This window comes from Enterobacter cloacae complex sp. P24RS (assembly GCF_014982165.1).
GTDB lineage: Bacteria > Pseudomonadota > Gammaproteobacteria > Enterobacterales > Enterobacteriaceae > Enterobacter > Enterobacter quasihormaechei.
Map to the genome: position 1 here is coordinate 56,400 of NZ_JADCKU010000001.1, position 57,671 is coordinate 114,070.

General features: G+C 58.2%; 46 protein-coding genes and 1 pseudogene (2 of these 47 cut by a window edge). 15 read left to right on the forward strand and 32 right to left on the reverse strand.

Annotated features, from left to right (window positions below):
- Window positions 1-1,000, forward strand: the 3' portion of a protein-coding gene (pckA, locus tag INF58_RS00295) for a phosphoenolpyruvate carboxykinase (ATP) (protein WP_063865721.1). Its footprint begins 620 nt before the window's first position; the window shows 1,000 of its 1,620 coding nt (coding positions 621-1,620); its start codon lies beyond the left edge, outside the window; its stop codon occupies window positions 998-1,000.
- Window positions 1,001-1,108: 108 nt separating this feature from the next.
- Here the strand turns inward: pckA and envZ are convergent, their stop codons facing one another.
- The gene (gene envZ / locus INF58_RS00300; protein ID WP_003861615.1) at window positions 1,109-2,455 is read right to left on the reverse strand and encodes a two-component system sensor histidine kinase EnvZ; all 1,347 of its coding nucleotides are present in this window, start codon (window positions 2,453-2,455) and stop codon (window positions 1,109-1,111) included.
- Window positions 2,452-3,171: a two-component system response regulator OmpR gene (gene ompR, locus INF58_RS00305; protein WP_001157751.1), complete on the reverse strand. Its 720-nt coding sequence runs from the start codon at window positions 3,169-3,171 to the stop codon at window positions 2,452-2,454. Before ompR ends, envZ begins: the two co-directional genes overlap by 4 nt.
- Before the next feature lie 228 nt (window positions 3,172-3,399).
- Between ompR and greB the strand changes: the two genes are divergently transcribed.
- From greB to feoC, 5 genes are all read left to right on the forward strand, one after another.
- Window positions 3,400-3,873, forward strand: coding sequence for a transcription elongation factor GreB (greB, locus tag INF58_RS00310; protein ID WP_014072116.1), 474 nt, complete (start codon window positions 3,400-3,402; stop codon window positions 3,871-3,873).
- Between the two features lie 87 nt (window positions 3,874-3,960).
- On the forward strand, window positions 3,961-6,291 hold the full coding sequence (locus INF58_RS00315; protein WP_131637069.1) for a Tex family protein: 2,331 nt from the start codon (window positions 3,961-3,963) through the stop codon (window positions 6,289-6,291).
- 319 nt (window positions 6,292-6,610) lie between these two features.
- Window positions 6,611-6,838 (forward strand): ferrous iron transporter A, encoded by a 228-nt coding sequence (gene feoA / locus INF58_RS00320; protein WP_006812243.1) that lies wholly within the window; start codon window positions 6,611-6,613, stop codon window positions 6,836-6,838.
- Between the two features lie 30 nt (window positions 6,839-6,868).
- Window positions 6,869-9,187, forward strand: coding sequence for a Fe(2+) transporter permease subunit FeoB (gene feoB / locus INF58_RS00325; RefSeq protein ID WP_107534077.1), 2,319 nt, complete (start codon window positions 6,869-6,871; stop codon window positions 9,185-9,187).
- 11 nt (window positions 9,188-9,198) lie between these two features.
- Entirely contained in the window at window positions 9,199-9,435 is a 237-nt protein-coding gene (gene feoC, locus INF58_RS00330) for a [Fe-S]-dependent transcriptional repressor FeoC (protein ID WP_112792195.1), read from the forward strand.
- Here feoC and bioH read toward each other — a convergent pair.
- Window positions 9,410-10,192, reverse strand: coding sequence for a pimeloyl-ACP methyl ester esterase BioH (gene bioH, locus INF58_RS00335; RefSeq protein WP_063865711.1), 783 nt, complete (start codon window positions 10,190-10,192; stop codon window positions 9,410-9,412). The two genes, feoC and bioH, sit on opposite strands and share 26 nt — an antisense overlap.
- A gap of 36 nt (window positions 10,193-10,228) precedes the next feature.
- Here bioH and gntX point away from each other — a divergent pair, with 36 nt between their 5' ends.
- The 3 genes from gntX to gntT all read left to right on the forward strand — a co-directional run bounded on the left by gntX (window position 10,229) and on the right by gntT (window position 13,226).
- Window positions 10,229-10,909 (forward strand): DNA utilization protein GntX, encoded by a 681-nt coding sequence (gntX, locus tag INF58_RS00340; RefSeq protein ID WP_063865709.1) that lies wholly within the window; start codon window positions 10,229-10,231, stop codon window positions 10,907-10,909.
- 61 nt (window positions 10,910-10,970) lie between these two features.
- Entirely contained in the window at window positions 10,971-11,546 is a 576-nt protein-coding gene (gene nfuA, locus INF58_RS00345) for a Fe-S biogenesis protein NfuA (protein ID WP_063449522.1), read from the forward strand.
- 363 nt (window positions 11,547-11,909) lie between these two features.
- The gene (gntT, locus tag INF58_RS00350) at window positions 11,910-13,226 is read left to right on the forward strand and encodes a gluconate transporter (protein WP_063449523.1); all 1,317 of its coding nucleotides are present in this window, start codon (window positions 11,910-11,912) and stop codon (window positions 13,224-13,226) included.
- Between the two features lie 86 nt (window positions 13,227-13,312).
- On the opposite strand, the gene malQ is transcribed toward gntT, so the two are convergent.
- Complete coding sequence (malQ, locus tag INF58_RS00355) at window positions 13,313-15,391, reverse strand: 4-alpha-glucanotransferase (RefSeq protein ID WP_193526775.1); 2,079 nt, start codon at window positions 15,389-15,391, stop codon at window positions 13,313-13,315.
- 9 nt (window positions 15,392-15,400) lie between these two features.
- Window positions 15,401-17,794: a maltodextrin phosphorylase gene (gene malP, locus INF58_RS00360; protein WP_063449525.1), complete on the reverse strand. Its 2,394-nt coding sequence runs from the start codon at window positions 17,792-17,794 to the stop codon at window positions 15,401-15,403.
- 573 nt (window positions 17,795-18,367) lie between these two features.
- Between malP and malT the strand changes: the two genes are divergently transcribed.
- Entirely contained in the window at window positions 18,368-21,073 is a 2,706-nt protein-coding gene (gene malT / locus INF58_RS00365) for an HTH-type transcriptional regulator MalT (protein ID WP_063865394.1), read from the forward strand.
- An 81-nt stretch (window positions 21,074-21,154) separates the two neighbouring features.
- On the opposite strand, the gene INF58_RS00370 is transcribed toward malT, so the two are convergent.
- Genes INF58_RS00370 through glpE form a run of 3 tightly spaced genes read right to left on the reverse strand, consistent with a single transcriptional unit; the run spans window position 21,155 to window position 23,140 of the window.
- The gene (locus INF58_RS00370) at window positions 21,155-21,913 is read right to left on the reverse strand and encodes a DeoR/GlpR family transcriptional regulator (protein WP_193526776.1); all 759 of its coding nucleotides are present in this window, start codon (window positions 21,911-21,913) and stop codon (window positions 21,155-21,157) included.
- 16 nt (window positions 21,914-21,929) lie between these two features.
- Window positions 21,930-22,760, reverse strand: coding sequence for a rhomboid family intramembrane serine protease GlpG (glpG, locus tag INF58_RS00375; RefSeq protein ID WP_193526777.1), 831 nt, complete (start codon window positions 22,758-22,760; stop codon window positions 21,930-21,932).
- Between the two features lie 47 nt (window positions 22,761-22,807).
- Window positions 22,808-23,140, reverse strand: a complete 333-nt coding sequence (gene glpE, locus INF58_RS00380) for a thiosulfate sulfurtransferase GlpE (protein ID WP_063865391.1) — start codon at window positions 23,138-23,140, stop codon at window positions 22,808-22,810.
- Between the two features lie 188 nt (window positions 23,141-23,328).
- On the opposite strand from glpE, the gene glpD reads away from it, so the two are divergent.
- A complete protein-coding gene (gene glpD / locus INF58_RS00385; protein WP_193034088.1) occupies window positions 23,329-24,837 on the forward strand; it encodes a glycerol-3-phosphate dehydrogenase in 1,509 nt (502 codons plus the stop codon).
- A gap of 90 nt (window positions 24,838-24,927) precedes the next feature.
- Here the strand turns inward: glpD and glgP are convergent, their stop codons facing one another.
- From glgP to asd, 6 genes are all read right to left on the reverse strand, one after another.
- The gene (glgP, locus tag INF58_RS00390) at window positions 24,928-27,375 is read right to left on the reverse strand and encodes a glycogen phosphorylase (RefSeq protein WP_112792200.1); all 2,448 of its coding nucleotides are present in this window, start codon (window positions 27,373-27,375) and stop codon (window positions 24,928-24,930) included.
- 18 nt (window positions 27,376-27,393) lie between these two features.
- Window positions 27,394-28,827, reverse strand: coding sequence for a glycogen synthase GlgA (glgA, locus tag INF58_RS00395; protein ID WP_063865387.1), 1,434 nt, complete (start codon window positions 28,825-28,827; stop codon window positions 27,394-27,396).
- A complete protein-coding gene (gene glgC / locus INF58_RS00400; protein WP_063449532.1) occupies window positions 28,827-30,122 on the reverse strand; it encodes a glucose-1-phosphate adenylyltransferase in 1,296 nt (431 codons plus the stop codon). The genes glgA and glgC overlap by 1 nt, the downstream gene beginning before the upstream one ends.
- 17 nt (window positions 30,123-30,139) lie before the next feature.
- The gene (gene glgX / locus INF58_RS00405) at window positions 30,140-32,113 is read right to left on the reverse strand and encodes a glycogen debranching protein GlgX (protein ID WP_193526778.1); all 1,974 of its coding nucleotides are present in this window, start codon (window positions 32,111-32,113) and stop codon (window positions 30,140-30,142) included.
- Window positions 32,110-34,296, reverse strand: a complete 2,187-nt coding sequence (gene glgB, locus INF58_RS00410) for a 1,4-alpha-glucan branching enzyme (protein ID WP_112792203.1) — start codon at window positions 34,294-34,296, stop codon at window positions 32,110-32,112. The genes glgX and glgB overlap by 4 nt, the downstream gene beginning before the upstream one ends.
- 239 nt (window positions 34,297-34,535) lie before the next feature.
- Window positions 34,536-35,639, reverse strand: coding sequence for an aspartate-semialdehyde dehydrogenase (gene asd, locus INF58_RS00415; RefSeq protein ID WP_063842136.1), 1,104 nt, complete (start codon window positions 35,637-35,639; stop codon window positions 34,536-34,538).
- A 178-nt stretch (window positions 35,640-35,817) separates the two neighbouring features.
- Here asd and yhgN point away from each other — a divergent pair, with 178 nt between their 5' ends.
- Window positions 35,818-36,411, forward strand: a complete 594-nt coding sequence (gene yhgN, locus INF58_RS00420; protein ID WP_003861574.1) for an NAAT family transporter YhgN — start codon at window positions 35,818-35,820, stop codon at window positions 36,409-36,411.
- 106 nt (window positions 36,412-36,517) lie between these two features.
- Here yhgN and gntU read toward each other — a convergent pair whose 3' ends face one another.
- The 5 genes from gntU to INF58_RS00445 all read right to left on the reverse strand — a co-directional run bounded on the left by gntU (window position 36,518) and on the right by INF58_RS00445 (window position 41,459).
- Window positions 36,518-37,858, reverse strand: coding sequence for a gluconate transporter (gene gntU, locus INF58_RS00425; protein ID WP_023295539.1), 1,341 nt, complete (start codon window positions 37,856-37,858; stop codon window positions 36,518-36,520).
- A gap of 3 nt (window positions 37,859-37,861) precedes the next feature.
- Window positions 37,862-38,389 (reverse strand): gluconokinase, encoded by a 528-nt coding sequence (gene gntK, locus INF58_RS00430; protein WP_003861569.1) that lies wholly within the window; start codon window positions 38,387-38,389, stop codon window positions 37,862-37,864.
- Between the two features lie 126 nt (window positions 38,390-38,515).
- Window positions 38,516-39,511 carry a gluconate operon transcriptional repressor GntR gene (gene gntR, locus INF58_RS00435; protein WP_063865382.1) on the reverse strand — a complete coding sequence of 332 codons (996 nt, stop codon included), beginning with the start codon at window positions 39,509-39,511 and terminating at the stop codon, window positions 38,516-38,518.
- Between the two features lie 91 nt (window positions 39,512-39,602).
- Window positions 39,603-40,298, reverse strand: a complete 696-nt coding sequence (locus INF58_RS00440; RefSeq protein WP_000639796.1) for a pirin family protein — start codon at window positions 40,296-40,298, stop codon at window positions 39,603-39,605.
- A gap of 123 nt (window positions 40,299-40,421) precedes the next feature.
- Window positions 40,422-41,459, reverse strand: coding sequence for an oxidoreductase (locus INF58_RS00445; protein WP_193034090.1), 1,038 nt, complete (start codon window positions 41,457-41,459; stop codon window positions 40,422-40,424).
- A 256-nt stretch (window positions 41,460-41,715) separates the two neighbouring features.
- On the opposite strand from INF58_RS00445, the gene yhhY reads away from it, so the two are divergent.
- A complete protein-coding gene (yhhY, locus tag INF58_RS00450; RefSeq protein WP_193034091.1) occupies window positions 41,716-42,204 on the forward strand; it encodes an N-acetyltransferase in 489 nt (162 codons plus the stop codon).
- A gap of 40 nt (window positions 42,205-42,244) precedes the next feature.
- Here yhhY and ggt read toward each other — a convergent pair whose 3' ends face one another.
- Entirely contained in the window at window positions 42,245-43,990 is a 1,746-nt protein-coding gene (gene ggt, locus INF58_RS00455; RefSeq protein WP_193526779.1) for a gamma-glutamyltransferase, read from the reverse strand.
- A 122-nt stretch (window positions 43,991-44,112) separates the two neighbouring features.
- Between ggt and INF58_RS00460 the strand changes: the two genes are divergently transcribed.
- Window positions 44,113-44,484 (forward strand): DUF2756 family protein, encoded by a 372-nt coding sequence (locus tag INF58_RS00460; protein WP_063449537.1) that lies wholly within the window; start codon window positions 44,113-44,115, stop codon window positions 44,482-44,484.
- Here INF58_RS00460 and ugpQ read toward each other — a convergent pair.
- The 10 genes and pseudogenes from ugpQ to livK form a co-directional block, all read right to left on the reverse strand.
- Window positions 44,474-45,214 (reverse strand): glycerophosphodiester phosphodiesterase, encoded by a 741-nt coding sequence (ugpQ, locus tag INF58_RS00465; protein ID WP_131637033.1) that lies wholly within the window; start codon window positions 45,212-45,214, stop codon window positions 44,474-44,476. The genes INF58_RS00460 and ugpQ overlap by 11 nt on opposite strands.
- Window positions 45,211-46,281 carry a sn-glycerol-3-phosphate import ATP-binding protein UgpC gene (locus INF58_RS00470; RefSeq protein WP_063449539.1) on the reverse strand — a complete coding sequence of 357 codons (1,071 nt, stop codon included), beginning with the start codon at window positions 46,279-46,281 and terminating at the stop codon, window positions 45,211-45,213. Before INF58_RS00470 ends, ugpQ begins: the two co-directional genes overlap by 4 nt.
- Before the next feature lies 1 nt (window position 46,282).
- Entirely contained in the window at window positions 46,283-47,128 is an 846-nt protein-coding gene (gene ugpE / locus INF58_RS00475) for a sn-glycerol-3-phosphate ABC transporter permease UgpE (protein WP_045347706.1), read from the reverse strand.
- Entirely contained in the window at window positions 47,125-48,012 is an 888-nt protein-coding gene (ugpA, locus tag INF58_RS00480; protein ID WP_193526780.1) for a sn-glycerol-3-phosphate ABC transporter permease UgpA, read from the reverse strand. The genes ugpE and ugpA overlap by 4 nt, the downstream gene beginning before the upstream one ends.
- 106 nt (window positions 48,013-48,118) lie before the next feature.
- Complete coding sequence (ugpB, locus tag INF58_RS00485) at window positions 48,119-49,435, reverse strand: sn-glycerol-3-phosphate ABC transporter substrate-binding protein UgpB (RefSeq protein WP_193526781.1); 1,317 nt, start codon at window positions 49,433-49,435, stop codon at window positions 48,119-48,121.
- Between the two features lie 245 nt (window positions 49,436-49,680).
- A complete protein-coding gene (gene livF / locus INF58_RS00490) occupies window positions 49,681-50,394 on the reverse strand; it encodes a high-affinity branched-chain amino acid ABC transporter ATP-binding protein LivF (protein ID WP_074160928.1) in 714 nt (237 codons plus the stop codon).
- 1 nt (window position 50,395) lies between these two features.
- Window positions 50,396-51,163 (reverse strand): high-affinity branched-chain amino acid ABC transporter ATP-binding protein LivG, encoded by a 768-nt coding sequence (livG, locus tag INF58_RS00495; protein ID WP_193526782.1) that lies wholly within the window; start codon window positions 51,161-51,163, stop codon window positions 50,396-50,398.
- Window positions 51,160-52,436 (reverse strand): annotated as a pseudogene (locus INF58_RS00500) (high-affinity branched-chain amino acid ABC transporter permease LivM). Before INF58_RS00500 ends, livG begins: the two are co-directional and overlap by 4 nt.
- A complete protein-coding gene (livH, locus tag INF58_RS00505) occupies window positions 52,433-53,359 on the reverse strand; it encodes a high-affinity branched-chain amino acid ABC transporter permease LivH (RefSeq protein WP_063449544.1) in 927 nt (308 codons plus the stop codon). The pseudogene INF58_RS00500 and the gene livH overlap by 4 nt, the downstream one beginning before the upstream one ends.
- A gap of 46 nt (window positions 53,360-53,405) precedes the next feature.
- On the reverse strand, window positions 53,406-54,515 hold the full coding sequence (gene livK, locus INF58_RS00510; RefSeq protein ID WP_063865376.1) for a high-affinity branched-chain amino acid ABC transporter substrate-binding protein LivK: 1,110 nt from the start codon (window positions 54,513-54,515) through the stop codon (window positions 53,406-53,408).
- Window positions 54,516-54,939: 424 nt separating this feature from the next.
- Here livK and panM point away from each other — a divergent pair, with 424 nt between their 5' ends.
- Entirely contained in the window at window positions 54,940-55,323 is a 384-nt protein-coding gene (panM, locus tag INF58_RS00515) for an aspartate 1-decarboxylase autocleavage activator PanM (RefSeq protein WP_193526783.1), read from the forward strand.
- A 38-nt stretch (window positions 55,324-55,361) separates the two neighbouring features.
- Here the strand turns inward: panM and INF58_RS00520 are convergent, their stop codons facing one another.
- Together INF58_RS00520 and INF58_RS00525 are read right to left on the reverse strand one after the other, a co-directional pair.
- Complete coding sequence (locus tag INF58_RS00520; RefSeq protein ID WP_107534114.1) at window positions 55,362-56,900, reverse strand: 2-isopropylmalate synthase; 1,539 nt, start codon at window positions 56,898-56,900, stop codon at window positions 55,362-55,364.
- On the reverse strand, window positions 56,897-57,671 hold the 3' portion of the coding sequence (locus INF58_RS00525) for an MFS transporter (RefSeq protein ID WP_107534115.1). It continues 497 nt past the right edge of the window; 775 of the gene's 1,272 nt are visible here — the last part of the coding sequence; the start codon falls outside the window, past its right edge; the stop codon is at window positions 56,897-56,899. Before INF58_RS00525 ends, INF58_RS00520 begins: the two co-directional genes overlap by 4 nt.

Below are 57,671 nucleotides of genomic sequence, written 5' to 3' on the forward strand. Positions count from 1 at the left end.
CGGCGAAATGAAGAAAGGGATGTTCTCGGTCATGAACTACCTGCTGCCGCTGCGCGGTATCGCCTCCATGCACTGCTCGGCGAACGTCGGTGAAAAAGGTGACGTGGCGGTATTCTTCGGCCTTTCCGGCACCGGTAAAACCACGCTGTCCACCGATCCAAAACGTCGTCTGATTGGCGACGACGAGCACGGCTGGGACGACGACGGCGTGTTTAACTTTGAAGGCGGCTGCTACGCGAAGACCATTCGCCTGTCTGAAGAGGCAGAGCCGGATATCTACCACGCAATTCGTCGCGATGCGCTGCTGGAAAACGTCACCGTGCGTGCCGATGGCTCCGTCGACTTCGACGATGCGTCCAAAACCGAAAACACCCGCGTGTCTTACCCGATTTACCACATCGACAACATCGTGAAGCCGGTGTCGAAGGCGGGCCACGCCACGAAGGTGATTTTCCTGACCGCGGACGCGTTCGGCGTGCTGCCGCCAGTTTCCCGCCTGACCGCCAGCCAGACGCAGTACCACTTCCTCTCTGGCTTTACCGCTAAGCTGGCGGGTACCGAGCGCGGCGTGACCGAGCCAACTCCAACCTTCTCCGCCTGCTTCGGCGCGGCGTTCCTGTCGCTGCACCCGACGCAGTACGCGGAAGTGCTGGTGAAACGCATGCAGGCGTCCGGCGCGCAGGCCTATCTGGTGAACACCGGCTGGAACGGTACCGGCAAGCGTATCTCCATCAAAGATACCCGCGCCATCATCGACGCCATCCTGGACGGTTCGCTGGACAACGCCGAGACCTTTACGCTGCCGATGTTTGATCTGGCGATCCCAACCGAGCTGCCGGGCGTGGATACGCGTATCCTTGACCCGCGCAACACCTACGGTTCACCGGAACAGTGGCGCGAGAAGGCAGAATCGCTGGCGAAACTGTTTATCGAAAACTTTGAGAAGTATACCGATACCCCGGCAGGTGAAGCGCTGGTGAGTGCGGGTCCGAAGCTGTAGCCCTTGAGAGGGTCGGGGTGAGGGCATCAGGCCGCAGAGACTGAACCTTGTCGGGTGGCGGCTTCGCCTTACCCGACCTACGAAAAGGGTGGCTAAAGCCACCCTTTTTTAACTCTCTTTTACCTGCCCCCGTAAAACCGGCACCGGTAACCATGCGCGAATACTCAATCCACCCCGTTCGCTGGTGCCAATTTCCAGCAGTCCGTTATGGTTATCAACAATACGCTGCACAATCGCCAGGCCTAAGCCCGTGCCGCTGGTGCTGCGCGCGCTGTCGCCGCGCACGAAAGGCTGGAACAGGTGCTTACGCTGCTCAGGCTTGATGCCCGGACCATCGTCTTCCACCTGGAACCAGGCGCGGTTGAGTTCCGTACCGCTGCTGACTTTGATCCAGCCGTTGCCGTAGCGCGCCGCGTTGACCACCATATTCGCCACCGCGCGTTTGATGGAGAGCGGGTGCATACGTACCTGAATCTCACCCGCCTGAAGATCGGTCGCTATTTCACGTTCATAGCCGCTTTCCGCGGCGACCACTTCTCCCAGCACCGCGTTCAGATCCGCCATCTCCATCGGCATTTCCTGCCCGGTGCGCAGATAATCGATAAACTGCTCGATGATGGCGTTACACTCTTCTATATCTTTATTAATAGATTCAGCGAGATAACCGTCCTGCTCGCCCATCATCTCTGTCGCCAGCCGGATGCGCGTCAGCGGGGTGCGAAGGTCATGGCTGACCCCGGCCATCAGCAGCGTACGGTCGTCCGCCAGCTGTTTAACGCCTGCCGCCATGTGGTTAAACGCACGCGTCACCGAGCGCACTTCCGACGCGCCATACTCGCGCAGCGGCGGTGGGATAATTCCTTTACCGACCTGCAATGCCGCATGCTCCAGGTCGACCAGCGGTCGGTTCTGGATACGAATAAACAGCCACGCGCCGCCGATGGCCAGCAGCATGATCGCCAGGGTGTAACGGAACAGTGGCGAGAAGTCGCCCTGATGGATTTCGGTGAGCGGAACACGCACCCAGATGTTGGGTGACAGCCAGGTTTTCAGCCAGACAACCGGCGAGCTTTTATTGACCTCAACGCGCACTTCCGTCGGGCCGCCAAGCTGCTGCGCCATCTGCTGGCTGAGGAATTCATAATGCTGCGCCCAGCGCAGGCCAGCGTCTTCCGCCGCTTCGTTGGAGTAGAGCGAAATACCCAGCTCACGGTAGATTTCCCGACGGAACGCCGGGGGAACAACCAACTGCGTGCCGTCCTCCAGTTGCAGTTTGTCGGTCATCAGCATACGCACTTCGTATGCCAGCACCTTATTAAACTGCTGAAGGCTCGGCAGGATCGCAAAGTTCAGCACCACCAGGTAGGTCGTCACCAGGCTGACGAACAGCAGGGTGACGATCAATAACAGCGTGCGGGCAAACGAACTTCGCGGCGAGAAGCGCATTCGCCTCATGCTTTAGAGCCGTCCGGAACAAACACGTAGCCCAGACCCCACACGGTCTGAATGTAACGAGGATGCGCCGGATCTTCTTCCACCATGCGGCGCAGACGAGAGATCTGCACGTCGATAGAACGCTCCATCGCCGAGTATTCACGACCACGCGCCAGATTCATCAGCTTGTCACGGGAGAGCGGCTCACGCGGGTGGCTGACCAGCGCTTTCAGCACCGCGAACTCGCCGCTGGTGAGCGGCATTGGCTCATCTTCACGGAACATCTCACGGGTGCCGAGGTTCAGCTTGAACTTACCGAATGCAATGACTGCCTCTTCCTGAGATGGCGCGCCCGGCAGCTCGTTCGCCTGACGACGCAGCACGGCGCGAATACGCGCCAGCAGTTCACGCGGGTTGAACGGCTTAGGAATGTAGTCATCAGCGCCAATCTCAAGGCCGACGATACGGTCAACTTCTTCACCCTTCGCTGTCACCATGATGATCGGCATCGGGTTACTCTGGCTGCGCAGACGACGGCAGATAGAGAGCCCGTCTTCGCCAGGCAGCATCAGGTCCAACACCATCAGGTGGAAGGATTCACGCGTCAGCAGACGATCCATCTGTTCCGCGTTCGCGACGCTACGAACCTGGAAGCCCTGCTCTGTCAGATAACGTTCCAGCAGCGCACGCAGGCGCATGTCGTCATCCACGACCAGAATTTTGTAGTTCTCTTGCATTGTGTGTACTCCCAAAGGTTCGGATAGGCCTGGAACAGCGTATTCTAAAAAAGTGCACGTGTTCGACCAGCAAATTCTGGTATAAATTCTAGACGAAATTGTTACAAAGCATATTTAACAGCAGCTTATCTGTTCATTTCATCACATAAATCATTATTAATCTTGTCTGTTACACTGTGCGCTACGTATTGTGCGCAAAGACAGTTAACCGGCATTAAAGGCTGCACTATGAAAACGCCTCTGATCACCCGTGAAGGGTACGAAAAACTCAAAAAAGAGATGGATTACCTGTGGCGCGAAGAGCGTCCGGAAGTGACCAAAAAAGTCACCTGGGCGGCAAGCCTGGGCGATCGCAGCGAGAATGCGGACTACCAGTACAATAAAAAGCGGCTGCGCGAAATCGATCGCCGGGTACGCTACCTGACGAAGTGCCTCGAGAATCTCAAAATCGTCGATTACTCCCCGCAGCAGGAAGGTAAAGTCTTTTTCGGCGCCTGGGTGGAGATCGAAAACGACGATGGCAACACCCTGCGTTTTCGCATCGTCGGTTACGATGAAATTTTCGGTCGTAAGGATTACATCTCTATCGACTCACCGATGGCCCGCGCCCTGCTGAAAAAAGAGGTGGGCGATTTAGCCGTTGTCCAGACGCCCGCCGGTGAAGCAAGCTGGTACGTCAACGAAATCGAGTATGTTAAATAGTCCGAGAGCGCCCTCCCCGGCTGGCATTTTTTGGTGTCAGCCCGTATAACTATCCCCCTGATTTTCGATCCACAAGATGAACTGACCATGATGAAAGAGTCGCTCTGCCGCATTATTGCGGGTGATATTCAGGCCAGAGCCGAACAGGTAGAAGCTGCCGTTCGCCTGCTTGATGAAGGGAACACCGTGCCGTTTATTGCACGTTATCGTAAGGAAGTCACCGGCGGTCTGGATGACACGCAGCTGCGTAACCTGGAGACGCGTCTGGGCTATCTGCGCGAACTGGAAGACCGACGTCAGGCGATCCTCAAATCTATCGGCGAGCAGGGCAAGCTGACCAGTGACCTGGAAAAAGCCATTAACGGCACCCTGAGCAAAACCGAACTTGAAGATCTCTATCTGCCGTACAAACCGAAGCGCCGCACGCGCGGGCAGATTGCGATCGAGGCCGGCCTTGAGCCGCTGGCCGACCTGCTGTGGAACGAGCCGTCTCACGACCCGGAAACCGAAGCCGCCAAATTTATCGACGCCGACAAAGGCGTAGCGGACACCAAAGCCGCGCTGGACGGCGCTCGCTACATTCTGATGGAGCGTTTTGCCGAAGACGCGGCGCTGCTCGCCAAAGTGCGTGATTACCTGTGGAAGAACGCGCATATCGTCTCCACCGTGGTGACCGGCAAAGAGGAAGAAGGCGCGAAATTCCGCGACTATTTCGATCACCACGAACCGATTTCTACCGCGCCGTCCCACCGCGCGCTGGCGATGTTCCGCGGCCGTAACGAAGGCGTGCTGCAACTCTCCCTTAATGCCGATCCACAGTTTGACGAGCCGCCAAAAGAGAGCCACTGCGAGCAGATTATTATCGATCACCTCGGCCTGCGCCTGAACAACGCCCCGGCGGACAGCTGGCGCAAAGGCGTGGTGAGCTGGACCTGGCGCATTAAGGTGCTGATGCACCTCGAAACCGAGCTGATGGGCACCGTGCGCGAGCGCGCCGAAGACGAAGCGATCAACGTCTTCGCCCGTAACCTGCACGACCTGCTGATGGCCGCCCCCGCTGGCCTGCGCGCCACCATGGGGCTCGATCCGGGTCTGCGTACCGGCGTGAAGGTGGCGGTCGTTGACGGCACCGGCAAGCTGGTCGCCACCGACACCATTTACCCGCACACCGGTCAGGCGGCTAAGGCGGCGACGGTCGTGGCCGCGCTGTGTGAAAAATATAACGTCGAGCTGGTCGCCATCGGTAACGGTACGGCGTCCCGCGAAACCGAGCGTTTCTACCTTGACGTGCAGAAGCAGTTCCCGAAAGTGACGGCGCAGAAGGTGATCGTCAGCGAGGCGGGGGCATCGGTCTATTCCGCCTCAGAACTGGCGGCGCAGGAGTTCCCGGACCTGGACGTTTCCCTGCGCGGCGCGGTCTCTATTGCCCGTCGTTTGCAGGATCCGCTGGCGGAGCTGGTGAAGATCGACCCGAAATCCATCGGTGTGGGCCAGTATCAGCACGACGTGAGCCAGACGCAGCTGGCGCGCAAGCTGGATGCGGTGGTGGAAGACTGCGTTAACGCCGTCGGCGTGGACCTGAACACCGCCTCCGTTCCCCTGCTGACCCGCGTCGCGGGCTTAACCCGCATGATGGCGCAGAATATCGTCGCCTGGCGCGACGAGAACGGTCAGTTCCAGAACCGCCAGCAGCTGCTGAAGGTGAGCCGCCTCGGGCCGAAAGCGTTTGAGCAGTGCGCGGGCTTCCTGCGCATCAACCACGGCGATAACCCGCTGGATGCCTCCACCGTTCACCCGGAAGCGTACCCGGTCGTTGAGCGTATTCTGGCCGCCACCCAGCAGGCGCTGAAAGACCTGATGGGCGACAGCAGCGCGCTGCGTAACCTGAAGGCGGTGGATTTCACCGACGAACAGTTCGGCGTGCCGACGGTGACCGACATCATCAAAGAGCTGGAAAAACCGGGCCGCGATCCGCGTCCTGAGTTCAAAACCGCGACCTTTGCTGACGGCGTGGAAACCATGAATGACCTGCTCCCGGGTATGGTGCTGGAAGGTGCGGTGACCAACGTGACCAACTTCGGCGCGTTTGTGGATATCGGCGTGCATCAGGATGGTCTGGTGCATATCTCTTCCCTCGCCGACAAGTTCGTTGAAGATCCGCACACCGTGGTCAAAGCGGGCGACATCGTGAAGGTGAAAGTGCTGGAAGTGGATCTCCAGCGCAAGCGTATCGCCCTGACCATGCGTCTGGACGAGCAGCCGGGCGACACCAGCGCGCGCCGTGGCGGTAATGGCGGTGGCCGTGAACAGCAGCGTCCGGCAGCGAAAGCCGCGAAGCCACGCGGACGCGACGCACAGCCGGCGGGCAACAGCGCGATGATGGATGCGCTGGCAGCGGCAATGGGTAAGAAACGCTAAATCTGTAAATGCCCGGTGGCGCTACGCTTACCAGGCCTACGATTTTGTAGGCCTGGCAAACGCAGTGCCGCCCGGCAAGCAGGCCGCAGGAAATTAAAATAAATATGGTGTATCCATATTTAAACCACTATTTATCACTCCGTTAACAAAATACATTTATCCTTCCCTTTCGGTACTTCCGCAAATATTGAGCAAGGTCAATCCGACCGCAAAATAATACGCTTAACAACATCCCGTCACATTTTTATTATTGCTGATAAAAACTATTCTCATTATCATCGCAGTGTAGATTATTTAACCTCTCGTGGAATCAGGCGCTATGCAATTCACTCCAGACAGTGCGTGGAAAATTATCGGTTTTACCCGTGAGATAAGCCCGGCCTATCGGCAGAAGCTGCTGTCACTGGGTATGCTACCCGGCTCATCATTCCAGGTGGTGCGCGTCGCGCCGTTGGGCGACCCCATTCATATCGAAACCCGACGCGTTAATCTGGTTCTGCGAAAAAAAGATCTCGCATTAATTGAAGTTGAATCTTTATCCCGTTAACAAGCCAGCGGTTTCAGTGAGTCTACTACAATGAAAAAATTAACTATTGGCTTAATTGGCAATCCTAATTCCGGCAAGACAACCTTATTTAATCAGCTAACCGGCGCGCGCCAGCGCGTGGGAAATTGGGCAGGCGTAACGGTTGAACGCAAAGAAGGCCAGTTCACCACGACGGATAACCAGGTCACGCTGGTTGATTTACCGGGAACTTATTCCCTCACTACGATTTCCTCCCAGACCTCTCTCGATGAGCAAATTGCCTGCCACTATATTCTGAGCGGCGACGCAGATATGCTCATCAACGTGGTGGATGCTTCCAACCTCGAGCGCAATCTGTATCTCACGTTACAGCTGCTGGAGCTGGGTATTCCCTGCATCGTGGCGCTCAACATGCTCGACATCGCGGAAAAGCAAAAGCTGCGCATCGACGTCGACGCCCTCTCCGCCCGTCTGGGCTGCCCGGTGGTACCGCTGGTTTCTACCCGCGCGCGCGGCATTGACGCCCTGAAGCTGGCGATTGACCGCCACGCGGGCAATGCCGACGTCGAGCTGGTGCACTACGCCCAGCCGCTGCTGCGCGAAGCCAGACAGCTGGCGCAGGAGATGGACAACACCATGCCCGCCAGACAGCGTCTGTGGCTTGGCCTGCAAATGCTGGAAGGCGATATCTATAGCCGCGCCTACGCAGGCGATGCGGCGGATAAGCTGGACGTTGCGCTGGCTCGCCTGAGCGACGAGCTGGATGACCCGGCCCTGCACATTGCCGATGCGCGCTATCAGGCCATCGCCGCGATCTGTGACGTGGTCAGTAATGCCTTAACCGCTGAACCGAGCCGCTTCACCGCCGCCGTGGATAAGATTGTGCTCAACCGCTTCCTCGGTTTGCCGATCTTTTTACTGGTGATGTACGTGATGTTCCTGCTCGCCATTAACATCGGCGGCGCATTACAACCTATCTTTGATGGCGGCTCTGTTGCTATCTTCGTGCACGGCATTCAGTGGCTGGGCTATACCCTCCACTTCCCGGAATGGCTGACTATCTTCCTTGCGCAGGGGATCGGCGGCGGGATCAACACCGTCCTCCCGCTGGTGCCGCAAATCGGCATGATGTACCTGTTCCTCTCCTTCCTTGAGGATTCCGGCTACATGGCGCGCGCGGCCTTCGTGATGGACCGCCTGATGCAGGCGCTGGGGCTGCCGGGTAAATCGTTCGTGCCGCTGATTGTCGGCTTCGGCTGTAACGTGCCGTCCGTGATGGGCGCGCGTACGCTGGATGCACCGCGCGAACGCCTGATGACCATCATGATGGCGCCGTTCATGTCCTGCGGCGCGCGACTGGCGATCTTCGCGGTCTTTGCCGCGGCGTTCTTTGGTCAGGAAGGGGCGCTGGCCGTCTTCTCCCTGTATGTGCTGGGTATTGTGATGGCGATCCTCACCGGCCTGATGCTGAAGCACACCATCATGCGCGGCGAAGCGTCGCCGTTCGTGATGGAGCTGCCGGTGTATCACGTTCCGCACCTGAAAAGTCTGGTCATACAGACGTGGCAACGCCTGAAGGGCTTCGTTCTGCGCGCCGGTAAGGTGATTGTTATCGTCAGCATTTTCCTGAGCGCCCTGAACAGCTTCACCCTGAGCGGCCAGGCGGCGGACAACATTAACGATTCCGCCCTCGCCTCCGTCAGCCGGATCATTACGCCGGTCTTCAAACCGATTGGCGTTCAGGAAGACAACTGGCAGGCAACCGTGGGCCTGTTCACCGGCGCGATGGCGAAAGAGGTGGTGGTCGGCACCCTGAACACGCTCTACACCGCTGAGAATATCCAGGAAGAGGAGTTTAATCCGGCGGCGTTCCACCTCGGCGATGAACTGCTCGGCGCGGTGGAAGAGACCTGGCAGAGCCTGAAAGATACCTTCAGCCTGAGCGTGCTGGCGAACCCGATTGAAGCCAGCAAAGGCGACGGCGAAATGGCGACCGGAGCAATGGGCGTGATGGGCCAGAAATTTGGCAGCGCGTCAGCGGCCTACAGCTACCTGATCTTCGTCCTGCTCTATATTCCGTGCATCTCGGTGATGGGCGCCATTGCCCGCGAGTCCAGCCGCGGCTGGATGGGCTTCTCCATCCTCTGGGGGCTGAACATTGCCTACTCGCTGGCGACGGTGTTTTATCAGACCGTCAATTACAGTCAGCATCCGCGCTACAGCCTGGTCTGCATTCTGGCGGTGATCCTGTTCAACGTGCTGGTGATTGGCCTGCTGCGCCGGGCGCGTAGCCGCGTTGACATTAATCTGCTGGCGACGCGCAAAACCCCAACCACCTGCTGTAGCAGCCCTGCGGGCGACTGTCACTGAGGAGGAAAGCGATGGCATCGTTGATTCAGGTCCGGGAATTACTGGCGTTGCAGGGGCGAATGGAGGCGAAGCAGCTTAGCCTCAGCCTGCGTACGCCGCAGCCGATGATCGATGCCATGCTGGAAAGGCTGGAGGCCATGGGAAAAGTCGTGCGCATTCAGGAAGAGCCGGACGGTTGTCTGTCCGGCAGCTGTAAACATTGCCCGGAAGGTAAAGCCTGCCTCAGGGAGTGGTGGACGCTTCGCTAATAAAACCGGACAGCGCCGAACAAAACTCAGCAGGATGAGAGATGAAAGGCGCATGTGCCGCTTTGGCAACCACCCGTGACTGACTCTCCGGCCACAGCGCATCCAGCAGCGGAACCACCTTGCGCGGGACCAGCCCATCCAGGTAGCCATAAATACGCAGATGCGGCACCGCCAGCGACGCCAGCGGCTCGCGCAGATCGACCGTTTTCAGGATTTCCAGCCCACCGTTCAGTACCTCAACGTCCGGCATCGGCAGGGAAAGCACCGTCTGCTTCAGCGTCCGTGCGTCCTGACGCGCGGTTTCTGTCCCCATGGTTTGTAGCGCAAGAAAACGCTCCACCGTCCGCTGGAAGTCTTCGCTCAGCTGGTGCTGGAAACCGGCGAGCACCTCGGGTTTAATGCCCGGCCACGCCTCGCGGGCGCTGAAGCAGGGTGATGAGGCCACGGTCACCAGCGCCTGCACCCGCTCAGGATGGCTCAGCGCAATCTGGCTTGCCACCAGCCCGCCCAGGCTCCAGCCGAGCCAGACGGCTTTTTGCGGCGCGGCATCCAGAACCTGCTTCGCCATGTCGTCGAGCGTCATCGCCCCATAGCCGCGGCTGCGGCCATACCCCGGCAGATCGACCAGGTGCACCGTAAATTGCGAGGCCAGTTCCTCACTTATGCAACGCCACACTTCGGCGTTCAGTCCCCATCCGTGCAGCAGCACAAGATGACAATTTCCCGTTCCAACGGTCTGCCACCACAGCGTCTTCATCAGCTATCGTTCTCTTTTTTTACATGGAGGTTGCGTATGCTAACAGTGCCCGGCTTGTGCTGGCTATGCCGAATGCCGCTTGCGCTGAGTAAGTGGGGCGTCTGTTCCGTTTGTACGCGAGCACTGGGCTGGCTGAAGGGCTGCCCGCAATGCGGCTTGCCTGCCGTCAGCCAGACGCTCCCCTGCGGGCGATGCCTGAAAAAAGCGCCGCCGTGGCGCGCGCTGGTGGCGGTGGATGATTACGTTTTGCCGCTGAGCCGTCTGGTTCATCAGTTTAAGTTTTCCAGCCAGACCCGCCTGGCGAAGCCGCTGGCGCGTCTGCTATTACTGGCGGTCTTGCAGGCGCGGCGAACGCGGGGGCTGCCGAAGATCGACCTGATTATGAACGTGCCCCTCTTTCGGCGTCGCCACTGGCAGCGGGGATATAATCAAAGCGACCTGCTGTGCCGTCCGCTCGCCCGCTGGCTGGGCTGTCGGTACGCTGCCTGCGCGCTGAAGCGCGTACATGCCACTGCGGTTCAGCACCGCCTCAATGCCCGGCTGCGCAAAAGGAACCTGAAAAACGCCTTTCGCCTTGAATTGCCGGTCAACGGTCTCCATATCGCGATTGTGGATGATGTCGTCACCACGGGCAGTACCGTCGCTGAACTTTCCCGACTGCTTTTGCAAAGCGGCGCCGCGTCAGTTCAGGTATGGTGTCTGTGCCGTACCTTGTAGCCCTTCTCCAATGGGCGTATGATTATACCCAGGTAATTTAGTCAACTATTAGGCCAAAGCTATGATCCGTATTTCCGATTCTGCACAAGCGCACTTTGCCAAACTGCTGGCAAATCAGGAAGAAGGGACGCAGATCCGCGTGTTTGTGATCAATCCAGGCACTCCGAATGCAGAATGTGGTGTCTCTTATTGTCCTCCGGATGCCGTGGAAGCAACTGACACTGCCCTTAAATTTGAACAGCTCACCGCGTACGTTGATGAGCTGAGCGCGCCGTATCTTGAAGATGCGGAGATTGATTTCGTTACCGACCAGCTGGGCTCTCAGCTGACGCTGAAAGCGCCAAACGCGAAGATGCGTAAAGTCTCTGACGATGCCCCGCTGATGGAGCGCGTGGAATATCTGCTGCAATCGCAGATCAACCCACAGCTGGCCGGCCACGGTGGACGTGTTTCCCTGATGGAAATCACCGAAGAGGGTCTGGCGATCCTGCAATTTGGCGGCGGCTGTAACGGCTGCTCCATGGTTGATGTAACCCTGAAAGAAGGGATCGAGAAGCAGCTGCTGAACGAATTCCCTGAACTGAAAGGCGTGCGCGATCTGACCGAGCACCAGCGCGGCGAGCACTCTTACTACTAATTCAGTACCCGTCTGTATTGCCCGGTGGCGCTGCGCTTACCGGGCCTACAAACACAATCTGCAAGGATCGTAGGCCGGGTTAGGCGAAGCCGCCACCCGGCTTTTGTTTTCCCGCCGATCTCACTCCATATGTTGACCTGCGTCTCATAATTCACATTTTGCCTCCCTGGGTGATTCTCAATCACAGCATGTTACCCGTATCATTCCCATGGGCACTCAACACCCCTATAACAGCCGACTAAACTTAACGTTTTCGCAGGCATCAGTATGAGTGCCGTTAACGCTCTGTTCCCAGTTGGGACAACCGGAATTTGTCGTTGAAACAATGACGTTACCCATAACAATTCAAAGGCCAGGTCAATCATGCCATTAGTCATCGTCGCTATCGGTGTTGTGTTATTACTGCTCTTGATGATCCGCTTCAAAATGAACGGATTTATCGCTCTGGTTCTGGTGGCACTTGCAGTCGGTCTGATGCAGGGAATGCCGCTGGTTAAAGTTATCAGCTCCATCAAAGCCGGTGTCGGCGGTACGCTCGGCAGCCTGGCGCTGATCATGGGCTTCGGCGCCATGCTGGGTAAAATGCTCGCGGACTGCGGTGGCGCGCAGCGTATTGCCACCACGCTTATCGATAAATTTGGCAAGCAGCATATCCAGTGGGCGGTGGTCTTAACCGGTTTTACCGTCGGTTTCGCGCTGTTCTATGAAGTGGGCTTCGTGCTGATGCTGCCGCTGGTGTTCACTATCGCCGCTGCCGCCAACATCCCGCTGCTGTTCGTGGGCGTGCCGATGGCTGCGGCGCTGTCCGTCACCCACGGCTTCCTGCCGCCGCACCCGGGCCCAACCGCTATCGCCACCATCTTCCACGCCGATATGGGTAAAACCCTGCTGTTCGGTACGATTCTGGCGATCCCAACGGTTATCCTGGCGGGCCCTGTTTATGCACGCTTCCTGAAAGGCATTGATAAGCCCATCCCGGAAGGCCTGTACAGCGCCAAAACCTTCTCAGAAGAAGAGATGCCGGGCTTTGGCGTCAGCGTCTGGACCTCACTGGTGCCGGTGATCCTGATGGCGATGCGTGCCGTAGCAGAGATGGTTCTGCCGAAAGGTCACGCGTTCCTGTCCGTTGCAGAGTTCCTGGGCGACCCGGTAATGGCAACGCTGATTGCGGTATTGATTGCGATGTTCACCTTCGGTCTTAACCGCGGTCGCTCCATGGATCAGATCAACGACACGCTGACCTCTTCCATCAAAATCATCGCCATGATGCTGCTGATCATCGGCGGCGGCGGCGCGTTCAAGCAGGTGCTGGTCGACAGCGGCGTGGATAAATACATCGCTGCCATGATGCACGAAACCAACGTCTCCCCGCTGCTGATGGCGTGGTCTATCGCCGCCGTTCTGCGTATTGCGCTGGGTTCTGCGACCGTTGCGGCGATCACCGCGGGCGGCATCGTTGCACCGCTGATTGCCACGACGGGCGTCAGCCCTGAGCTGATGGTTATCGCGGTCGGTTCCGGTAGCGTGATTTTCTCCCACGTGAACGATCCGGGCTTCTGGCTGTTCAAGGAGTACTTCAACCTGACCATCGGTGAAACCATCAAGTCCTGGTCCGCGCTGGAGACCATTATTTCGGTGTGTGGCCTGGTCGGGGTGCTGCTGTTGAATATGGTGGTCTGATACCCTAAGTCGGGTGGCGGCTACGCCTTACCCGACCTACATGAGCATTACCTGATAATAAAAACCCGCCACTGGCGGGTTTTTTATCACTTCTTCCCGGCTGCTTTTCGCCGCTTATCCAAATCCTTAATCAGCCTGTTCACGCCGTCATCCGTAAATATCTTCTCAAGCGTAGTGGAGAGCTTGCGACGCCAGTTTTTGTATTGATAGCTGGTGCCGGGAACGTTCACCGGCTCCGCCATATCAATCCAGTCTTCGGGTTGCAGGCCGAGCAATGCGCTGTTGCTGTCGGCAATATAGCGCTGTAAGCCACGGTTAAGCGTTGGCGTCATCGACATCAGCGACGCCTTATGCCCGGCGCGCTTCGGCAGACAGCCATGCTTATGCAGCGCGTCCAGCAGCCCCTGCTTCGCCAGCTCGCGATCCTGATACAGCCCGCGCAGAACCTCTTCATCAGGATAGAGACCCAGCGTTTTGCCGAGCGTCAGGTCACCGCTTTCCCAGTAGCCTCTGAGCGTAGGAAGATCGTGCGTCGTCGCGACTGCCATTGACTGTTCTGGGTACGCTTTCGGCGCGCGGAAGGTTTTCTCATGGTCGTTTTCAAAATAGAGCACTTTGTAGGAGTAGACCCCGCTGTCGCGGAGCTTGCTGACAATCTCAACCGGCACCGTACCGAGATCTTCACCAATCACCATGCACTGATGACGTTGACTCTCCAGCGCGAGGATCGACAGCAGATCGTCCACCGGATACTGCACGTACGCCCCGTGATCGGCCGTTTCACCGTACGGGATCCACCACAGACGCAGCACGGACATCACGTGATCGATACGCAGCGCCCCGCAGTTCTGCATGTTCGCGCGCAGCAGGTCGATAAACGGCTCGTAGGCACGCGCCGCCATCACGTGCGGATCCATCGGCGGCAGGCCCCAGTTCTGACCGAGCGGGCCCAGGATGTCCGGCGGCGCACCCACGGAAGCCTTCAGGCAGTAAAGCTCACGGTCACACCAGGTTTCCGCTCCGCCTTCCGCCACGCCGACGGCCAGATCGCGATACAGCCCGATCGGCATGTTATAGCCCTGGCTCACCTGCCAGCAGGCGGCAAACTGGCTGTACGCCAGCCACTGCAACCAGAGATAGAAGTCCACCTCGTCGGCATGCGTCTTACAGAACGCTTTCACTTCCGGGGTATCCACGGACTGATACGCTTCCGGCCACACCGGCCAGCCCCAGCGCATCTCGTCCTCTTGCACCTGATACGCATGCAGCGCATCAAACGCCGCCTGCCAGTACAGGCTTTCCCCCTCCTGCATCACAAACTGGCGGAAGGCTGCCATCTGCTCGTCGTCACGCTTCGCAAAGCCCTTCCAGGCCAGACGCAGCGCCGCGATTTTCAGCGCGGTCACGGTGGCATAGTCCACCCACTCCGCATCGCGAGCCTGTTGCAGCATCTGCTTCGTGGTGTCCAGCTTCCACCAGGCCTGCGCCTCTTTGCTGTTTTTGAAATCGTCTAACGCGTTAACGTCGATGTAAATCACGTTCAGCCAGCGGCGGGAAGACGGGCTGTACGGGCTCGCGCTTTCCGGGTTGGCCGGATAGAGGGCGTGGATCGGGTTGAGGCCGATAAACGCCCCGCCGCGCTCCCCCACGGATACCAGCATATTCTTTAGGTCGCCAAAATCGCCAATGCCCCAGTTGCTGTCGGAACGCAGCGTATAGAGCTGCACGCAGGCGCCCCACAGTTTTTTGCCTTCAAGCAGCGCCTGCGGCTCATAGCAACGCTTCGGCGCGACGATCACCCGACAGTGGAAGCGGCTGTCATTCTGGGTGAGCGTCAGGCTGTGGTAGCCCTCCGGCAGCTTCGCCGGAAGGTTGAACGTTTTGCCGCCGGTGGCGTGGCCTTTGTGCTGGTGCCCCTCTTCGGTAGTGAGCAGCCAGCTGAATTCGCCGCGCCCTTCCACCGTCAGCGGCATCTTTTTGCCTGCGGTAAAGACCTTCACGTTCGGCACTGGCGTACCCGACGCTTTCGCGTCGGTTTTATGCATAGCATCCAGCAAACGTCTTTTGGTGTCCGCACCAATAGACTGCGGTTTGCCGTGCGCATTGATGTAACTGAGGCTAATTCCCGCCGCCTGCGCGGCACTGTCCAGACGTTTACTCTCCATCGCGCTTCCTTAGCGTTTTGCCTGCCAGATACGGGCCTGATAATCACGGATTGAGCGGTCAGAGCTGAACATGCCGCAGCGCGCGGTGTTCAGGATACACGCGCGGGTCCAGGCGTCCTGGTCGCGGTACAGCACGTCGACCTGCTTCTGCGCTTCAACATAAGCCGTGAAGTCAGCCATCACCAGATACGGGTCGCCGCCCTGTTTGTCCATGCTGTGCAGCATCTGGTCAAACGCGTGCTTGTCGCCGTCGCTGTACTTACCGCTTTCCAGCTCTTTCAGCACCGCATCCAGCACTTTGTCTTTTTTACGCCATTTCACCGGGTCGTACCCTTTGGCTTTGATGGCTTTCACTTCTTCAACAGTATGGCCGAAGATAAAGATGTTCTCTTCACCGACCTTCTCCGCAATTTCGACGTTCGCGCCGTCCAGCGTGCCGACGGTCAGCGCGCCGTTCAGGGCCAGCTTCATGTTGCCGGTACCGGACGCCTCTTTACCGGCGGTCGAGATCTGCTCGGAGATATCCGCCGCCGGGATCAGCATTTCAGCCGCAGAGACGCAGTAGTCCGGCAGGAACACCACCTTCAGCTTGTCGCCCACTTTCGGATCGCTGTTGATCGCCGCCGCTACTTTATTAATGGCGAGGATAATGTTTTTCGCCAGGTAGTAACCCGGCGCCGCCTTCGCACCGAACAGGAACACGCGCGGCACGCGGTCGGCCTGCGGGTTCTCGCGGATCTCTTTGTACAGCGCCAGAATGTGCAGCAGGTTCAGGTGCTGACGCTTGTACTCGTGCAGACGTTTGATCTGAATATCGAAAATCGCGTTCGGGTTGATTTCAATCCCGGTGCGCATTTTCACGAACGCCGCCAGGCGAACTTTGTTCTCCAGCTTGATCGCGCGGTATTGCTCGCGGAACTTCGCGTCGTCGGCATATTTTTCCAGGTTGATGAGCTGGTCCAGGTCGTTGGCCCACTCTTTCTTCAGGGTCTTGTCCAGCAGGCCGGCCAGCAGCGGGTTGCACTGCTTGATCCAGCGGCGCGGCGTGATGCCGTTGGTCACGTTGTGGAATTTGGTCGGCCACAGCTGGTGGTATTCCGGGAACAGGTCTTTCACCACCAGGTCAGAGTGCAGCGCCGCCACGCCGTTGACCGCAAAACCGCTGACTACGCACATGTTCGCCATGCGCACCTGCTTGTCGTGCACCACGGCCAGCTTCGCCCAGACGGCCTTATCGCCCGGCCAGGTTTTCTCCACCAGCGTTTTGAACTGGTCGTTAATCTTATTGATGATCTGCATATGGCGCGGCAGCAGCGTTTTCACCAGCTTCTCATCCCAGCACTCCAGCGCTTCCGGCATCAGGGTGTGGTTGGTGTAAGCGAAGGTGCGGCTGGTGATGGCCCAGGCGTCGTCCCAGCTCAGCTGATGCTCGTCAATCAGCACGCGCAGCAGTTCCGGGATGGCAATGGTCGGGTGCGTGTCGTTGAGCTGAATGACTTCGAAGTCCGGCAGCTGCGCCAGCTTGCGGCCCGCCAGGTGATGGCGACGCAGAATGTCCGCCACGGAGCAGGCGCACTGGAAGTACTGCTGCATCAGGCGCAGCTTTTTACCCGCCAGATGGTTGTCGTTCGGGTAGAGCACTTTCGTCAGCTTCTCGGCGTCGATACCCTGCTGCTCGGCGCGCAGGAAATCACCGTCGTTGAATTTGGTCAGGTTGAACGGATGCGCGTGCTTCGCCTGCCACAGGCGCAGCGGCTGCGCCACGCCGTTACGGTAGCCGAGCACCGGCAGATCCCAGGCTTCACCGGTAATGGTGAACGCCGGCTCCCAGAGCCCTTGCTTCGTCACTTTCCCGCCAATCCCGACCTGCACGTCCAGCTGCGCGTTGTGGCGGAACCACGGATAGGTATTACGGTGCCAGTCGTCCGGCGCTTCCATCTGGTGGCCGTCGGCAAACGACTGACGGAACAGGCCGTACTGGTAGTTCAGACCATAGCCAATCGCCGACTGGCCAACCGTTGCCATGGAATCCAGGAAGCAGGCTGCCAGACGTCCCAGTCCGCCGTTACCCAGCGCCGGGTCCGTCTCTTCTTCCAGCAAATCGGTCAGGTTGATGTCGTGTTCTTTCAGCACGTCACCCACTTCCTGATACCAGCCAAGGTTCAGCAGATTGTTGCCTGTCAGACGGCCAATCAGGAACTCCATCGAAATGTAGTTGACGTGACGCTGGCCCTTAACAGGCTTCGTCACGGGCTGAGCGTCCAGCTGCTCCGCGAGCGCCCCGCTCACCGCCTGCCACCACTGGTGAGGCGTCATCTCGTTTGCAGCATGAAGGCCAAAACGCTGCCACTGACGCGTCAGGGCAGCCTGAAATTGAGCTTTGTTGAAAGTAGGCTGTGACATAGGGAATCGGCATCCTGTAGAGAGAAAACACATTTGGCGCTAGTGTGCCTGGCTCACTGCGCCTCTTCCTCCTCCTGTCGGGGATTAGGCAGGGAGGAGTAGCGGGGATGAGCATAAAAGTGTGATCGAGGCCACTGTGTGAGTGCGCGCTTCGCAAAAAAAAGATATACCGGAAGCGTGTCAAAGAAGTGAAATACCGTTTCGGAGGAAATTAATCATCGGTGAAATGATTACTTACGAAGAATATGATTTCCGGGCCCTTGGATTATTCAGCACCACTATTAAGCCCACGCAACCTTTGCCAAAGTTTATTAACTTCAGCGTCATTATCTCCTCCTGAAACCAGTTTCAGCGCAACCGTACACCATGCAGACAAGCCAGCAGCAGCGCGGCATCCAGCCATTTAACAAAAGTTCCAACATAGATGAGAATGTTTTGTGACAGAGTGCAAATTCAGAGCCTCCAAACCCAGACATAACTTGCAATAGTTCCTGTATTGGCCGAACTTATTGGTATTAATTACGAAGCGCAAAAAAAATAAATTTTCTCGTTCCCCACAGTGAAGTGAAAACTATGTTGATTCCGTCCAAATTAAGTCGCCCGGTTCGTCTTGACCATACTGTGGTCCGCGAGCGCCTGCTGGCTAAACTTTCCGGTGCGCATAATTTCCGACTGGCGCTGGTTACGAGTCCTGCGGGTTATGGAAAAACAACGCTCATTTCACAGTGGGCGGCAGGCAAAAGCGATCTTGGCTGGTACTCCCTGGATGAAGGGGATAACCAGCAGGAGCGTTTTGCCAGCTACTTAATTGCCGCTATTCAGCAGGCAACCAACGGGCACTGCGTCACCAGCGAGGTGATGGTGCAGAAGCGCCAGTACGCCAGCCTGTCCTCTCTTTTCTCACAGCTGTTTATCGAGCTGGCCGAATGGCATCGCCCGCTGTACGTGGTGATTGATGATTATCATCTGATCACGAACCCGGTCATTCACGAGTCGATGCGTTTCTTCCTGCGCCATCAGCCGGAAAACCTGACGCTGGTGGTCCTGTCGCGCAACCTTCCGCAGCTGGGCATTGCTAACCTGCGCGTGCGCGATCAGCTGCTGGAAATCGGCAGCCAGCAGCTGGCCTTTACCCATCAGGAAGCGAAACAGTTCTTTGACTGCCGTCTGACGTCTCCGATCGAGGCGTCTGAAAGCAGCCGCCTGTGTGATGACGTTGCAGGCTGGGCCACGGCGCTTCAGCTGATTGCCCTCTCCGCGCGGCAAAACAACAGCCCGACTCACCAGTCGGCACGCCGCCTGGCGGGCATCAACGCCAGCCACCTGTCGGATTATCTGGTGGATGAGGTACTCGACAGCGTTGACCTCTCCACCCGCCATTTCCTGCTGAAAAGCTCCCTGCTGCGTTCGATGAACGATGCGCTGATCGTGCGCGTCACCGGCATCGAAAACGGGCAGCTTCAGCTCGAAGAGATTGAACGTCAGGGTCTGTTCCTGACGCGCATGGACGATCCCGGTGAATGGTTTAGCTACCATCCGCTGTTTGGTAGCTTCCTGCGCCAGCGCTGTCAGTGGGAGCTGGCCGCAGAGCTGCCTGACATTCACCGCGCCGCCGCCGAAAGCTGGATGGCGCAAGGTTTCCCGAGCGAGGCTATCCACCACGCGCTGGCCGCCGGAGATGCCGGTATGCTGCGCGATATTCTGCTCAATCACGCGTGGGGGCTGTTCAACCACAGCGAACTGTCGCTGCTGGAAGAGTCGTTAAAAGCGCTGCCGTGGGAGAGCCTGCTGGAGAATCCGCGTCTGGTGCTGCTCCAGGCCTGGCTGATGCAGAGCCAGCATCGCTACAGCGAAGTGAACACCCTGCTGGCGCGCGCCGAGCAGGAGATGGAAAGCGAGATGGATACCATCCTGCACGGCGAGTTTAACGCCCTGCGCGCGCAGGTAGCGATTAACGACGGCGACCCGGATGAGGCCGAACGGCTGGCGATGGTCGCGCTGGATGAGCTGCCGCTGGCGAATTTTTACAGCCGCATTGTGGCCACCTCAGTGCACGGCGAAGTGCTGCACTGCAAGGGCGACCTCACGCGTTCGCTTTCGCTCATGCAGCAAACCGAACAGATGGCGCGCCGCCACGATGTGTGGCATTACGCCCTGTGGAGCCTGATCCAGCAAAGCGAGATTTTATTTGCTCAGGGGTTCCTGCAAGCCGCCTGGGAAAATCAGGAAAAAGCGTTCCAGCTTATCCGTGAACAGCATCTGGAACAGCTGCCGATGCACGAGTTCCTGTTGCGTATTCGCGCTCAGCTGCTGTGGGCATGGTCGCGTCTGGATGAAGCAGAAAGCTGCGCCCGCCAGGGGCTGAACGTGCTTTCGAGCTTCCAGCCTCAACAGCAACTCCAGTGTCTGGCCCTGCTGGTACAGTGCTCGCTGGCGCGCGGTGACCTGGATAATGCCCGCAACCACCTTAATCGCCTGGAAAACCTGCTCGGCAACGGGCAGTACCATAGCGACTGGGTGTCCAACGCCGATAAGGTTCGGGTAATTTACTGGCAGATGACCGGCGATAAAAAGTCCGCCGCCCACTGGCTGCGTCAGACGCCTAAGCCAGAATTTGCCAATAACCACTTCCTGCAAAGCCAGTGGCGCAATATTGCCCGCGTGCAGATCCTGCTGGGTGACTTCGAGCCTGCCGAGATCGTGCTGGAAGAGTTAAATGAAAACGCCCGCAGCCTGCGTCTGATGAGCGATTTGAACCGCAACCTGCTGCTGTTAAACCAGCTTTACTGGCAGGCGGGACGTAAAAACGATGCCCAGCGCGTGCTGCTGGAAGCGTTGCAGCTGGCGAACCGCACCGGGTTTATCAGCCACTTTGTGATTGAAGGTGAAGTGATGGCCCAGCAGCTGCGCCAGCTGATTCAGCTCAACACGCTACCGGAACTCGACCAGCATCGCGCCCAGCGCATTCTGCGCGAGATCAACCAGCATCACCGCCACAAGTTTGCGCACTTCGATGAGAACTTCGTGGAGCGTCTGCTGAACCATCCGGAAGTGCCGGAACTTATCCGCACCAGCCCGCTCACCCAGCGTGAATGGCAGGTGCTGGGGCTGATCTACTCCGGTTACAGCAATGACCAGATAGCCGGTGAGCTGGCCGTCGCGGCGACCACCATCAAAACGCACATTCGTAATCTGTATCAGAAGCTGGGCGTGGCACACCGTCAGGACGCGGTACAGCATGCGCAGCAGCTATTGAAGATGATGGGGTACGGTGTGTAATTTATTGCCCGGCGGCGCTACGCTTGCACGGGCCTACGGGTTTTGTAGGTCGGGTAAGCGTAGCGCCACCCGACAAAACGGCTAGCACAGTTCTAACTGCACATTATTATCCTTAATCACCTGCATCACCCCCGCCGGCGGCATTACGTCGGTATAGACCGCATTCACTAGGCCAATGCTGCCCATGTTCACCATCGCGTTACGGCCATACTTCGAGTGGTCCACCACCAGCATCACGTGGCGCGAGTTCTCAATAATCGCGCGCTTGGTGCGCACCTCGTGATAATCAAACTCCAGCAGCGAGCCGTCAGTGTCGATGCCGCTGATCCCCAGAATGCCGAAATCGAGGCGGAACTGGGAGATAAAATCGAGCGTCGCTTCACCGATAATGCCCCCGTCGCGGCTGCGTAGCTCGCCGCCCGCGAGAATGATGCGGAAATCATCTTTCTGCATCAGGGTGTTGGCCACGTTCAGGTTGTTAGTGACCACGCGCAGGTTCTCGTGATCCAGCAGCGCGTGGGCGACCGCTTCCGGCGTGGTGCCGATATCAATAAACAGCGTCGCGCCGTTCGGGATCTGGCTCGCAACCTTACGGGCGATACGCTCTTTCTCTGCCGTTTGCGTCGCCTTACGGTCATGCCACGAGGTGTTCACCGAGCTGGACGGCAGCGCGGCGCCGCCGTGATGCCGCAGAATACGGTTCTGATCGGCAAGGTCATTCAGGTCACGACGGATGGTTTGCGGGCTGACGGCAAACTGCTCCACCAGCTCTTCCGTACTGACGTATCCCTGTTTTTTGACCAGTTCGATAATGGCGTCATGACGTTGTGTTTGTTTCATCAATTATCCCTGAGAATTATGTTCGTTTTCGCGCATGGAGCGTATCGGCAAGCGCCATCGCCAGCCCGACCGCCAGGCCGGTAACGTGCGCACCATTGGCGATAGACATACCAAACAGATCAAACCATCCGGCAATAAGCCATATTAACGCAAAGGTTATTAATCCACGTTGTAAATAGATGCCGCTTTCCGGGTCGCGCTCGCCTCTGAGCCAGGCGTAGCCCATCAGGGCGTAAACCACGCCGGATAACCCGCCAAACCACGGACCGCTGAATTTATGCTGCACATAGCCGCTCAACAGGGCGCTGATCACGGTGATGACAATCAGCTTGCCGCTGCCGAGCCGCTTCTCCACCGCCCCGCCGAGATACCACCACCACAGCAGGTTAAAGAGGATATGCATCACCGAGAAGTGCATCAGCGCATGCGTGAAGTAGCGCCAGACGTCAAATTGCAGGGAGGGATCGTACGGCCATGCAAGGGCAATCATCACGCTCTGGTCGCCCACCACGTTCATAATGATAAAGACGATGATGCAGGCCGCCATCAGCAGCAGGGTAAACGGCCCTGAGCGCTCGCGGAGGGTGGCGAGAAAAGGAAAACGTTGATAGTGCAGGCCACTGCCCGTCTGGCCGGACTGCCAGCTTGCCGCCAGATAGCGCGGGTCGCCCGGGTTTTCCAGAAAACGCGCCAGCTCGGCGTTCACGCGCTCGGCCTGGCTTTCGTCCGCCAGCCAGACATCCGTCTGCGTATGCTGCTGAATAGTCAGGATTATGCCCTGCGTCGCCATATAGTCGACAAACGCCTGGGCGACGCGTGGGTTGCTAAAAGAGGTGATCATCAACATGGGCAGCGGTCGCTTATTTCCACACAAAAGGGAACAGTATAGCGGGATCAGCGCTCAAACGCGTATTCAACTTCTGCCGGGAAATGACGGTGCCAGGCATCAAAGCCGCCGTCGACGCTGTACACCGCATCGTAGCCCTGCTGGATCAGATACTGCGCTGCGCCTTTACTGCTGTTGCCGTGGTAACACATCACCATCACCGGGGTTTCGAAGTCGTTATCGCGCATAAACGCGCCCAGCGTGTCGTTGGTCAAATGGAACGCGCCCGGCGTGTGGCCCATGGCAAAGCTCTGCGGATCGCGGATGTCCACCAGCACCGCGGTTTTCTGGTGCATCTTCTGATGGGCTTCTTCTACGTTAATACATTCAAACTGATCCATGGTGTTCTCTTTACAGTGGTCAACGACAAGATTTTACCCCGTAGTGTACGTCCTGGCGGCGGGTAAACGCCATTATGTTATCCATATCACTCTAAATTGTTTTTTTGATGTTACCAAAAGCGCGTTCCTTTGCTATTATGAGCGATATCGAACATTTCTGAGCTTTAACGAAAGTGCATGAGGGTGTTATGGAAACCAAAGATCTGATTGTGATAGGCGGTGGCATCAACGGTGCCGGTATTGCGGTTGATGCCGCAGGACGCGGTTTATCCGTGCTGATGCTGGAAGCTAACGATCTCGCCTGCGCGACGTCGTCCGCCAGCTCCAAGCTGATCCACGGTGGCCTGCGCTACCTGGAACACTACGAATTCCGCCTGGTCAGCGAAGCGCTGGCCGAACGCGAAGTGCTGCTGAAAATGGCCCCGCATCTGGCGATCCCAATGCGCTTCCGCCTGCCTCACCGCCCGCACCTGCGCCCGGCGTGGATGATCCGCATCGGCCTGTTTATGTACGATCATCTCGGCAAACGCACCAGCCTGCCGGGTTCGAACGGTTTGCGTTTTGGCTCAGAATCGGTCCTTAAGCCTGAAATCGTGCGCGGTTTCGAATATTCCGACTGCTGGGTGGACGATGCGCGTCTGGTGCTGGCTAACGCCCAGATGGTCGAGAAGAAAGGCGGCGAGGTGAAAACCCGCACCCGCGCGACCGCCGCCCGCCGCGAAAACGGCCTGTGGATTGTGGAAGCGGAAGACGTGGATACCGGCGAGAAGTTCAGCTGGAAAGCACGCGGCCTGGTGAACGCCACCGGCCCGTGGGTGAAGCAGTTCTTCGACGATGGAATGCACCTGCCTTCACCGTACGGCATTCGCCTGATCAAGGGCAGCCACATTGTGGTGCCGCGCGTACATACTCAGAAGCAGGCCTACATCCTGCAAAACGAAGATAAACGCATCGTGTTTGTGATCCCGTGGATGGACGAGTTCTCCATCATCGGCACCACCGACGTGGAGTACAAAGGCGATCCGAAAAACGTTGAGATCGACGAGAGTGAAGTCAGCTACCTGCTGAAGGTGTACAACGCGCACTTTAAGAAACAGCTGGCGCGCGATGACGTGGTCTGGACCTACTCCGGCGTGCGTCCGCTGTGCGATGACGAATCTGACTCACCGCAGGCCATCACCCGCGATTATACGCTCGATATTCACGACGTAGACGGTCAGGCGCCGCTGCTGTCGGTGTTTGGCGGCAAGCTCACCACCTACCGCAAGCTGGCCGAGCACGCGCTGGAAAAACTGGCGCCGTACTATAAAGGCATCGGCCCCGCGTGGACCAAAGAGGCGGTACTGCCGGGCGGGGATATCGGCGATAACCGCGACGATTACGCCGCGAAGCTGCGTCGCCGCTTCCCGTTCATCACCGAAGGGATGGCTCGCCACTATGCCCGCACCTACGGCAGCAATACCGAGCTGTTCCTCGGCGACGCGAAAGAGATTAGCGACCTGGGCGAACATTTCGGTCATGAGCTGTATGAAGCGGAGCTGCGCTACCTGGTTGAACACGAGTGGGTGCGCCGCCTGGACGATGCCATCTGGCGTCGTACTAAAGAAGGGATGTGGCTGAATGCCGAGCAGCAGTCTCGCGTCGCGCAGTGGCTGGCGCAGCATGCGGGAAAGCGTGAATTGTCGCTGGCGTCCTGAGGGTGAAAAAAAATGCCCGGTGGCGCTGCGCTTACCGGGCCTACAAGATCGAGTAGGCCGGGTAAGGCGGAGCCGCCACCCGGCTTTGTTTTACAACCGCACCGGATCAATATGCCAGATGTTCTCGGCATACTCCTTGATGGTTCTGTCTGACGAGAAGTACCCCATGTTGGCGATGTTGTGCATCGCGGCGCTGGTCCACTTCTCCTGCTGACGGTACAGCTCGTCTACCCTGTCCTGACAGTCCACGTAGCTGCGGTAATCCGCCAGCACCTGATAGTGATCGCCGAAGTTAATCAGCGAGTCCACCAGGTCACGATAGCGTCCAGGCTCCTCAGGGTTAAACACCCCGGTGGCAATTTGCGTCAGCACCTGGCGTAGCTCTTCATCCTCTTCGTAATATTCGCGCGGCGAGTAGCCCTGCTTGCGAAGCGACTCCACTTCTTCCGCCGTATTGCCGAAGATAAAGATGTTCTCCTCCCCCACATGCTCCAGCATCTCGACGTTTGCGCCGTCCAGCGTGCCGATGGTCAGCGCGCCGTTCAGGGCAAACTTCATGTTGCTGGTGCCGGACGCTTCCGTCCCCGCCGTGGAAATCTGCTCGGAGAGATCCGCCGCCGGAATGATCAACTGCGCCAGGCTCACGCTGTAGTTCGGGATGAATACTACCTTCAGCTTGTCGCCAATGTCCGGATCGTGGTTGACCACCTTCGCCACATCGTTGATGAGGTGAATAATGTGCTTCGCCATGTAGTACGCAGACGCCGCTTTGCCGGCAAAGATTTTCACGCGCGGCACCCATTCCGCCGTCGGGTCAGCCTTAATGCGGTTGTAGTGGGTGATCACGTGTAGCACGTTCATCAGCTGACGCTTGTACTCGTGGATACGCTTGATCTGCACGTCAAACAACGCTTTCGGGTTCGCCACCACGTTGAGGTGCATCGCCAGCCACACCGCCAGACGTTTCTTGTTCAGCAGCTTGGCTTCCCGTACGGCTTTGTTCACCGTCGGGAAATCAATGTGCTGCTCAAGCTCGCTCAGCTGGCTCAAATCGGTGCGCCAGGTGCGGCCAATGTTCTCATCCAGCACGTCGGAGAGCGGCTGGTTCGCCAGCGCCAGCCAGCGGCGCGGCGTGACGCCGTTGGTCACGTTGCAGAAACGCGTCGGGAAGATCTTCGCGAAGTCCGCAAACAGCGACTGCACCATCAGGTTCGAGTGCAGCTCTGACACGCCGTTCACCTTGTGGCTGATCACCACCGCCAGCCAGGCCATGCGTACGCGGCGTCCGTTGGATTCATCAATGATCGACGCGCGGCTCAGCAGGCCGGTATCGTTCGGGTACTGCTCCTGCAAGGTCTTGAGGAAGTAGTCGTTGATCTCGAAGATGATTTGCAGATGGCGCGGCAGAATTTTACCGAGCATGTCCACCGGCCACGTCTCCAGCGCTTCACTCATCAGCGTATGGTTGGTGTACGAGAACACCTGACAGGTCACCTCAAACGCGTCGTCCCAGCTGAACTTATGCTCGTCAATCAGCAGGCGCATCAGCTCGGGGATCGACAGCACCGGATGGGTATCGTTGAGGTGAATCGCGGTTTTCTCCGCCAGGTTGGCGTAGGTTTTATGCAGCTGATAGTGACGGCTGAGAATATCCTGAATCGTTGCCGAGACGAGGAAATACTCCTGACGCAGGCGCAGCTCGCGGCCCGAATAGGTGGAGTCATCCGGATAAAGCACGCGGGAGACGTTCTCGGAGTGGTTTTTATCTTCCACCGCCGCGAAGTAGTCGCCCTGGTTGAATTTACCCAGGTTGATCTCGCTGCTGGCCTGCGCGTTCCACAGGCGCAGCGTGTTGGTCGCATCGGTGTCGTAGCCGGGGATGATCTGGTCATAGGCCACGGCGAGGATCTCTTCGGTTTCCACCCAGCGGGATTTTTTCCCTTCCTGCTGAATACGCCCGCCAAAACGCACCTTGTAGCGCGTGTTGTGGCGCTTGAACTCCCACGGGTTACCGTATTCCAGCCAGTAGTCCGGGGACTCTTTCTGACGGCCATCGACGATGTTCTGCTTGAACATGCCGTAGTCGTAGCGAATACCGTAGCCGCGCCCCGGCAGCGCCAGCGTTGCCAGCGAGTCAAGGAAGCACGCGGCAAGACGCCCCAGACCACCGTTACCCAGCCCCGGGTCGTTCTCTTCGTCAATCAGCTCTTCTAAATCCAGACCCATCTCTTCCAGCGCGTTTTTGACGTCGTCATAAATCCCGAGCGACAGCAGCGCGTTGGAGAGGGTGCGACCAATCAAAAACTCCATCGACAGGTAATACACCTGTCGCGTCTCCTGCGAAAGCTGGGCGCGGTTGGAGCGCAGCCAGCGTTCGACCATACGGTCACGCACCGCAAACAGCGTGGCGTTCAGCCATTCGTGCTTGTTGGCAATAACGGGGTCTTTCCCAATGGTAAACATCAGCTTATAGGCGATGGAGTGCTTTAACGCCTCAACGCTGAGCGTGGGGGAAGAGTAGCTAAATGGAGCGTTCATATCTGTCACTTCGCCTCGTTACATCAAGCGTTGATAAAGGTCGCGGTAGGACTGCGCCGCAACGTGCCAGCCAAAGTCCATGGACATCGCCTGACGTTGGACATAACGCCACAGGGATGGACGGGACCACAAGACGAACGCACGCCGGATCGCCCGAAGCAGCGACCAGGCATTACTGTCCTCAAAGACAAACCCGCTGGCGATACCGTCCGCCAGGTTTTCCAGAGAGCTGTCAGACACCGTATCCGCCAGCCCGCCCGTGCGCCGCACCAGCGGCAACGTGCCATATTTCAGGCCATAGAGCTGCGTCAGGCCGCAGGGCTCGAAACGGCTCGGCACCAGAATCACGTCCGCGCCGCCCATGATGCGGTGCGAAAACGCTTCGTGATAACCGATCTGCACGCCCACCTGCCCCGGGTGTTCCGCCGCGGCCGCCAGGAAACCTTCCTGCAATACCGGGTCGCCCGCGCCAAGCAGCGCCAGCTGGCCGCCCTGCTCCAGTAATCCCGGCAGCGCCTCCAACACCAGATCCAGCCCTTTCTGGCTGGTCAGGCGGCTGACCACCGCAAACAGCGGCACCTTGTCGTTGACCTTCAGCCCCATCGCAATCTGTAGCTGGCGCTTGTTTTCCGCTTTGTCTTCCACCGAGTCGCGACCATAGCGCGCCGCCAGCAGGAGGTCCGTTTCCGGATTCCAGATCTGTTCATCCACGCCGTTCAGAATGCCCGACAGGCGGCCTTCACGGTGGCGCTGTTGCAGCAGCCCTTCCATACCGTAACCGAACTCCGGCTGGGTAATTTCACGCGCGTAGGTTGGGCTGACCGCCGTAATGTGGTCGGCGTAGTACAGCCCCGCCTTCAGGAACGAAATCTGTCCGTTAAACTCCAGCCCGTGCATGTTAAAGAACGACCATGGCAGATCGATGTCATTCATGTGATGGGCGTAATACATGCCCTGATACGCCAGGTTGTGCACGGTAAACACCGATTTGGCCGGATGCCCCTTCGCCGCCAGATACGCGGGTGCCAGCCCCGCATGCCAGTCGTGCGCGTGCACCACGTTCGGACGCCAGAACGGATCCAGCCCGACGGCCATCTCCGCCCCCACCCAGCCGAGCAGGGCAAAGCGCAGCACGTTATCGGTATAGGCGTACAGGTTGGTATCGTGATACGGGCTGCCGGGACGGTCGTATAAATGCGGCGCATCAATCAGGTAAATGCCTACCCCATTGTAATGTCCAAACAGCAGGGTGATACGTCCCGCGAAGGTCTCGCGACGGGAAACAACCTTTGCGTCAGGAATACCGCGCCGGATATCCGGAAAAGCGGGCAACAACACGCGGGTATCTACCCCTCCGGCAATTTGCGCCGCCGGTAGTGCACCAAGAACATCCGCCAGTCCGCCCGTTTTTAACAACGGGAACATCTCAGAACATACGTGTAAAACCTGCATCATCGCTCCTGTTTGATTTGCAGCTTCCGCAACATTTCCCGTGTTACTAACACGATCCCCTCTTCCGAACGGTAGAAACGACGCGCATCTTCTTCCGCGTTTTCCCCAATCACCATCCCTTCGGGAATGACGCAGGCGCGGTCAATGACGCAGCGACGCAGACGACATGAGCGCCCTACCCAGACGTCCGGCAGCAGGACTGCCGAATCGATATTACAGAATGAGTTTATACGCACGCGCGGGAACAGCACGGACTGCACCACCACCGAACCGGAGATAATGCACCCGCCAGAGACCAGCGAGTTCAGCGTCATACCGTGGCTGCCGGAGCGGTCCTGCACGAACTTCGCCGGCGGCAGCGATTCCATATGGGTGCGTATTGGCCAGTTCTGGTCGTACATATCCAGCTCAGGCGTCACGGACGCCAGATCGAGGTTGGCTTTCCAGTACGCTTCCAGGGTTCCCACATCGCGCCAGTAGGGTTCCGCATTCGGATCGGACTGTACGCAGGACAGCGGGAACGGATGTGCATACGCCATGCCAGCTTTGGTAATTTTCGGGATAATGTCTTTGCCGAAATCGTGGCTGGAGTTTTCGTCTGTGTCGTCTTCTTCCAGCAGTTCATAAAGATAGTCAGCATCAAAGACATAGATCCCCATGCTGGCGAGCGATTTGGTGTCATCCCCCGGCATGGTTGGCGGGTTCGCCGGCTTTTCAACAAAATCGATAATCTTGTCGTCCGCATCCACGTGCATCACGCCGAACGCGGTTGCTTCCGCAACGGGCACCGGCAGACACGCCACGGTGCAGCGCGCCCCTTTTTCGACATGGTCGATCAGCATGTGGGAGTAATCTTGCTTGTAGATGTGGTCCCCCGCGAGGATCACGACGTATTCCGCGTTGTAGCGGCGAATGATGTCGAGGTTTTGGGTCACCGCATCCGCCGTGCCGCGGTACCAGTTTTCCCCGTGTACGCGCTGCTGCGCGGGAAGCAGATCGACAAACTCGTTCATCTCTTCGCTGAAGAATGACCAGCCGCGCTGAATGTGCTGCACCAGCGTGTGCGACTGATACTGCGTAATGACGCCAATGCGGCGAATGCCTGAGTTCAGGCAGTTGGAGAGTGCAAAATCGATAATACGGAACTTACCACCAAAGTGAACCGCTGGCTTGGCGCGCTTGATGGTCAAATCTTTCAGACGGGTACCACGCCCGCCCGCAAGTATCAGGGCAACTGTTTTTAATGGTAGCTGGCGCGCCAACATTAACGGATCGTTCTTCTCTAATCTAACCATGACTAACTCCTTTTTTATCATCTTTGGAATACGCACACTCCGTGCGCAGGCCCGTGCCAGACAGCCATAACAACCGGATTATCCGCTCCGGCAAAGGGAGGAATGGCTCGCCATTCCCCGTCAGGTAAAACAATCTCTGCGACGTCATCCGTCGCGTTCAGCGTCACCAGCCACGCATCCGAAAGCAGGATTTGCAGACAGGGTATGCCGTGTTGCCACTCTTGCGCGCTTAACGGTTGCGCGTCTTTATTCAGCCAGCGAACGTTGCCGTCGCCCTCTTCCCACCAGCTGTCGGCGGTGAGCGCGGGGATGCGCTGGCGAAGATGGATCAGCGCCGCGGTGAAATGAGCCAACCCGCTGTTCGCTTCTCCCCAGTCGAGCCAGGTCAGGGTGTTGTCCTGGCAATAGGCGTTGTTGTTGCCGTGCTGGCTGTGACCGTGCTCATCGCCTGCCAGCAACATTGGCGTGCCCTGCGACAACAAAAGCGTCGTCAGCAGCGCATGAACGCTGGCGCGTCGCCGCTCGATCACGTCCAGACTTCCGCCTAACCCTTCTATACCATGGTTAAAGCTATGGTTATTGTTAGTCCCATCGCGATTCTCCTCGCCGTTTGCCTCATTGTGTTTCTGATTGAAACAAACGCAGTCGCGCAGCGTGAAACCGTCGTGTGCCGTCACCAGGTTAATGGTGGCCGACGGACGTTTTCCGTCGCGCTTAAAGAGATCGCTCGAGCCGGCAAAGCGTCCGGCGAACTCTCCGAGCGACAGATCGCGCGCCAGCCAGAAGCGACGGACAGCGTCGCGGAAGTGATCGTTCCACTCGGCAAACAGCGGCGGGAAGTTCCCCACCTGATAACCGCCTTCACCAATGTCCCAGGGTTCCGCAATCAGCTTCACCGTTGAGAGCACCGGGCAGTTTTTTATCGCCTCAAACAGCGGCGCCTGCTGGCTAAATGCCGGAGTGCGCCCCATCACCGGCGCCAGGTCGAAACGAAAACCGTCCACGTGGAACGTCTCAACCCAGTATTTCAGGCATTCGTACGCGTAATGCGTAACGGCCGGATGGCTGAGGTTGAGGGTGTTACCGCACCCGGTCCAGTTCTCATAATCCCCGTCGTCCCTGATCCAATAATAGCTACGGTTATCGATTCCGCGCTGTGAGAGCGTTGGACCGTCAAGATCGCTTTCCGCACTGTGGTTCAGCACCACGTCCAGAATGACCTCAATGCCCGCCGCGTGAAGCGCCTTCACCGCATCACGAAACTCGTCCCGCGCTTTCTCCGGATGTACCGCGTAGCGCGGGTCGAGCGCGAACATCGCCAGCGGGTTGTAGCCCCAGTAGTTGCTTAACCCAAGACGCTGAAGACGCGGCTCGCTGGCAAAATGCGCCACCGGCAGTAGCTCCAGCGCGGTGATCCCTAACTGTTTCAGGTAAGCGACCATCGTTGGATGCCCCAGCGCTTTGTAGGTGCCACGCATCTCTTTGGGGATCGACGGGTGCAGATACGTCAGCCCTTTGACGTGGGCTTCATAGATGACGGTATTCCCCCACGGCGTACGCGGCGGGGCATCATCTTCCCAGTCGTAGAGATCGTGCACCACCACGCTTTTGGGCGCGACGGGCGCGCTGTCGCGGTGATCAGGTTCGCCGTAGCCGACGTGGAACAGCAGGTCGTCTTTAAATTCGCCGTCCACGCGGTGCGCGCACGGGTCAATCAGCAGCTTTGCCGGGTTAAACCAGTGCCCCTGAGATGGCTCCCACGGGCCGTGAACCCGAAAACCGTAGTGCATTCCCGGACGCCCGCCGGCCAGGTAGCCGTGCCAGGTATCCCCCGTGCGGGACGGTAAATCGTAACGGTGCTCGTTACCTTCCCCGTCAAACACACAGAGTTCCACCCGCTCCGCATGGGCAGAAAAGAGCGTGAAGTTCACCCCCTTTCCGTCAAAACTCGCCCCGAGCGGTTCGGGTTTACCTGCCGAGAGCTGCGTCATTCGCCCTCCCGCACCAGCCAGATGGTGCTCAGCGGCGGCAGCGTCAGGCTCAGGGAGTTCGGACGACCGTGGCTTTCAATCGCATCGCTCTGCACCAGCCCGCCGTTACCGGCGTTACTGCCGTGGTAATGCATGGAGTCGGTGTTCAGAATTTCGCGCCATTTACCCGGCTGGTTAATGCCGAAGCGGTAGTGTTCGCGCGGCACTGGCGTGAAGTTGCTGGCAACGATGATCTCGTTACCCGCTTTGTCACGACGGACAAAGACAAACACCGAGCGCGCGTGGTCGTCCACCACCAGCCACTCAAAGCCGTACGGATCGAAGTCCAGCTCGTGCAGCGCTTTGTGGTGGCGGTAGGTCAGGTTCAGGTCGCGCACCAGACGCTGTACGCCGTGGTGCCAGTTGTCCGCGCCTTCCAGCAGGTGCCAGTCAAGGCTGGTGTCGTGGTTCCATTCGCGCCCCTGCGCAAATTCGTTGCCCATAAACAGCAGCTTTTTGCCGGGGAAGGCAAACATCCATCCGTAATAGGCGCGCAGGTTGGCAAACTTCTGCCACGGGTCCCCCGGCATGCGGTCGAGAATAGATTTTTTGCCGTGCACCACTTCATCGTGCGACAGCGGCAGCATGAAGTTTTCGGTGTAGTTGTAGAGCAGCCCAAAGGTGAGCTTATCGTGGTGATACTGACGATAAACCGGGTCGAGCTTCATGTAGTCGAGCGTGTCGTGCATCCAGCCGAGGTTCCACTTGTACCAGAAGCCCAGGCCGCCCATTGACGGTGGACGGGAAACGCCCGGAAAGTCCGTGGACTCTTCCGCCATGGTCACGGCACCTTCCACCTGTTCGCCGATGATGCGGTTGGTGTTGCGCAGAAACTCAATCGCTTCGAGGTTTTCACGTCCGCCAAACTCGTTCGGGATCCACTCGCCCTCTTTGCGGCTGTAGTCACGGTAGATCATCGACGCCACCGCATCGACGCGCAGGGCATCAATGCCGAAGCGTTCGATCCAGTACAGCGCATTCCCCACCAGGTAATTCGACACTTCACGGCGACCGTAGTTGTAGATCAGCGTGTTCCAGTCCTGGTGATAGCCTTCGCGCGGGTCGCTGTGCTCGTACAGCTTCGTGCCGTCGAACTCTGCCAGCGCAAAATCATCCGACGGGAAGTGGCCCGGTACCCAGTCGAGGATGACGTTCAGCCCGGCGGCGTGCGCGGCATCAATGAAATAGCGGAAGTCATCGCGGGTGCCGAAGCGGCGCGTAGGCGCATACAGCCCGGTTGGCTGGTAGCCCCAGCTGCCGTCGAACGGGTGTTCGTTGATCGGCAGCAGCTCCAGATGGGTAAAGCCCATCCATTTGGCGTACGGCACCAGCTGGTCCGCCAGCTCGCGGTAGCTCAGCCAGAAGTTGTTGTCCGTGTGGCGACGCCAGGAGCCGAGATGCACCTCATAGACGGAGATCGGCGCATCAAAGCGGTTGGCCTGCTTGCGCTCCTCGCTCTGGACGACCTTTTCCGGCAGGCCGCAAATCAGCGAGGCGGTATTCGGGCGCAGTTCAGCCTCAAAGGCGTACGGGTCAGATTTAATGCGCAGCTTGCCGTGCGCGTCGATCATCTCGAATTTGTAGAGCTGGCCGTTATGCGCCCCGGGGATAAATAGCTCCCAGATGCCGGTTTCCCGGCGCAGGCGCATCGGGTGACGACGACCGTCCCAGTAGTTGAACTGCCCAACGACGGAGACGCGCTGGGCGTTTGGCGCCCATACGGCAAAGCGCGTGCCGGTGATACCGTCCATGGTATCCGCGTGGGCACCCAGCGTTTCGTAGGGGCGTAAATGGGTTCCTTCGGACAGCAGCCAGGCATCCATCTCTTTTAAGAGCGGCCCAAAGCTGTAGGGATCGTCAATCAGGTTTTGCTGACCGTGCCAGATAACGGCAAGCTGATAGCGAAAGGGGTTTTTACGGCGAGGCATGACGCCCGAGAAGAAGCCACGCGAGTCGAGGCATTCCAGATTACCCACCTTGCGGCCGGTTTTGGGTTCGATAACCCAGACTTCTGTCGCATCCGGTAACAGCGCCCGAACTTCCAGTCCGGCCTCTGTACGGTGCATCCCTAGCACAGAAAAGGGGTCGGCAAAATGACCCGCAATAAGCGCATTAATCACGTCTCTCGAAATACGATCGGACATGGTATTCATCCTGTTTTTTTATGTCGCCCTTTTTACGCGCTCCGGGACGACTTTTAATGTGACCTAAACGGTGCAGTTAATCCTCTCTGCTCCGCCCTACCCTCAGGTGAGAAATAAATCTTCCTTAAAGCATAGCCAACGTCGTGGTTCCTCCTGATAAAAAATAAGACATCTGCGTTTTACTCCATGTAGTACGCAAAAAAAGGGGGTGACAATCACCCCCCGTGTTTAACAAATTATTACGCCAGCTGGCGCAGCATGCGGCGCAGCGGCTCGGCGGCACCCCACAGCAGCTGGTCGCCAACGGTGAACGCGGAGAGATACTCCGGCCCCATGTTCAGCTTGCGCAGGCGGCCAACCGGCGTGGTCAGCGTGCCGGTAACGGCAGCCGGGGTGAGCTCGCGCATGGTGATATCGCGATCGTTTGGCACCACTTTCGCCCACGGGTTGTGCGCGGCCAGCAGCTCTTCCACGGTCGGAATAGACACATCTTTTTTCAGTTTAATGGTGAAGGCCTGGCTGTGGCAGCGCAGCGCGCCGATACGCACGCATAGACCGTCAACCGGAATAGTGTTCGCGGTGGCGAGGATTTTGTTGGTCTCCGCCTGGCCCTTCCACTCTTCGCGGGTCTGGCCGTTATCCAGCTGTTTGTCGATCCACGGGATCAGGCCACCGGCCAGCGGTACGCCAAAGTTATCCACCGGCAGCTCGCCGCTGCGGGTCAGCTGAGTGACTTTGCGCTCGATGTCGAGGATGGCGGATGCCGGGTCTGCCAGCTCGGCCGCGACGCTTTGGTGCAGCTGGCCCATCTGGGTCAGCAGCTCGCGCATGTGGCGTGCGCCGCCGCCGGACGCGGCCTGGTACGTTGCCACGGAGACCCACTCCACCAGATCCTGCGCGAACAGGCCGCCGAGGGACATCAGCATCAGGCTGACGGTGCAGTTGCCGCCAACAAAGGTTTTCACGCCGTTGTTCAGGCCGTCGGTGATGACGTCCTGGTTAACCGGGTCGAGAATAATGATGGCATCGTCTTTCATGCGCAGCGACGAGGCCGCGTCAATCCAATAGCCCTGCCAGCCGCTTTCACGCAGCTTCGGATAGATTTCGTTGGTATAATCGCCGCCCTGGCAGGTCACAATAATGTCGAGTGCCTTCAGCGCTTCCAGATCGTAAGCATCCTGCAACGTGCCTGTGGTACCCCCAAAGGACGGTGCAGCCTGGCCGAGCTGGGAAGTGGAGAAGAAGACCGGGCGGATGGCGTCGAAATCGCGCTCTTCAACCATGCGTTGCATGAGTACAGAGCCGACCATACCGCGCCAGCCGATAAAACCAACGTTTTTCATAGCATTTTTTTCCTGCAAGGGGTGTGTGCTGATTGTGCAAGCCAGTATTGAACTGGGATATGCTTCACATTACAAAATGCTGCCAAAGTCGCAAGCGAAATTAATCGATGATTGCCCGGCAATCAGAAAAAGTGCTAATCATCGCAATGACCACAATAAGTATCAGGGATAATTTAAGATGAGTGAAATCATTTCCGCAGCGGTTTTATTGATCCTGATTATGGATCCGCTCGGTAATCTGCCGATCTTCATGTCGGTGCTGAAGCACACCGAGCCGAAGCGCCGCCGGGCGATCATGATCCGCGAGTTGCTCATCGCCCTGCTGGTGATGTTTATCTTCCTGTTCGCCGGGGAAAAAATCCTCGCTTTCCTGAACTTACGCGCCGAAACGGTCTCCATTTCCGGCGGGATAATTTTGTTCCTGATCGCCATTAAGATGATTTTCCCGAGCGCGGAAGGCAGCAGCAGCGGCCTGCCCGCGGGTGAAGAGCCGTTTATCGTGCCGCTGGCGATCCCGCTGGTCGCGGGACCAACGATTCTGGCAACGCTGATGCTGCTGTCGCATCAGTATCCGAATCAGATGAGCCATCTGGTGATTGCCCTGCTCATCGCCTGGGGCGGGACGTTTATTATCCTGTTGCAGTCGTCGCTGTTCCTGCGCCTGCTGGGTGAGAAAGGGGTGAACGCGCTGGAGCGTCTGATGGGGCTGATTCTGGTGATGATGGCGACGCAGATGTTCCTGGACGGGATACGGGCTTGGATGAAAGGTTGAGGATGTAAAAAAGCCGGGTGGCGCTCACGCTTACCCGGCCTACGGGACCTGAGGTTTTTGTAGGTCGGATAAGGCGAAGCCGCCACCCGACACACATACAGCCTCGTTAGCTCAGGAGCGTAAACGCAATCATCCCGACAATCGCACCCGTGGTGCCGAGGATGGTTTCCATCAGCGTCCAGGTTTTCAGGGTTTGCGCTTCGGTGGCGCCGGTAAATTTACCGAACAGCCAGAAGCCGGCGTCGTTTACGTGTGAAACCACAATCGAGCCGCCCGCGATACAGATAGAGAGCGCCGCCATCTGCGCGCCGGAGTAGTTCAGCTGTTCAATCACCGGCATCACCAGGCCCACGGCGGTTAAGCATGCCACGGTCGCTGAGCCCTGAATGATACGCACCGCCGCAGCCAGCACGAAGCAGGTGACCGCAATCGGCAGTCCCATTCCGGTCAGCGCTTCGCCCAGTGCCGGACCCACACCGGAATCCACCAGTACCTGTTTGAACACGCCACCGGCACCGATCACCAGCAGAATGATACCCGCCGGTTGCAGCGCAGCGCCGCAAATCTCCATCACGCGGTCTTTCGGCATGCCCTGACGCATCGCCAGGCCGTAAATCGCCACCAGACACGCCACTAGGATCGCCGTGAACGGGTGACCAATAAACTCGAACCATTCGTACGCGGTTGAACCCACCGGCACAAAGCGCGCCGCGATGGTTTTCAGACCCACCAGCACCAGCGGGAGCAGGATCAAAGACAGACTAAAGCCGAAGGACGGCATTTTGCCTTCGCCCAGGTGCGGCTCGGAGATGTCGTCCGGGATATGCAGCTCAACGTAGCGGCTGATGAAGTTGCCCCACAGCGGACCGGCGATAATCATCCCCGGGATCGCAGCGCACAGGCCAATCAGGATCATCCAGCCAAAGTCCGCGTGCATCTGGGAGGCCAGCAGCATCGGGGCAGGTCCGGGCAGCAGAAACGCCGCGGCCGCCGCCACGCCCGCAAACAGCGGAATGACTAGCTTCACGAGGTTCGTACCGGTATGACGCGCCATTGAAAACGCCACGCTAATCAGCAGCACAACCGCCACTTCAAAGAACAGCGGCAGCGCGCAAATCAGACCGGCCAGACCAATCGCGTAGTGCGCACGGCTGTGACCGAAAGATTTCAGCATCTTGACGGCAATCTGGTCGACCGCGCCCGTCTCGTGCAGGATCTTGCCAAACATCGCGCCCAGCGCCACCACAATGGCCAGGAAGCCCAGCGTGCCACCCATCCCTTTTTCCATCGTCGCCGCGATTTTGTCGAGCGGCATACCGGAAAAGAGACCTGCACCAATAGAAACCACCATCAAAGCAACGAAGGCATGCATACGCGCCTTCATCACTAAAAACAGCAGCAGCAATACCGAACCCACTGCTGTCAGAACTAGCGTTAATGTACTCAAAACTTACTGCCTTTTATTAATAACCTCGATGGTGCTGGCTACAACACCTTCCAGCGGCTGATCGATATCAACCACTAAGACATCCTGCTCGTCAGCACCCGGCTCCTGCAACGCCTCGAACTGCGTGACCAGCATCTGGGTTTTGAAGAAGTGGCCTTTACGCGCCTTCAGACGGCTTTCAATCACCCCGAAATCGCCTTTCAGGTAGATGAAAGAGAGGTTCGGATTGCCGTCGCGCAGCAGGTCGCGATAGGTTTTTTTCAGCGCGGAGCAGACGATCAGGGAGACTTTGTTGGTGCGCTGCATCGCGAACGCGGCGTCATTCAGCGCCTGCAACCACGGTTTGCGGTCGTCGTCGTTCAGCGGCTCGCCGGAAGCCATTTTCATGATGTTGCTGCGCGGATGGAGGAAGTCACCATCAAGAAACGCAGCCTGGAGTTGATGCGCCACTTCGCTCGCCACGGCAGATTTACCGCTACCGGACACGCCCATCAGGACGTAAACGTGGTGATCGTGATTAGTCGTGCTCAAAGGGTGTCCCTCAGTCAATTGTTACGGGTAACAGTTATCGGTAACATTGTCCTGCCGGGGCAAAAGAGAAGCAATATCCAAACGTGCGCGATGTGAATAAGTGTGAGCTACTTCAAATTTGTCGGATTAAATAGATCCACCCGGTGACAAGGTGAAACCTAAATCTAACATTTTAGGGGTAACTGCCTCACCACGAATGCGCGCCAGCAGGCGTTCTGCACCAATGCGCCCCATGCGTTCGCGCGGGGTCAGGACGCTTGCCAGCCGCGGCTCCATCACCTGGCCGATGTCGTGACCGTGGAAGCCGGCAATCGCCATGTCATCAGGGATCTTCAGCCCCAGACGCTGACATTCAAACGCCGCACCCACCGCAAGGTCATCGTTGGTACAGAAAATACCGTCCAGTTGCGGATACTCGCGTCGCGCCTGACGCATCAGCTCAATACCCGACGTATAAGATGAAGATTGCTCCACCATTACGCTGTACGGGGTTAAACCGGCGTCGAGCATCGCCTGCTCGTATCCCTTCTGTTTGATGATAGTACGTTCATCCAGTCGTGCACCCAGGTATGCGATATGGCGATGACCGCGGGCAATGATCGCCGCCGTCATCTGACGCGCCGCTTCAAAGTTATCGAACCCAACGGCAATGTCGAGGCACGGCGACTGGCTGTCCATCAGCTCCACCACCGGAATGCCCGCCACCTGAATCATTTTCAGCGTGCGCGGCGTGTGGGTACGTTCCGTTAAAATCAGCCCGTCGATGTTCCAGGAAAGCATCGATTCAAGGCGTTCCTCTTCCAGTTCCGGCTTGTAACCATAGTGAGCGAGCATGGTCTGGTAGCCAAACGCATCGGTAACGCTTTCGATACCGCGCAGCACTTCGGCGAAAACCTGGTTGGTTAAGGAAGGAAGCAGGACGCCCACCGCACGGCTGGTCGCATTGGAGAGAATATCGGGTGCGCGGTTGGGGATATAACCCAGTTCATCAAGGGCGGCGGCAATCTTGCCACGCAACGCCACGGAAACCTGTTCCGGGTTACGTAAAAAACGGCTGACCGTCATTTTGGTCACACCGACGCGATCGGCGACATCCTGAAGTACGGGGCGTTTCTTTTTCATCGTCCTGAGAAATCTTGAAGTGAGAGATTTGCTCAGTTTATCACGGACAAAGCTCAACCTTCCCCGTTTAAAGGGAAGGTTGAGAAATTATTTAGACCGGCGGCAGGTCAAACAGCAGGATTTCGCTTTCGCTGTCGGCGTGCACGGAGAGCGCCTGCTCGTCCCAGATAGCCAGGCCATCGGCGGTTGTGGCTTTCGTGCCGTTAATAGACACTTCCCCTTTCACCACCTGGATCCAGACGCGGCGGTTGGCGGCAATCTGATGGACAGACTGTTCGTCTTTCGCCAGCGCCCAGCGGTACAGTTCCATATCCTGGTGCACCTTCAGGGAACCTTCACGCGCATCCGGGGACAGCACCAGCTGTTTGCCCTGTTTCGCGTCGAAGCGGCGCTGCTCGTAGCGTGGCGTGATGCCGGTCTCTTCTGGAATGATCCAGATTTGATACAGGTGCAGTTTTTCCGTTTTGCTCGGGTTGTACTCAGAGTGACGCACCCCGGTACCCGCGCTCATGATCTGGAACTCACCCGCCGGCACCTGCTCTTTGTTGCCCATGCTGTCCTGGTGCTCAACCGCCCCTTCCAGCACATAGGTCAGGATTTCCATGTCCTTGTGCGGGTGGGTACCGAAGCCCTGGCCTGCGTCAATCACGTCGTCGTTAATGACGCGGAGCGCGGAGAAGCCCATGAAGTTCGGATCGTAATAGTCGGCAAACGAGAATGAATGCCATGAGTCCAGCCAGCCATGATTTGCGTGACCGCGTTCGTTTGCTTTGCGTAAGTAGATCATTGTTTTCACCCTCAGTTCGTTTCGATGGAGTAAGTGTGGACGCAAACCGTCCGGGATCATAGAGGGTGAAAATTGACTCCTCTGTTCAAAAATTATGAACAACCGCAGAGGAGTCGTTTTTGCTTATCTGGCGAGGGTTACCGTGGCAGGAGAAGCCTGTTCGAATGCCCGTTCAAGGATTTCCAGGTTAGTGAGAACGTCAGATTCCTTGACGTAATTCGGCGTGCCGTTGGTGAGGGTTTCATACAGCGCATCGTAGACGCGGCCATAGTCGCCGGTTTCCGGTTTGAGCTCTTCTCTGACCGTCACGCCCTCATCGTTCACGTACTCCAGCACGCCCACGGCATCGTCCGCCGCAAAGCCCGGTTCGCCCGGCATGATGTTGGCCTTCAGGCTGGTCTCCTGCTGGTCGATGCCGTACCGGATGAACGAGCCCTTCGTGCCGTGAACGATAAATTTCGGGTAGTCGATTTTCACCAGATGGCTGGTTTTAACGATGGCCTTAAGGTCGCCGTAAAACAGCTGCGCCTCGAAGGTATCGTCCGGGTTCGCTTTATTGCGCAGGCTGCGGATATCGTACGCCACGTGGTCCGGGCGGCCAAACAGGGAGATGATCTGGTCCATGGTGTGTACGCCCAGACCGTAGAACGAGCCGTCCTGCGGCAGGCCGGGTTTGGTTTCTGCCACCGGACGGTAGTAATCGAAGTGGCTTTCTATCTCCACAATATCGCCAAGCTTGCCGCTCTCGATCGCCTTTTTCGCCGTCAGGAAGCAGCTGTCAAAGCGACGGTTCTGGTACGGGGTGACGGTCAGACCTTTGCTTTTCGCCAGCGCGAACAGCGCCTTGGCTTCGGCAAGCGTTGGGGTGAACGGTTTTTCCACCAGTACATTCTTGCCCGCTTCGAGCGCGCGTTTCGCGTAGTCGAAGTGACTGTCGGCGTGAGTGCAGACGATCACCAGCTTTACCTGCGGATCGTTAAGCACTTCATCGAGATCGCTGGTGAAGTGAATGTGGGAATACTGCGGAGACTGCTCTTCCGGCTTCGCGCTGCGACGGTAGATATGGGCTACATGCCAGGTGTCTTTACGGTTGAGAACATACGGAAGGTGGTAACGCGTGGTGCTTTTGCCAAATCCAATAAATGCGCAATGTAGTGTCATGGCTCAGTCCTTTTTAAGGTTACTGGGTTTAACCATAACAAAAAAAAAGCCAGCGAGAAGCTGGCTAAAGTAATACTGGAAGCAATGTGAGCAATGTCGTGCTTTCAGGTTCCCGTAGGAGGTCTTCCTGAATGCAGAGCAATAATAATCATTCTCATTCGCACTTGTCCAACACTTTTTGCAAAAAATAGCGATTGACTCAGATTTTAAAGTCAATGATGTTGGAAGGGATTTTTAACCGACTGAGGAACAAGGAATGAGTGAGATAGTGATACGCCATGCGGAACCGAAAGATTACGACGCCATTCGTCAGATCCACGCCCAGCCGGAGGTGTACCACAACACGCTACAGGTTCCTCATCCCTCAGAGCAGATGTGGCAGGAGCGGCTAACCGATCAGCCAGGCATTAAACAGCTGGTCGCCTGCATCGACGGGACCGTCGCCGGGCACCTGTGCATTGCCGTAGCCCAGCGCCCACGTCGCAGCCACGTTGCCGATTTCGGAATTTGTGTGGGTGCGCAGTGGCAAAACCGGGGCGTCGCCAGCGCCCTGATGCGTACCATGATCGATATGTGCGACAACTGGCTGCGCGTCGACCGCATTGAGTTAACGGTGTTTGTGGATAACGAACCGGCAATCGCGGTGTACAAAAAGCACGGATTCGAAATTGAAGGCACCGGCAAGCGCTACGGCCTGCGCAACGGTGAGTACGTGGATGCGTATTATATGGCGCGAATGAAGTAGTTTGTTGCCGGGTAAGGCGAAGCCGCCACCCGGCTAAACATCAATACCCCGCCGTTAAATCATCTACCGAACGCGGGTCCGACGCGCCAAACAGCGCCCCGTCCGGCCCGACCATAATGCTCTGGGTGCTGCCCATCGCCTCTTTCACCGCCACCTTTTGTCCGCGCTGCTCAAGCAGTTTTATCGTGTCCGGGCTAAAGCCCTTCTCGACGCGCAGTTCATCCGGCAGCCACTGATGATGGAAACGCGGCGCATTGGTCGCCTCGGCGACGTTCATGCCAAAATCGATGCTGTTCACTACCATCTGTAGCACGGTGGTAATGATGCGGCTCCCGCCAGGGCTGCCGGTCACCAGCCAGGTTTTACCGTCCTTCACCACGATGGTTGGCGACATGGACGACAGCGGACGCTTCTTCGGCCCCACGGCGTTAGCATCCCCGCCGACCAGCCCGTACACGTTCGGCACGCCCGGCTTGGCCGAGAAATCATCCATCTCGTTATTCAGCAAAATGCCGCTGTTGCCCGCTACGATCCCGGTGCCGAAAGTGGTGTTCAGCGTATAGGTCACCGCCACCGCGTTACCGTCTTTATCCACCACCGAGAAATGCGTGGTCTGGTTACTTTCATACGGTGCCAGCTTGCCGGGGCGGATCTCGCTGGACGGCTTCGCCTTGTTGATGTCGATCTCGTCGGCAATCGATTTGGCATACGCTTTGTTGGTCAGCGCCTGCCACGGCACCTTCACGAAATCCGGATCGCCAAGGTATTCCGAGCGATCGGCGTAGGCGCGCTTTTCCGCTTCCGCCATCACCTGCATGGCGTCCGCGCTGCCGAAGCCGAACTTGTGCATATCAAAGTTTTCAAGAATGTTGAGGATCTGCACAATGTGAATGCCACCGGAGGACGGCGGCGGCATGGAGAAGACTTCGTACCCGCGATAGGTGCCGCTAATCGGCTCGCGCTCCACCGCCTTGTATTCTGCCAGGTCCGCTTTGGTGATGAGCCCGCCGTTCTTCTGCATTTCATCGGCAATCTGATCGGCAATCGCCCCTTTATAGAAGGCGTCAGGACCGTTTTCCGCAATCAGCTCCAGGCTTTTGGCGAGGTTTTTCTGCACAAGCTTATCGCCCTTCTTCAGCGGCTCACCGTCTTTCCAGAAAATCGCCTTGCTGTTTTCGTGATTCGGAATCACTTCACTGCCGTAAGTTTTGAGGTCGTCCGCCAGCGCATCGTTCACCGCAAAGCCGTCACGCGCCAGCTTGATAGCAGGCTGCACCACCTTGTTCAGCGGCAGCGTGCCGTATTTTTCCAGCGCCAGCGAGAAGCCCGCAACGGTGCCAGGCGTGCCGGACGCAAGGTGCGACGTCAGGGATTTTTTGCTGTCCGGGTTGCCCTGATCGTCGAGGAACATATCGCGGGAGGCCTGATTCGGCGCCATCTCACGGAAGTCGATGGCCGTGGTTTTACCGTCTTTGGTGCGCAGCATCATAAACCCGCCGCCGCCCAGGTTCCCCGCCTGCGGGTGCGTTACCGCCAGCGCGTACCCGACCGCGACCGCCGCGTCCACCGCGTTACCGCCCTGCTTAAGAATATCGACGCCTACCTGGGTTGCCAGCGCGTCAACCGAGGCCACCATGCCGTGCGTGGCCCGCACGGGGTGAAAAACATCCTCCTCCACGCCGTAAGAGACCGGAGGAGCGGCGGGCGGGTTGGCCGCAACGGTAAATGTGCCGCCTGCCATCAGCGCAGCGAGGGCGACCCAGCGCAAAAAGGTTGGTTTCATCATTATTGTTCTCCAGGTGAAGGGGTCCATATTCCCCGCTTAAGCCTGGTTCACAACTCTTAAAAAATCATCGTTATGCTGGTTTAGGGGTAAACTTAAGAGAAGCCTCAAAGGAGGAGATAACCATGAAACGATTCCTGATCCTGACCGCGCTGCTCCCGTTCGCCGCGCTCGCACAGCCCATTAACACCCTGAACAACCCGAACCAGCCGGGCTACGTCATTCCGAGCCAGCAGCGTATGCAGACGGAGATGATGAGCCAGCAACAACAGCAGAAAGGGATGCTCAACCAGCAGTTAAAGACGCAGACCCAGGTGCAGCAGCAGCACCTGCAAAACCAGATGAACGCTAACACCCAGCGCGTCCAGCAGGGCCAGATGCGCGAGCAGCCGCTGCAAAACCCAAACGGCGGGATGTTAGGGGGCGGGATGTCGCAAAGCAGCGGTCAGCAGCATATGCTGCCGACCCAGCAGAACGGCAGCATGCTTAATAAATAAAGTCTGGCCCGATCTTGTCAATCGCATCGGTACAGATGCTGTCTACACCCCAGCGCAGCAGTTCGGCTGCACGCTGGGGTTTGTTGACGGTGTAGACCAGGATATGCAGACCTGCGTCTTTCAGCATTTTGACCCGCGCCGCATCCAGCAGCTTATGGTTCAGATGGATAGAGACGCAGCCTAAGCGGCCCGTCAGTTCGCGCCAGTCCTCACGCCACTCGTCCAGCAGCAGCCCGCGCGGCAGTTCAGGCACAGCCGCCTGTGCGGCTTCCAGCGCGTCGATGTCAAACGAGGAGAGCAACGGCGGCGTCATGCCTTCCCACAGCTCACGCGCGGCCAGCGCAATCACTTTGCCCGTCAGCGGCCCGGTGCCGGTGGTCGGTTTGATTTCGATGTTAGCCATCATGCCGTGTTGACGACACCGGTCCGCCACCTCCGCCAGTAGCGGCAGCGGCTCGCCTTTGAAATCACCGCTGAACCAGCTTCCGGCGTCCACCTTCAGCAGATCGCGCCACGGCAGTTCGCCCGCCACGCCCCAGCCGTTGCTGGTGCGTTCGAGGTTGTCGTCATGCAGCAGGAAAATTTCGCCGTCCTTCGACAGCTTGGCGTCGAACTCGATCATCGTGTGGCCGTAGCGTGCGCCAGCGTCAATCGCCGCCAGGGTGTTCTCCGGCGCCAGTTTACCGCCGCCACGGTGGGCGACGATGTGGGGGTAAGGCCAGTTGCTCATACTCGTTGTCCTGTTTCACCGTCAAATAAGTGCAGGTGATTTTCCGGCACATGCAGCCACAGCGTGCTGCCTGCCTTCGGGCGCTCCTGATGCGGCAGGCGCACCACCAGCTTTTGCTCGCCCCAGCGCCCGTGCGCCAGGTTATCGGCGCCCAGCATCTCCAGCGTGTCCATCACCAGCGGCACGCCGCCGTCCGCCTGAGACGTTAAGCCAATATGCTCCGGGCGGATGCCGAGCGTCATCTTACGCCCGGCGTACCCACGATAGTACCAGTTGATCGGTAACGCCATCCCGCTTTCCAGTTCAAAGTGGGTTCCCGCAGCATTGATCCGCCCGTCCAGCAGGTTCATCGCCGGGCTGCCGATAAAGCTCGCCACAAAACGGCTGGCCGGTTTTTCGTAGACCTCCACCGGCGTGCCAATCTGCTCGGCAATGCCTTTGTTCATCACCATCACGCGCTGGGCGAGGGTCATGGCTTCGACCTGATCGTGGGTGACATAGAGGGACGTGGTTTTCAGACGGCGATGCAGCTGCTGTAGCTCAAGGCGCATCTGCACGCGCAGCTTGGCGTCGAGATTCGAGAGCGGTTCGTCGAACAGGAATACCGCAGGGTCGCGCACGATGGCGCGCCCCATCGCCACGCGCTGGCGCTGGCCGCCGGAGAGCTCGCGCGGGCGGCGCTTAAGCAGGCCGTCAAGTTCCAGAATGCGCGCGGCTTCTTTTACGCGCTCGGCGATATGGCCTTTGCCCATCCCGCGAATTTTCAGCCCCCAGGCCATGTTCTCTTCCACGCTCATGTGCGGATAGAGGGCATAGTTCTGGAACACCATCGCGATGCCGCGATCTTTTGGCTCCATCTCGGTGACGCGCTGGCGGTCAATCCAGATATCCCCGGACGTGACGCGCTCCAGCCCCGCCACCATGCGCAGCAGCGTGGACTTCCCGCAGCCGGACGGGCCGACCATCACGATAAATTCGCCGTCCGCCACGTCGAGCGTCAGCGGCTGAATGACCTGGGTTTTACCGTCCCAGCTTTTGGTAACTGCCTGAAGTTTTAAACCTGCCATCTTATTTCTCGCTATCGACCAGGCCGCGGACAAACGCGCGCTGCATGGCTAAAACAATGACTACGGGTGGGATTAGGGTGAGCAGCATCGCCGCCATCACCTGGTTCCAGAGGGTGGTGCCTTCACCGGTGGCGATCATGCCTTTGATGCCCGCCACGGCGGTGCCGAGGTTAACGTCCTGAACGATCAGCAGCGGCCACAGGTACTGGTTCCAGCCGTAGATAAAGGTGATCACAAACAGCGCCGCGAGGTTGGTTTTCGACAGCGGCAGCACGATGTCGCGGAAGAAGCGCATCGGGGAGGCACCGTCGATGCGCGCGGCCTCAATCAGCTCGTCCGGCAGGGTCATAAAGAACTGGCGGAACAGGAAGGTGGCGGTCGCCGAGGCCATCAGCGGCAGGGTTAAGCCCGCGTAGCTGTCCAGCATCTTCAGGTTGGCGATCACCTCCACGGTCGGGAAGATACGCACCTCCACCGGCAGCATCAGGGTGATGAAAATCATCCAGAAGAACAGGTTACGCAGCGGAAAGCGGAACCAGACGATGGCGAAGGCCGAGAGCATCGACACCGTGATTTTGCCCACCGTAATGCCGAACGCCATGATGAAGCTGTTGAGCATCATCAGCCAGAACGGCGCACTGTTGGCGCCCACGCCCTGGGTCCAGATGGTCTTCATGTTTTCGAAAAGGTGCCCGCCCGGGATCAGGGTCATCGGCGTGTCGAACACCGCTTTGGTGTCCAGCGTGGCGGCGACAAAGGCCACGTACAGCGGGAACAGGATAACGAGGATACCCAGGATCAGCAGGGTATGGCTGAAAATCGTCAGCCCGCGACGGTTCTCAATCATTGGTAGCGCACCTTACTTTCGACATAGCGGAACTGCACTACCGTGAGGATGATGACGAGGAACATCAGCACGACGGACTGCGCGGCAGAGGCCGAGAGATCGAGTCCGGCAAACCCTTCGCGGTAGATCTTGTAGATGAGCGTGGTGGTCGCCTGCACCGGACCGCCCGCAGTGGCGGCGTCGATCACCGGGAAGGTATCGAAGAAGGCGTACACCAGGTTAACCACCAGCAGGAAGAAGCTGACCGGGGCGATCAGCGGCAGCGACAGCCTGAAGAAGCGGCGCACCGGCCCTGCGCCGTCGATGGCGGCGGCCTCCACCAGCGAACGCGGAATGGATTGCAGCGCGGCGAAGAAGAACAGGAAGTTATAGCTGATCTGCTTCCACACCGAGGCGAACACCACGAGGAACATCGCCTGACCGCTGTTCTGAGCGTGGTTCCAGTCATAGCCGAATTCCGCCAGAAAATGGGTAATCAGCCCGCGTCCGGGGTTAAACAGGAAGATCCACAGTACGGCAGCCACGGCGGGGGCCACGGCGTAAGGCAGCAGCATCAGGGTCTGATACAGGCGGCTGCCGCGCACCACGTAATCCACCAGCGCGGCGAAAAACAGCGACGCGACAAGGCCGCTCACGGTCACCAGCGCGCTGAACCTGATCGTCGTCCAGAAGGAGTCCAGGTAATAGCTGTCGTGGAACAGCGCCGTAAAGTTGTCCAGCCCAACGAACTGGCTGGACAGCCCGAACGGATCGACGCTTTGTACCGAGTACCACAGCGCTTCGCCCGCAGGCCAGATGAAGAAGATAACGGTGATGACCAGCTGAGGCGCGACCAACAGGTACGGCAGCCAGCGGGAGCGAAACACCGGACGGGATGAGGACATGGAGATTTGATTCCTGAACAATGCCGGGTGGCGGCTACGCCTTACCCGGCCTGGATGGGGCACGTCGTAGGCCCGGTAAGCGCAGCGCCACCGGGCGAATCACAGATTACGATTTCGTCGACTGCTCAAAGCGGCGCAGCAGCTGATTGCCGCGCTCTACCGCAGAGTCCAGCGCCTGCTGCGGGGTTTTCTTCCCGGTCCACACGCTTTCCAGCTCTTCATCCACGATGGTGCGGATCTGCGGCATGTTGCCCAGACGCAGGCCTTTGGTAAACGGCAGCGGCGGCTTATTCAGCATCTGACGCGTCGCGATATCCGCGCCCGGGTTTTTGCTGTAGAAGCCCTGCTCGCGGGTCAGGTCGTACGCGGCCTTGGTGATCGGCAGATAGCCGGTTTTCTGATGCCATTCAGCCGCGTTTTCCGGCTTCGCCAGGAAGTCGAGGAACTCGGCCACGCCCTTATAGGTGCCGCTCTCTTTACCCTGCATCACCCACAGGCTGGCCCCGCCGATGATAGCGTTCTGCGGCGCGCCTTTTACGTCGGCGTCGTACGGCATCATGCCCACGCCGTAGTTGAATTTGGCGTAGTGACGGATATCCGCCAGCGAGCCGGAAGACGCGGTGGTAATGGCGCAGTCGCCGTTGTAGAACTTCTCGGTGGATTCGTCTTTACGCCCGAAGTAGCTGAAGTCGCCCTTCTTGTTCAGATCCGCCAGCAGCGCGATGTGCTTCACCTGCTCCGGCTTGTTGAACTCCAGAACCGCGTCGGTGCCGTCGAAGCCGTTGTTTTTGGTGGCAACCGGCAGGCCGTGCCAGGCGCTGAAGTTCTCAATCTGGATCCAGCCCTGCCAGCCGCTGGCGTAGCCGCACTTCATGCCCGCCGCTTTCAGCTTCGCGGTGTACTCGGCCAGATCCTGCCAGGTTTTTGGCGGCTGCTCCGGATCCAGGCCCGCTTTTTTGAAGGCATCTTTGTTGTAGTACAGCACCGGCGTGGAGCTGTTAAACGGCTGGGACAGCAGGTGGCCGGTTTTGGAATCGGTGTAGTAACCGGAGACGGTCGGCACGAACTGGGATTCGTCAAAGTTGATGCCCGCGTCTTTGAACACTTCGTAGACCGGCTTGATGGCTTTCGAGGCCATCATGGTCGCGGTGCCGACTTCATACACCTGCAACAGCGCAGGCGCGTTGCCGGTACGGAAGGCGGCGATGCCCGCGCTCAGGCTCTGCTCGTAGTTGCCTTTGTACACCGGCACAATTTTGTAATCCTGGTGGGTGTCGTTGAAACGCTGCGCCAGGGAGTCAACCTCTTTACCCAACTCCCCTTCCATGGAATGCCAGAACGGAATGGTGGTCACGGCCATTGCGTTCGTCGCAAAAGCCAGACCGATTGCCAGACCCAAAGCCGTGTGTCGTAACGATGTCATTGTCATCTCTCTTATTATGCCGGATGCGCGATATCACGCGTTTTGTGCTCGCGAGGTAACATGACATGCTCGAATGACAGAAAAATAACTGTTTGTTTACAGATAAATGACGGCCAGGCGTCAGGGGGATGATGGTTGTGTGAAGGGGTTAATATGAAAAAAGCCGGGTGGCGGCTGCGCCTTACCCGGCCTGGAGGGTATCCGTAGGCCCGGTAAGCGTAGCGCCACCGGGCACTACAGACGGCTCAGCCGCCCAGGTACGCGCTCCGCACCGCTTCGTTCGCCAGCAGCGCATCGCCGGTATCCTCGAGCACCACGCGACCATTCTCCAGCACGTAGCCGCGATCGGCGAGCTTCAGCGCCTGGTTGGCGTTCTGCTCGACGAGGAAGATGGTCATCCCCTCTTTGCGCAGTTGCTCAATGGTGTCGAAAATCTGCTGGATGATGATCGGCGCAAGACCGAGCGACGGTTCGTCCAGCAGCAGCAGGCGCGGCTGGCTCATCAGCGCGCGGCCAATCGCCAGCATCTGCTGTTCACCGCCGGACATGGTGCCCGCACGCTGGATGCGGCGTTCCCACAGGCGCGGGAAGAGTTCGTACACCCATTTTATGCGGGTGTGATACTGGTCGCGATCAGCAAAAAAGCCGCCCATCGCCAGGTTCTCTTCCACCGTCATGCGCGAGAAGACGCGGCGCCCTTCCGGGACAATCGCCACCGCTTCACGCATAATTTTGGCGGTCTGCCAGTCGGTAATGTCTTTGCCATCAAACACAATCCGCCCGCTGGTGGCGCGCGGGTCGCCGCACAGGGTGCCGAGCAGCGTGGTTTTTCCCGCGCCATTGGCGCCAATCAGGGTGACGATTTCACCCTGATTGATGTGCAGGCTGACGTCGTGCAGCGCCTGGATCTTGCCGTAGTGCGCATTGACCTTGTCGAACGTTAACATCGCTTTTTCCATCTTATGCCTCACCAAGGTATGCGCGGATCACGTCCGGGTTGTTGCGGATCTCTTCCGGCGTGCCGTTTGCCAGCGGCGTGCCCTGGTTTACCACGTAGATACGGTCCGAAATGCCCATCACCAGCTTCATGTCGTGCTCAATCAGCAGGATGGTGGTGTCGTGATGATCGCGCAGCTCGGCAATCAGCTCGTCCAGCTCTTTGGTCTCTTTCGGGTTGAGGCCCGCCGCCGGTTCGTCGAGCATCAGGATCTCCGGCTGGGTCACCATGCAGCGTACGATCTCCAGCCTACGCTGGTCGCCATAGGCCAGGTTGCTCGCCTGACGGTTGGCGTGCTGGAGCAGGCCGATACGGTCGAGCCAGGTGGCGGCGCGATCGAGCGCCTCCTCCTGCGTGCGGCGGAAGGCCGGGGTTTTCAGCAGGCCGGAGAACAGGCCGGTTTTGAGCTGCTGATGCTGTGCCACCAGCAGGTTCTCAATCACCGTCATCTCGCGGAACAGCCGCACGTGCTGGAAGGTACGCACCACGCCCATGCGGGCAATCTGCTGGCCCGGCAGCCCTTCCAGGTGCTGGTCGCGCAGCATGATGGTGCCGCCCGTCGGCTTGTAGAAACCGGTCAGGCAGTTGAAGACCGTGGTTTTCCCCGCGCCGTTCGGGCCAATCAGGGAGACGATCTCTTTTTTATGCAGATCCAGGTTCACGTTGTTGACCGCCAGCAGGCCGCCAAAACGCATCATCAGACCGTTAACGGATAATAATGACTGACTCATGCCTGCTCTCCTTTCGCTTCCGCACGCTTAAGCTTCAGCTGTGGACGCGTCATCGGCAGCAGACCCTGCGGACGCCAGATCATCATCAGCACCATCAAACCACCCAGCATCAGCATGCTGTATTCGTTAAAGTCGCGCATCAGCTCGCGGGAGACCACCAGCAGGATGGCCGCGAGGATCACGGCGAACTGCGAGCCCATCCCGCCGAGTACCACAATCGCCAGCACAAAGGCCGATTCGGCAAAGGTGAACGACTCGGGGCTGACGAAGCCCTGGCGCGCGGCGAACAGCGTGCCGGCGAAACCGGCAAACGCGGCGCTGATGGTAAACGCGGTCAGCTTGATGCGGGTCGGGTTCAGGCCCAGAGAGCGGCAGGCGATTTCATCTTCGCGCAGCGCTTCCCACGCGCGCCCAGCGGCATGCGCAGCAGGCGGTTGATCACGAACAGGGTAATGACCACCAGCAGCAGCGCCACCAGGTAGAGCCAGATCACGCGGTCGGACGGGTCATATTTGATGCCGAAGAAGTTGCTGAAGGTATCCCAGCCGCCTTCGCGGGCGGTACGGCTGAACTCCAGGCCGAAGAAGGTCGGCTTCGGGATCTGGCTGATGCCGTTCGGCCCGCCGGTCACTTCGGTGTTGTTGAGCAGCAGGATACGGACGATTTCACCGAAGCCTAAGGTCACAATCGCCAGGTAGTCACCGCGCAGGCGCAGCACCGGGAAGCCGAGCAGGAAGCCTGCGGCGGCAGAGACCAGCCCCGCCAGCGGCAGACAGGTCCAGAAGCCGAGGCCGTAATAGTGGTTCAGCAGCGCGAAGGTGTACGCGCCGATAGCGTAGAAACCGCCGTAGCCCAGCACCAGCAGGCCGGACAGCCCCACCACCACGTTCAGACCGAGGCCGAGGATCACATAAATCATGGTCAGGGTGGCGATGTCCACCGTGCCGCGCGACACCATAAACGGCCACGCCACGGCAGCCACCAGCAGCGCCACGAGGAACAGCTTCTGCTTTACCGTGGTACCGTCGATTGCCGGCAGAACGAACTTCGGCCCGGAGACGTTTTTCAGCGTCTTCTGGAACAGCGGACGCAACAGCTGGAACAGAAACACCACGGCGGTGCCGATAAACACCCACTGCCAGCGGATGTCAGGGGCGGTATCGACCACCAGTTTCGTGCCGTCCAGCCCTAACTGGACGCCCATAAAGACGCCCGCCAGTACGAAGAACATGGCGGCAGAGAGCAACGCCATAGCAAAATGCATCGGTTTCATACTTTCTCTACCTCCGGACGGCCCAGAATACCGGTAGGCATCACCAGCAGAACCAGAATCAGCAGGGCAAACGACACCACGTCTTTATATTCGGTGCTCAGGTACGCCGAGGAGAGCGCCTCCGCCACGCCCAGGATCAGGCCGCCGATCATCGCGCCCGGAATGCTGCCGATACCGCCCAGTACCGCCGCGGTGAAGGCTTTCATCCCGGCCATAAAGCCGATGTACGGGTTAATTACGCCGTAGAACTGGCCGAGCAGAACCCCCGCCACCGCCGCCATTGCGGCACCAATCACGAAGGTCAGAGCGATGACGCGGTCGGTGTTGATGCCGAGCAGACTCGCCATCTTCAGATCTTCCGCGCAGGCGCGGCAGGCGCGTCCCATGCGGGAGTAGCGGATGAAAACGGTCAGGGCCAGCATCGCCAGGAAGGTGACAACCCAGATAACCAGCTGCATGGTGGTGACAGAGGCAGAGAAGTTTTCGCTGGCTCCCACAATCCACTGGCCGTTAAACAGGCTTGGCAGCGCCACGTCGCGCGAGCCTTCGGTCAGGCTGACGTAGTTTTGCAGGAAGATCGACATACCAATCGCGGAAATCAGCGCAATAAGACGCTTGGAGCTGCGCACCGGCCGGTAGGCCACGCGCTCAATGCTCCAGCCGTAGGCGCTGGCGATCACAATCGCGCCGACAAACCCGGCGGCCACCAGCAGCCAGCTGCTGTCGATGCCCATCATCATCAGCGCGGCGATGATCATAAAGGAGACGTAGCTACCGATCATGTACACCTCGCCGTGGGCGAAGTTGATCATGCCGATAATGCCGTAAACCATCGTATAGCCGATGGCTATCAGCGCGTAGGTGCTTCCCAGCGTGACGCCGTTAAACATCTGCTGCAAAAAGTAGAGAAACTGCTCGGACATATGCAAACCTTTTTATACCCGCCCGGAGAGCCGGGCGGTGGGATAATTATTTGGCGACCGAGGAAGACCCGTCGGCGTGCCACTTAAAGACACCAAATTCAAATCCCTTCAGATCGCCTTTCTCATCCCAGTTCAGCGGCCCAATCACGGTGTTCGCCCCGTGTGCTTTTAAATCTTTCACCAGATCCAGCGGTTCTTTGCTGCCGGTACGGTCCATTGCCGTTGCCAGAGACTGCACGGCCGCGTAGGTGATCCAGACGTACGGACCGCTCGGATCTTTCTTCTGTGCCTTGAGCGCATCCACGATAGCTTTGTTGGCCGGATCCTGGTCATAGCGTTTTGGCATAGTGACCAGCATACCTTCGGCAGAATCCCCCGCGATGTTGGACAGAGAGGCATTGCCCACCCCCTCTGGCCCCATAAACTGGGTTTTCAGGCCGGTGGCGCGCGCCTGGCGCAGCATCTGGCCCATTTCCGGGTAGTAGCCGCCGTAGTAGACGAAGTCGATATTCTCTTTTTGCAGGCGGGCGATCAGCGCGGAGAAGTCTTTTTCACCGGCGGTAATGCCGTCGAAGAAGACGATGTTCGCGCCGCCTTTTTTCAGGCCGTCCTGCACGGAGCGCGCCAGACCTTCGCCGTACTGCTGCTTGTCATGAATGATGGCGATACGCTGTGGCTTAACGGTCTCGAGGATATATTTGGCGGCGGTCGGTCCCTGAGAAGAGTCCAGGCCGGCGGTACGCATGATGTGCTGATAGCCGCGCTGGGTCAGCTCCGGGTTGGTGGCGCCCGGGGTGATCATCAGAATGCCTTCGTCCTCGTAGATGTCGGACGCGGGCTGCGTGGAGGACGAGCAGAGGTGGCCAATGACATACTGGATGCCATCGTTAACGATTTTGTTGGCGACCGCGACGGCCTGTTTCGGATCGCAGGCGTCGTCATATTCCACGCCCACCAGCTTGTCGCCTTTGATGCCGCCCTTAGCGTTGATGTCTTTTATGGCCTGGCGCGCACCGTTGAACTCCATGTCACCCCACTGGGCAACAGGACCGGACATCGCACCCACTACCGCAACTTTAATGTCCTCCGCCATAGCGGTATGCGAGATCGACAGTGCGACCATCCCCGCGATTAACGTCTTCGCGTTCCTTTTCATCTCAGAATCCCCATTCGTGAAGTGATGTTTATATTTTGTTTTATTATGGTTAAAAAGCATTCTGTACTTTTAATGAACAACGCTATTTTTACCAGTGCCTTTAAGGGTTTAGCGCGGTTTTTTATCAAAAACCAGACTAATATCTCTATTTTTCAGGAGATTAAGGAAAGATAATATTCTGAATTCAGGCAGAGATAAACAAATAAAAGCGCGTTTTGCAGCATAAAATAACGGTACAATGCGCGGAATAAATCACTGCCCTTCAGGTTAAAATCCTGCTTATTTTTCAATCCATGTGTTTTCGAACTGCCCATGTCGCCGCTAAAAAACGAATCACCTGGCAAACGGGAATAAAAAGAGAACGCGCCTGAGCAAATAAATTGAGTACACTGGCCCTACTTTTTTTGATTTGGACAAGCAGCTAATGAAACTGACAATCGTTCGTCTGGTGACCTTTAGCGAACAGGATCATATCGACCTGGGCAAGATCTGGCCGGAATATTCCCCTTCGTCGTTGGCCGTCGATGAGAACCGCCGCATTTATGCCGCGCGCTTTAACGAGCGCCTGCTGGCCGCCGTTCGCGTAACGCTGAGCGGTACGGAAGGCGCGCTGGACTCGCTTCGCGTGCGCGACGTGACCCGCCGCCGTGGGGTCGGGCAGTATTTAATTGAAGAGGTGATCCGTGAAAACCCGAGCGTGACCTCCTGGTGGATGGCCGACGTGGGCGTAGAGGATCGCGGCGTGATGGCGGTGTTTATGCAGGCGTTAGGGTTTACGGCGCAGGCGAACGGGTGGGAGAAGCGCTAAAAACTCGCGCCGCATGAAGCTTGTGCGGCGCAAGTGTGTTACAGCGGCACGCTGATCACGCTCACCGGCAGCGAGCGCAACAGCTGCCCCCAGGCACGGTGGCGGCTTTTCTCTTCACTAATATCCAGCCCGATACCGTATACCAGTTCGCCCTGCCACGTTCCCCAGACATAGCTCATCACCTGTGATGCTCCCAGCCGATGGCTATCCCACTGGGGGTGAAATTCTGCGGGCGTACCGCCGGGATGCGCTTCGCTGATACTGTCACAGGTCGCAAAAAACGCGTGAAATTGCTGGTGCAGAAACGCGTGCTCCAGCTCCTGGTTACTGGCGTCCGCCAGCGTCTGTATGTGCTGCTGAAACCGAATAAGCAGCGGGCGCGGCGGGCGAATGCCGTAGTAATAATCCAGCAGGTAGCCTAGTCCTCCTTTGCCCGACTGACCATTGATGCGGATGATCCCTTCGTAGCTACGGCCAATATCGTGCGGGTCGAGGGGTAAATAGGGCACATCCCAACGGGTGCGGTATTTTTGCAGCTCCATTGATTTGCGGATCGCATCCTGATGCGAACCGGAAAAGGCGGTGAATACCAGGCTTCCGGCGTAGGGATGGCGCGGCGGCACCGTCATTCCCGTCGCCGACTCATAGACATTCACCACCTGCGGAAGCTGGCTGAAATCAATCAGCGGATCGACGCCCTGCACCAACAGGTTTAACCCCAGCGTGACCAGATCGACATTGCCGGTACGTTCGCCGTTGCCAAACAGTGTGCCTTCTACACGTTCAGCGCCCGCAAGCAACGCCATTTCCGCTGCCGCCACCGCGCAACCGCGATCGTTATGAGGATGCACGCAAAGCGTCACCTTCTGGCGGTGGCGAAGCTTACCTGAGATCCATTCAATCTGGTCGGCATAGACGTTTGGCGAAGCCAGCTCGACGGTTGCAGGCAGGTTGATGATCACCTCCCGCCCCGTCTTCCCCACCCACAGGTCGATAACCGCGTTGCAAATCTCCAGCGCAAAATCCATCTCGGTGGCAGTAAAACTCTCCGGGGAGTACTCCAGCACCCAATTTTGCTCCACCTTTGCCATCTCCTCCAGCAGCCAGCGCACGCCCTGTAGCGCCAGTTCGATCACCCCAGCGCGGCTGAGATTAAAGACCTGCTCGCGCTGCTGTAACGACGTAGAGTTATAGAGATGCACCACCGCCTCTTTTACCCCACTCAGGGCGGCAACGGTGTCGGCGATAAGGTTTTCTCGCGCCTGCGTCAGCACCTGGATGCGTACGTCATCGGGGATCAACCCGTCGTCTATCAGGGTTCGTACAAACTGGTAGTCGGTTTCCGAGGCGGCGGGAAAACCTACTTCAATCTCTTTGTAGCCCATCGCTACCAACTGCTGATAAAGTGCCCGCTTTTGCTGAGGGTTCATTGGCTCCGGCAGCGCCTGGTTGCCGTCGCGCAGATCAACGCTACACCAGCGTGGTGCGTGGAGCAGCGCGCGTGTCGGCCACTGTCGGTTCGGCAGTTCAGGCTGCGGCATCGGGCAATATTTACCACTGGTCACATGCGCGCTCATGCTGCGTTCTCCTGCTTTTTCTCCACCTTCGGGAAAAACCAGAGCGCAATAACCGCACACGCCGCTGAGGCGAGCCAGACGCTGCTCCAGCTAAAGTGCGTTTGCATCCAAGGGATAGCGATCGGAGTGATAAACATCACCACGAACACGCTGGTGTTGCCCATTGCCAGCGCTGTTCCGGCGCGTTTTGCCCCCGCCATTGACGCCAGCTCGGTATAGGCCACGCCATGCCAGGCTGAGACCACCACGCCGGAGAGGATAAATAGCGCCGCCAGTAAGGCAAGGGTTGCTCCCTGATGCGGCAGAGTCGGCCAGATGCCTACCAGCACGCTCAGCAGCACAAAAGCCAGAATGCTTATCAGCGTGCAGCTTTTGAGATAACGCTTACGGTTTTTATTTTTGTCCGTCCAGCGTCCGCTCCAGATGCGCGACACCATCGCCCCAACCTGGATAACCGCCAGGCACACGGACACTACGGCCACGTCGATATGGGCGAAGTCGTGCAGGAAGACCGATCCGAAAGTGAGCAGCGCGAACTGCGGCCCGCAGAGAATGCCGATTGCCAGCACGATTTTCCAGATGGCAGGATCGTACAGCGGCCCTTTGCCCGGTACGGCAGACGCAGTAGCAGCCTGAGCCGTATTGCCCCCGACGCGATCCGGCTCGTGCAACCACAGCCAGGCATAAAAACCCACCACGGCGCACAGCAGCGCAGAGACGATAAACATCGTTACAAACCCCCATGTAGCCGCCAGCCAGGGGAGAAGTAAC

Excerpts from the sequence above, each read along its gene's own strand:
- envZ (WP_003861615.1), bottom strand. The coding sequence starts at position 2,455 with ATGAGGCGAATGCGCTTCTCGCCGCGAAGTTCGTTTGCCCGCACGCTG.
- ompR (WP_001157751.1), bottom strand. The coding sequence starts at position 3,171 with ATGCAAGAGAACTACAAAATTCTGGTCGTGGATGACGACATGCGCCTG.
- greB (WP_014072116.1), top strand. The coding sequence starts at position 3,400 with ATGAAAACGCCTCTGATCACCCGTGAAGGGTACGAAAAACTCAAAAAA.
- INF58_RS00315 (WP_131637069.1), top strand. The coding sequence starts at position 3,961 with ATGATGAAAGAGTCGCTCTGCCGCATTATTGCGGGTGATATTCAGGCC.
- feoA (WP_006812243.1), top strand. The coding sequence starts at position 6,611 with ATGCAATTCACTCCAGACAGTGCGTGGAAAATTATCGGTTTTACCCGT.
- feoB (WP_107534077.1), top strand. The coding sequence starts at position 6,869 with ATGAAAAAATTAACTATTGGCTTAATTGGCAATCCTAATTCCGGCAAG.
- feoC (WP_112792195.1), top strand. The coding sequence starts at position 9,199 with ATGGCATCGTTGATTCAGGTCCGGGAATTACTGGCGTTGCAGGGGCGA.
- bioH (WP_063865711.1), bottom strand. The coding sequence starts at position 10,192 with ATGAAGACGCTGTGGTGGCAGACCGTTGGAACGGGAAATTGTCATCTT.
- gntX (WP_063865709.1), top strand. The coding sequence starts at position 10,229 with ATGCTAACAGTGCCCGGCTTGTGCTGGCTATGCCGAATGCCGCTTGCG.
- nfuA (WP_063449522.1), top strand. The coding sequence starts at position 10,971 with ATGATCCGTATTTCCGATTCTGCACAAGCGCACTTTGCCAAACTGCTG.
- gntT (WP_063449523.1), top strand. The coding sequence starts at position 11,910 with ATGCCATTAGTCATCGTCGCTATCGGTGTTGTGTTATTACTGCTCTTG.
- malQ (WP_193526775.1), bottom strand. The coding sequence starts at position 15,391 with ATGGAGAGTAAACGTCTGGACAGTGCCGCGCAGGCGGCGGGAATTAGC.
- malP (WP_063449525.1), bottom strand. The coding sequence starts at position 17,794 with ATGTCACAGCCTACTTTCAACAAAGCTCAATTTCAGGCTGCCCTGACG.
- malT (WP_063865394.1), top strand. The coding sequence starts at position 18,368 with ATGTTGATTCCGTCCAAATTAAGTCGCCCGGTTCGTCTTGACCATACT.
- INF58_RS00370 (WP_193526776.1), bottom strand. The coding sequence starts at position 21,913 with ATGAAACAAACACAACGTCATGACGCCATTATCGAACTGGTCAAAAAA.
- glpG (WP_193526777.1), bottom strand. The coding sequence starts at position 22,760 with ATGTTGATGATCACCTCTTTTAGCAACCCACGCGTCGCCCAGGCGTTT.
- glpE (WP_063865391.1), bottom strand. The coding sequence starts at position 23,140 with ATGGATCAGTTTGAATGTATTAACGTAGAAGAAGCCCATCAGAAGATG.
- glpD (WP_193034088.1), top strand. The coding sequence starts at position 23,329 with ATGGAAACCAAAGATCTGATTGTGATAGGCGGTGGCATCAACGGTGCC.
- glgP (WP_112792200.1), bottom strand. The coding sequence starts at position 27,375 with ATGAACGCTCCATTTAGCTACTCTTCCCCCACGCTCAGCGTTGAGGCG.
- glgA (WP_063865387.1), bottom strand. The coding sequence starts at position 28,827 with ATGCAGGTTTTACACGTATGTTCTGAGATGTTCCCGTTGTTAAAAACG.
- glgC (WP_063449532.1), bottom strand. The coding sequence starts at position 30,122 with ATGGTTAGATTAGAGAAGAACGATCCGTTAATGTTGGCGCGCCAGCTA.
- glgX (WP_193526778.1), bottom strand. The coding sequence starts at position 32,113 with ATGACGCAGCTCTCGGCAGGTAAACCCGAACCGCTCGGGGCGAGTTTT.
- glgB (WP_112792203.1), bottom strand. The coding sequence starts at position 34,296 with ATGTCCGATCGTATTTCGAGAGACGTGATTAATGCGCTTATTGCGGGT.
- asd (WP_063842136.1), bottom strand. The coding sequence starts at position 35,639 with ATGAAAAACGTTGGTTTTATCGGCTGGCGCGGTATGGTCGGCTCTGTA.
- yhgN (WP_003861574.1), top strand. The coding sequence starts at position 35,818 with ATGAGTGAAATCATTTCCGCAGCGGTTTTATTGATCCTGATTATGGAT.
- gntR (WP_063865382.1), bottom strand. The coding sequence starts at position 39,511 with ATGAAAAAGAAACGCCCCGTACTTCAGGATGTCGCCGATCGCGTCGGT.
- INF58_RS00440 (WP_000639796.1), bottom strand. The coding sequence starts at position 40,298 with ATGATCTACTTACGCAAAGCAAACGAACGCGGTCACGCAAATCATGGC.
- INF58_RS00445 (WP_193034090.1), bottom strand. The coding sequence starts at position 41,459 with ATGACACTACATTGCGCATTTATTGGATTTGGCAAAAGCACCACGCGT.
- yhhY (WP_193034091.1), top strand. The coding sequence starts at position 41,716 with ATGAGTGAGATAGTGATACGCCATGCGGAACCGAAAGATTACGACGCC.
- ggt (WP_193526779.1), bottom strand. The coding sequence starts at position 43,990 with ATGATGAAACCAACCTTTTTGCGCTGGGTCGCCCTCGCTGCGCTGATG.
- INF58_RS00460 (WP_063449537.1), top strand. The coding sequence starts at position 44,113 with ATGAAACGATTCCTGATCCTGACCGCGCTGCTCCCGTTCGCCGCGCTC.
- ugpQ (WP_131637033.1), bottom strand. The coding sequence starts at position 45,214 with ATGAGCAACTGGCCTTACCCCCACATCGTCGCCCACCGTGGCGGCGGT.
- INF58_RS00470 (WP_063449539.1), bottom strand. The coding sequence starts at position 46,281 with ATGGCAGGTTTAAAACTTCAGGCAGTTACCAAAAGCTGGGACGGTAAA.
- ugpE (WP_045347706.1), bottom strand. The coding sequence starts at position 47,128 with ATGATTGAGAACCGTCGCGGGCTGACGATTTTCAGCCATACCCTGCTG.
- ugpA (WP_193526780.1), bottom strand. The coding sequence starts at position 48,012 with ATGTCCTCATCCCGTCCGGTGTTTCGCTCCCGCTGGCTGCCGTACCTG.
- ugpB (WP_193526781.1), bottom strand. The coding sequence starts at position 49,435 with ATGACATCGTTACGACACACGGCTTTGGGTCTGGCAATCGGTCTGGCT.
- livF (WP_074160928.1), bottom strand. The coding sequence starts at position 50,394 with ATGGAAAAAGCGATGTTAACGTTCGACAAGGTCAATGCGCACTACGGC.
- livG (WP_193526782.1), bottom strand. The coding sequence starts at position 51,163 with ATGAGTCAGTCATTATTATCCGTTAACGGTCTGATGATGCGTTTTGGC.
- livH (WP_063449544.1), bottom strand. The coding sequence starts at position 53,359 with ATGTCCGAGCAGTTTCTCTACTTTTTGCAGCAGATGTTTAACGGCGTC.
- livK (WP_063865376.1), bottom strand. The coding sequence starts at position 54,515 with ATGAAAAGGAACGCGAAGACGTTAATCGCGGGGATGGTCGCACTGTCG.
- panM (WP_193526783.1), top strand. The coding sequence starts at position 54,940 with ATGAAACTGACAATCGTTCGTCTGGTGACCTTTAGCGAACAGGATCAT.
- INF58_RS00520 (WP_107534114.1), bottom strand. The coding sequence starts at position 56,900 with ATGAGCGCGCATGTGACCAGTGGTAAATATTGCCCGATGCCGCAGCCT.